General features: G+C 51.6%; 63 protein-coding genes and 1 pseudogene (2 of these 64 cut by a window edge). 39 read left to right on the top strand and 25 right to left on the bottom strand.

Going from position 1 to position 55,013, the window contains the following annotated elements; translation table 11 throughout:
* The 3 genes from MPF33_01540 to MPF33_01530 form a co-directional block, all read right to left on the bottom strand.
* A protein-coding gene (locus MPF33_01540) for a YncE family protein (GenBank protein ID MCI2413925.1) crosses the window boundary here: on the bottom strand, window positions 1–46 show its 5' portion. Its footprint begins 1,172 nt before the window's first position; only the first 46 of its 1,218 coding nucleotides appear in the window; it begins with the start codon at window positions 44–46; the stop codon falls past the left edge of the window.
* A gap of 90 nt (window positions 47–136) precedes the next feature.
* Complete coding sequence (locus MPF33_01535; protein MCI2413924.1) at window positions 137–469, bottom strand: sulfur reduction protein DsrE; 333 nt, start codon at window positions 467–469, stop codon at window positions 137–139.
* Window positions 444–797 (bottom strand): hypothetical protein, encoded by a 354-nt coding sequence (locus tag MPF33_01530; protein ID MCI2413923.1) that lies wholly within the window; start codon window positions 795–797, stop codon window positions 444–446. Before MPF33_01530 ends, MPF33_01535 begins: the two co-directional genes overlap by 26 nt.
* A gap of 282 nt (window positions 798–1,079) precedes the next feature.
* On the opposite strand from MPF33_01530, the gene MPF33_01525 reads away from it, so the two are divergent.
* The 8 genes and pseudogenes from MPF33_01525 (at window position 1,080) to MPF33_01490 (ending at window position 6,081) form a co-directional block, all read left to right on the top strand.
* Complete coding sequence (locus tag MPF33_01525; GenBank protein MCI2413922.1) at window positions 1,080–2,024, top strand: sulfurtransferase TusA family protein; 945 nt, start codon at window positions 1,080–1,082, stop codon at window positions 2,022–2,024.
* A gap of 40 nt (window positions 2,025–2,064) precedes the next feature.
* A complete protein-coding gene (locus MPF33_01520; GenBank protein MCI2413921.1) occupies window positions 2,065–2,283 on the top strand; it encodes a sulfurtransferase TusA family protein in 219 nt (72 codons plus the stop codon).
* An 89-nt stretch (window positions 2,284–2,372) separates the two neighbouring features.
* Window positions 2,373–2,624: a sulfurtransferase TusA family protein gene (locus MPF33_01515; protein MCI2413920.1), complete on the top strand. Its 252-nt coding sequence runs from the start codon at window positions 2,373–2,375 to the stop codon at window positions 2,622–2,624.
* A gap of 3 nt (window positions 2,625–2,627) precedes the next feature.
* Window positions 2,628–3,881, top strand: coding sequence for a YeeE/YedE family protein (locus tag MPF33_01510; GenBank protein ID MCI2413919.1), 1,254 nt, complete (start codon window positions 2,628–2,630; stop codon window positions 3,879–3,881).
* A gap of 3 nt (window positions 3,882–3,884) precedes the next feature.
* A pseudogene (locus MPF33_01505) lies at window positions 3,885–4,142 on the top strand (hypothetical protein).
* 220 nt (window positions 4,143–4,362) lie between these two features.
* Window positions 4,363–4,695 carry a DsrE family protein gene (locus tag MPF33_01500; protein MCI2413918.1) on the top strand — a complete coding sequence of 111 codons (333 nt, stop codon included), beginning with the start codon at window positions 4,363–4,365 and terminating at the stop codon, window positions 4,693–4,695.
* A 282-nt stretch (window positions 4,696–4,977) separates the two neighbouring features.
* Window positions 4,978–5,760: a plastocyanin/azurin family copper-binding protein gene (locus MPF33_01495; protein ID MCI2413917.1), complete on the top strand. Its 783-nt coding sequence runs from the start codon at window positions 4,978–4,980 to the stop codon at window positions 5,758–5,760.
* Window positions 5,761–6,081 (top strand): hypothetical protein, encoded by a 321-nt coding sequence (locus tag MPF33_01490; protein ID MCI2413916.1) that lies wholly within the window; start codon window positions 5,761–5,763, stop codon window positions 6,079–6,081.
* A 22-nt stretch (window positions 6,082–6,103) separates the two neighbouring features.
* Here the strand turns inward: MPF33_01490 and MPF33_01485 are convergent, their stop codons facing one another.
* Complete coding sequence (locus MPF33_01485) at window positions 6,104–6,475, bottom strand: hypothetical protein (protein MCI2413915.1); 372 nt, start codon at window positions 6,473–6,475, stop codon at window positions 6,104–6,106.
* A 127-nt stretch (window positions 6,476–6,602) separates the two neighbouring features.
* Between MPF33_01485 and MPF33_01480 the strand changes: the two genes are divergently transcribed.
* Window positions 6,603–7,685, top strand: coding sequence for a HoxN/HupN/NixA family nickel/cobalt transporter (locus MPF33_01480; GenBank protein ID MCI2413914.1), 1,083 nt, complete (start codon window positions 6,603–6,605; stop codon window positions 7,683–7,685).
* A gap of 45 nt (window positions 7,686–7,730) precedes the next feature.
* Window positions 7,731–9,215: a PDZ domain-containing protein gene (locus MPF33_01475; protein MCI2413913.1), complete on the top strand. Its 1,485-nt coding sequence runs from the start codon at window positions 7,731–7,733 to the stop codon at window positions 9,213–9,215.
* Here MPF33_01475 and MPF33_01470 read toward each other — a convergent pair.
* Window positions 9,212–10,348, bottom strand: coding sequence for an MFS transporter (locus MPF33_01470; GenBank protein ID MCI2413912.1), 1,137 nt, complete (start codon window positions 10,346–10,348; stop codon window positions 9,212–9,214). The two genes, MPF33_01475 and MPF33_01470, sit on opposite strands and share 4 nt — an antisense overlap.
* A 99-nt stretch (window positions 10,349–10,447) precedes the next feature.
* Between MPF33_01470 and MPF33_01465 the strand changes: the two genes are divergently transcribed.
* From MPF33_01465 to MPF33_01445, 5 genes are all read left to right on the top strand, one after another.
* Window positions 10,448–11,002, top strand: a complete 555-nt coding sequence (locus MPF33_01465) for an MFS transporter (GenBank protein ID MCI2413911.1) — start codon at window positions 10,448–10,450, stop codon at window positions 11,000–11,002.
* Entirely contained in the window at window positions 10,953–11,090 is a 138-nt protein-coding gene (locus tag MPF33_01460; protein MCI2413910.1) for a hypothetical protein, read from the top strand. Before MPF33_01465 ends, MPF33_01460 begins: the two co-directional genes overlap by 50 nt.
* 228 nt (window positions 11,091–11,318) lie before the next feature.
* The gene (locus tag MPF33_01455) at window positions 11,319–12,062 is read left to right on the top strand and encodes an exodeoxyribonuclease III (protein ID MCI2413909.1); all 744 of its coding nucleotides are present in this window, start codon (window positions 11,319–11,321) and stop codon (window positions 12,060–12,062) included.
* Entirely contained in the window at window positions 12,059–12,616 is a 558-nt protein-coding gene (locus tag MPF33_01450; protein ID MCI2413908.1) for an ADP-ribose-binding protein, read from the top strand. Before MPF33_01455 ends, MPF33_01450 begins: the two co-directional genes overlap by 4 nt.
* 194 nt (window positions 12,617–12,810) lie before the next feature.
* A complete protein-coding gene (locus MPF33_01445; GenBank protein ID MCI2413907.1) occupies window positions 12,811–14,220 on the top strand; it encodes an MFS transporter in 1,410 nt (469 codons plus the stop codon).
* Here MPF33_01445 and MPF33_01440 read toward each other — a convergent pair.
* Window positions 14,217–14,666, bottom strand: coding sequence for a ribonuclease HI family protein (locus tag MPF33_01440; protein MCI2413906.1), 450 nt, complete (start codon window positions 14,664–14,666; stop codon window positions 14,217–14,219). The genes MPF33_01445 and MPF33_01440 overlap by 4 nt on opposite strands.
* Before the next feature lie 22 nt (window positions 14,667–14,688).
* Window positions 14,689–15,498 carry a M56 family metallopeptidase gene (locus MPF33_01435; GenBank protein MCI2413905.1) on the bottom strand — a complete coding sequence of 270 codons (810 nt, stop codon included), beginning with the start codon at window positions 15,496–15,498 and terminating at the stop codon, window positions 14,689–14,691.
* 139 nt (window positions 15,499–15,637) lie between these two features.
* Here MPF33_01435 and MPF33_01430 point away from each other — a divergent pair, with 139 nt between their 5' ends.
* From MPF33_01430 to MPF33_01420, 3 genes are read left to right on the top strand one after another with little or no spacing between them, the layout of a single operon-like run.
* Window positions 15,638–17,065, top strand: coding sequence for an extracellular solute-binding protein (locus MPF33_01430; protein ID MCI2413904.1), 1,428 nt, complete (start codon window positions 15,638–15,640; stop codon window positions 17,063–17,065).
* 4 nt (window positions 17,066–17,069) lie between these two features.
* The gene (locus MPF33_01425) at window positions 17,070–18,026 is read left to right on the top strand and encodes an ABC transporter ATP-binding protein (GenBank protein ID MCI2413903.1); all 957 of its coding nucleotides are present in this window, start codon (window positions 17,070–17,072) and stop codon (window positions 18,024–18,026) included.
* Window positions 18,023–19,672, top strand: a complete 1,650-nt coding sequence (locus tag MPF33_01420) for an ABC transporter permease subunit (GenBank protein ID MCI2413902.1) — start codon at window positions 18,023–18,025, stop codon at window positions 19,670–19,672. The genes MPF33_01425 and MPF33_01420 overlap by 4 nt, the downstream gene beginning before the upstream one ends.
* Here the strand turns inward: MPF33_01420 and MPF33_01415 are convergent.
* A complete protein-coding gene (locus MPF33_01415) occupies window positions 19,669–20,019 on the bottom strand; it encodes a hypothetical protein (protein MCI2413901.1) in 351 nt (116 codons plus the stop codon). The genes MPF33_01420 and MPF33_01415 overlap by 4 nt on opposite strands.
* Window positions 20,020–20,057: 38 nt before the next feature.
* Window positions 20,058–20,534, bottom strand: coding sequence for a hypothetical protein (locus MPF33_01410; GenBank protein ID MCI2413900.1), 477 nt, complete (start codon window positions 20,532–20,534; stop codon window positions 20,058–20,060).
* Window positions 20,535–20,631: 97 nt separating this feature from the next.
* Here MPF33_01410 and MPF33_01405 point away from each other — a divergent pair, with 97 nt between their 5' ends.
* Window positions 20,632–21,477 (top strand): helix-turn-helix domain-containing protein, encoded by an 846-nt coding sequence (locus tag MPF33_01405; protein ID MCI2413899.1) that lies wholly within the window; start codon window positions 20,632–20,634, stop codon window positions 21,475–21,477.
* Between the two features lie 36 nt (window positions 21,478–21,513).
* Entirely contained in the window at window positions 21,514–22,023 is a 510-nt protein-coding gene (locus tag MPF33_01400; GenBank protein ID MCI2413898.1) for a hypothetical protein, read from the top strand.
* 13 nt (window positions 22,024–22,036) lie between these two features.
* Here MPF33_01400 and MPF33_01395 read toward each other — a convergent pair whose 3' ends face one another.
* From MPF33_01395 to MPF33_01385, 3 genes are all read right to left on the bottom strand, one after another.
* Window positions 22,037–22,846 carry a hypothetical protein gene (locus MPF33_01395; GenBank protein MCI2413897.1) on the bottom strand — a complete coding sequence of 270 codons (810 nt, stop codon included), beginning with the start codon at window positions 22,844–22,846 and terminating at the stop codon, window positions 22,037–22,039.
* Window positions 22,847–22,881: 35 nt separating this feature from the next.
* Entirely contained in the window at window positions 22,882–24,450 is a 1,569-nt protein-coding gene (locus MPF33_01390; protein MCI2413896.1) for a thiamine pyrophosphate-requiring protein, read from the bottom strand.
* 69 nt (window positions 24,451–24,519) lie between these two features.
* Window positions 24,520–25,431, bottom strand: coding sequence for a hypothetical protein (locus tag MPF33_01385; protein MCI2413895.1), 912 nt, complete (start codon window positions 25,429–25,431; stop codon window positions 24,520–24,522).
* Between the two features lie 123 nt (window positions 25,432–25,554).
* Between MPF33_01385 and MPF33_01380 the strand changes: the two genes are divergently transcribed.
* The 4 genes from MPF33_01380 to MPF33_01365 are packed head-to-tail and all read left to right on the top strand — an operon-like array spanning window position 25,555 to window position 31,284.
* The gene (locus MPF33_01380; GenBank protein MCI2413894.1) at window positions 25,555–26,298 is read left to right on the top strand and encodes an NAD-dependent protein deacylase; all 744 of its coding nucleotides are present in this window, start codon (window positions 25,555–25,557) and stop codon (window positions 26,296–26,298) included.
* Window positions 26,299–26,353: 55 nt separating this feature from the next.
* Window positions 26,354–28,627, top strand: coding sequence for an MMPL family transporter (locus MPF33_01375; protein MCI2413893.1), 2,274 nt, complete (start codon window positions 26,354–26,356; stop codon window positions 28,625–28,627).
* A 23-nt stretch (window positions 28,628–28,650) separates the two neighbouring features.
* Window positions 28,651–30,021: a TldD/PmbA family protein gene (locus MPF33_01370; GenBank protein MCI2413892.1), complete on the top strand. Its 1,371-nt coding sequence runs from the start codon at window positions 28,651–28,653 to the stop codon at window positions 30,019–30,021.
* Window positions 30,022–31,284 carry a TldD/PmbA family protein gene (locus MPF33_01365; protein ID MCI2413891.1) on the top strand — a complete coding sequence of 421 codons (1,263 nt, stop codon included), beginning with the start codon at window positions 30,022–30,024 and terminating at the stop codon, window positions 31,282–31,284. It abuts the gene before it with no gap.
* Window positions 31,285–31,344: 60 nt separating this feature from the next.
* Here MPF33_01365 and MPF33_01360 read toward each other — a convergent pair whose 3' ends face one another.
* Complete coding sequence (locus tag MPF33_01360; protein ID MCI2413890.1) at window positions 31,345–32,067, bottom strand: ABC transporter permease; 723 nt, start codon at window positions 32,065–32,067, stop codon at window positions 31,345–31,347.
* A complete protein-coding gene (locus tag MPF33_01355) occupies window positions 32,057–32,881 on the bottom strand; it encodes an ABC transporter ATP-binding protein (protein ID MCI2413889.1) in 825 nt (274 codons plus the stop codon). Before MPF33_01355 ends, MPF33_01360 begins: the two co-directional genes overlap by 11 nt.
* Window positions 32,882–33,162: 281 nt before the next feature.
* On the opposite strand from MPF33_01355, the gene MPF33_01350 reads away from it, so the two are divergent.
* The 5 genes from MPF33_01350 to MPF33_01330 all read left to right on the top strand — a co-directional run bounded on the left by MPF33_01350 (window position 33,163) and on the right by MPF33_01330 (window position 36,101).
* Window positions 33,163–33,381: a hypothetical protein gene (locus tag MPF33_01350; protein ID MCI2413888.1), complete on the top strand. Its 219-nt coding sequence runs from the start codon at window positions 33,163–33,165 to the stop codon at window positions 33,379–33,381.
* A gap of 74 nt (window positions 33,382–33,455) precedes the next feature.
* A complete protein-coding gene (locus MPF33_01345) occupies window positions 33,456–33,662 on the top strand; it encodes a hypothetical protein (GenBank protein ID MCI2413887.1) in 207 nt (68 codons plus the stop codon).
* 4 nt (window positions 33,663–33,666) lie between these two features.
* Window positions 33,667–34,119, top strand: a complete 453-nt coding sequence (locus MPF33_01340) for a transposase (protein MCI2413886.1) — start codon at window positions 33,667–33,669, stop codon at window positions 34,117–34,119.
* Window positions 34,092–34,379, top strand: coding sequence for a transposase (locus MPF33_01335; GenBank protein MCI2413885.1), 288 nt, complete (start codon window positions 34,092–34,094; stop codon window positions 34,377–34,379). The genes MPF33_01340 and MPF33_01335 overlap by 28 nt, the downstream gene beginning before the upstream one ends.
* Before the next feature lie 105 nt (window positions 34,380–34,484).
* The gene (locus tag MPF33_01330; protein MCI2413884.1) at window positions 34,485–36,101 is read left to right on the top strand and encodes a TCP-1/cpn60 chaperonin family protein; all 1,617 of its coding nucleotides are present in this window, start codon (window positions 34,485–34,487) and stop codon (window positions 36,099–36,101) included.
* Between the two features lie 19 nt (window positions 36,102–36,120).
* On the opposite strand, the gene MPF33_01325 is transcribed toward MPF33_01330, so the two are convergent.
* The 5 genes from MPF33_01325 to MPF33_01305 all read right to left on the bottom strand — a co-directional run bounded on the left by MPF33_01325 (window position 36,121) and on the right by MPF33_01305 (window position 40,607).
* Entirely contained in the window at window positions 36,121–36,516 is a 396-nt protein-coding gene (locus MPF33_01325) for a hypothetical protein (GenBank protein MCI2413883.1), read from the bottom strand.
* 1 nt (window position 36,517) lies between these two features.
* A complete protein-coding gene (locus MPF33_01320; protein MCI2413882.1) occupies window positions 36,518–37,453 on the bottom strand; it encodes an SPFH domain-containing protein in 936 nt (311 codons plus the stop codon).
* Between the two features lie 42 nt (window positions 37,454–37,495).
* Window positions 37,496–37,972 (bottom strand): hypothetical protein, encoded by a 477-nt coding sequence (locus MPF33_01315; GenBank protein MCI2413881.1) that lies wholly within the window; start codon window positions 37,970–37,972, stop codon window positions 37,496–37,498.
* Window positions 37,973–38,029: 57 nt separating this feature from the next.
* Window positions 38,030–40,090 carry a xanthine dehydrogenase family protein molybdopterin-binding subunit gene (locus MPF33_01310; protein MCI2413880.1) on the bottom strand — a complete coding sequence of 687 codons (2,061 nt, stop codon included), beginning with the start codon at window positions 40,088–40,090 and terminating at the stop codon, window positions 38,030–38,032.
* Window positions 40,091–40,154: 64 nt separating this feature from the next.
* Window positions 40,155–40,607, bottom strand: coding sequence for a GNAT family N-acetyltransferase (locus MPF33_01305; GenBank protein ID MCI2413879.1), 453 nt, complete (start codon window positions 40,605–40,607; stop codon window positions 40,155–40,157).
* A 154-nt stretch (window positions 40,608–40,761) separates the two neighbouring features.
* Between MPF33_01305 and MPF33_01300 the strand changes: the two genes are divergently transcribed.
* Both MPF33_01300 and MPF33_01295 read left to right on the top strand, forming a co-directional pair.
* Window positions 40,762–41,313, top strand: coding sequence for a zinc ribbon domain-containing protein (locus MPF33_01300; protein MCI2413878.1), 552 nt, complete (start codon window positions 40,762–40,764; stop codon window positions 41,311–41,313).
* 149 nt (window positions 41,314–41,462) lie between these two features.
* A complete protein-coding gene (locus MPF33_01295) occupies window positions 41,463–42,449 on the top strand; it encodes an alcohol dehydrogenase catalytic domain-containing protein (protein ID MCI2413877.1) in 987 nt (328 codons plus the stop codon).
* A gap of 12 nt (window positions 42,450–42,461) precedes the next feature.
* Here the strand turns inward: MPF33_01295 and MPF33_01290 are convergent, their stop codons facing one another.
* Window positions 42,462–43,649, bottom strand: a complete 1,188-nt coding sequence (locus MPF33_01290) for a hypothetical protein (protein ID MCI2413876.1) — start codon at window positions 43,647–43,649, stop codon at window positions 42,462–42,464.
* Window positions 43,650–43,811: 162 nt separating this feature from the next.
* Between MPF33_01290 and MPF33_01285 the strand changes: the two genes are divergently transcribed.
* The gene (locus MPF33_01285) at window positions 43,812–44,768 is read left to right on the top strand and encodes a hypothetical protein (GenBank protein MCI2413875.1); all 957 of its coding nucleotides are present in this window, start codon (window positions 43,812–43,814) and stop codon (window positions 44,766–44,768) included.
* A 24-nt stretch (window positions 44,769–44,792) separates the two neighbouring features.
* Entirely contained in the window at window positions 44,793–45,032 is a 240-nt protein-coding gene (locus MPF33_01280; protein MCI2413874.1) for a hypothetical protein, read from the top strand.
* Here the strand turns inward: MPF33_01280 and MPF33_01275 are convergent.
* Window positions 45,026–45,916, bottom strand: coding sequence for a pirin family protein (locus MPF33_01275; protein ID MCI2413873.1), 891 nt, complete (start codon window positions 45,914–45,916; stop codon window positions 45,026–45,028). The genes MPF33_01280 and MPF33_01275 overlap by 7 nt on opposite strands.
* Window positions 45,917–46,116: 200 nt before the next feature.
* On the opposite strand from MPF33_01275, the gene MPF33_01270 reads away from it, so the two are divergent.
* From MPF33_01270 to MPF33_01260, 3 genes are read left to right on the top strand one after another with little or no spacing between them, the layout of a single operon-like run.
* A complete protein-coding gene (locus tag MPF33_01270; protein ID MCI2413872.1) occupies window positions 46,117–46,512 on the top strand; it encodes a hypothetical protein in 396 nt (131 codons plus the stop codon).
* Window positions 46,512–46,838, top strand: a complete 327-nt coding sequence (locus tag MPF33_01265; protein MCI2413871.1) for a hypothetical protein — start codon at window positions 46,512–46,514, stop codon at window positions 46,836–46,838. Before MPF33_01270 ends, MPF33_01265 begins: the two co-directional genes overlap by 1 nt.
* On the top strand, window positions 46,835–47,131 hold the full coding sequence (locus tag MPF33_01260) for a hypothetical protein (protein MCI2413870.1): 297 nt from the start codon (window positions 46,835–46,837) through the stop codon (window positions 47,129–47,131). The genes MPF33_01265 and MPF33_01260 overlap by 4 nt, the downstream gene beginning before the upstream one ends.
* A gap of 2 nt (window positions 47,132–47,133) precedes the next feature.
* Here MPF33_01260 and MPF33_01255 read toward each other — a convergent pair whose 3' ends face one another.
* On the bottom strand, window positions 47,134–47,490 hold the full coding sequence (locus tag MPF33_01255; protein MCI2413869.1) for a DUF1059 domain-containing protein: 357 nt from the start codon (window positions 47,488–47,490) through the stop codon (window positions 47,134–47,136).
* Window positions 47,491–47,576: 86 nt separating this feature from the next.
* On the opposite strand from MPF33_01255, the gene MPF33_01250 reads away from it, so the two are divergent.
* Together MPF33_01250 and MPF33_01245 are read left to right on the top strand one after the other, a co-directional pair.
* On the top strand, window positions 47,577–47,780 hold the full coding sequence (locus tag MPF33_01250; protein MCI2413868.1) for a DUF1059 domain-containing protein: 204 nt from the start codon (window positions 47,577–47,579) through the stop codon (window positions 47,778–47,780).
* 12 nt (window positions 47,781–47,792) lie between these two features.
* The gene (locus MPF33_01245; GenBank protein ID MCI2413867.1) at window positions 47,793–48,584 is read left to right on the top strand and encodes a winged helix-turn-helix transcriptional regulator; all 792 of its coding nucleotides are present in this window, start codon (window positions 47,793–47,795) and stop codon (window positions 48,582–48,584) included.
* A gap of 14 nt (window positions 48,585–48,598) precedes the next feature.
* On the opposite strand, the gene MPF33_01240 is transcribed toward MPF33_01245, so the two are convergent.
* The 3 genes from MPF33_01240 to MPF33_01230 are packed head-to-tail and all read right to left on the bottom strand — an operon-like array spanning window position 48,599 to window position 54,467.
* A complete protein-coding gene (locus MPF33_01240) occupies window positions 48,599–49,258 on the bottom strand; it encodes a molecular chaperone TorD family protein (GenBank protein ID MCI2413866.1) in 660 nt (219 codons plus the stop codon).
* Window positions 49,259–49,273: 15 nt separating this feature from the next.
* Complete coding sequence (locus tag MPF33_01235; GenBank protein ID MCI2413865.1) at window positions 49,274–50,098, bottom strand: 4Fe-4S dicluster domain-containing protein; 825 nt, start codon at window positions 50,096–50,098, stop codon at window positions 49,274–49,276.
* 10 nt (window positions 50,099–50,108) lie between these two features.
* On the bottom strand, window positions 50,109–54,467 hold the full coding sequence (locus MPF33_01230) for an oxidoreductase (protein ID MCI2413864.1): 4,359 nt from the start codon (window positions 54,465–54,467) through the stop codon (window positions 50,109–50,111).
* A 277-nt stretch (window positions 54,468–54,744) separates the two neighbouring features.
* Between MPF33_01230 and MPF33_01225 the strand changes: the two genes are divergently transcribed.
* Window positions 54,745–55,013, top strand: partial view of a MarR family transcriptional regulator gene (locus MPF33_01225; protein ID MCI2413863.1) — the 5' portion only. It continues 370 nt past the right edge of the window; the window shows 269 of its 639 coding nt (coding positions 1–269); its start codon is at window positions 54,745–54,747; its stop codon lies beyond the right edge, outside the window.

Here is a 55,013-nt window from a genome sequence, read left to right as displayed (position 1 = left end):
CTATTATGACCACGAAACCGACTAACAACAATAGCTTATAGTTCATATGGTTTAACTCAAAAATAACGTATAAAAGTTTAGCTTATTTATAAACCTTTGTTTTCTTTACTTTCAGAAATACGTAAATTAGTTGTATTCAGATGGTGATGACTAGGTCGATCTCGTCTATAACTGCCTTGTAGAAGTCTGGGAAGCAACCTATCTTGGCCTCATCTATTAGCTTGTCCGCCAAGTTCCTCATGTAGGTGCACTGGTCGCAGGCTTGGAGGTATATCCCCTTCTCCCTGCTCAGCTTCCCTAGCCTCTCGGCGAGAGGGTTTCCCTTCATGAGGAGGTAGACGTTGTTGTCTATGAAGAACATGCCCTTGACCTCCACGTAGTGCCTCCCCTCTTCCAGCTGGGGGACTATCATCTGGCCCAAGATGTAGTTGCCCAAAGGGGACTCAACTATGTACGCTACTCTCTTCAAGTATCCTCACCATCTCTCTCGCTATTTCCCTGGAGAGCTGGCTTACAGTGAACCCCTTTACCTCTTCCAACGCGTGCACCGCCTCCTCTAAGCTTAACTTACCCTTCTCGTTGAACACTTGGCACAAGCGCTCCATGGTTATTACCGCGATAGGACACTCTGTACTTACGTAGGTAAGCTTACCGTCGCTTAAGTAGAGCTCCACTTTTCTCCCCTGGACTTCTACCTTTCCCAGCTTCCTCTTCCCCTTACCTTGGTACAGCCTCCTTAAGAGGTAGTCAGAGGCGTACTTCCTCTCCAAGGCGCAACCGCACGCATCGCGTTCCATAATTTTATTCTAAAATTTAATGCTTAAAAATATTTCAGTAAAAAGGTTTATAAATATAAAAATGAACAGATGAATTACGGTTTATACGGTTTAAGTGAGGAACTTAACGCGGTAGAGCGTGAGAGGTGACAAGACTACACGTGGAGGCTTAAATAAGGCCCAGAGTTGACGTCTATCCCCCCGGACTCTCAGCAAAAGTAACTACGGGGAGGAGGTCTACCTCAAGCGTTTTAAGAGTTATTCGTTGATGTTTTATATAGTTGGAGCGTAAAGTTTTTGTTAATGATAACTAAAATTAACATTCAAGATTTCTCCCCTTTACTTGACGTAGAGAAGTACGGCAGACTATACATGTTGAAGGACGTGAAGAAGCTGGACTTCGGTTATAGGGCAAAGCTATCCATATTCAAGAAGGACTTCAACGTCTTCGTCAAGGCGAAGTCCAGCTCTTTGGAAATAATGGAGGAGGGAGGGAAGTTCGTCATTACCGTCAGCTTTAAGGGCAACGAAGTAGCAGTTGACTTCACAGCCATATCCCCTCTCTACGCCCTCCTTACTCCAGTGGAGTTCAAGATCTCCAAGAACATAGAGGCCTACGCCAAGGACATATGCTCTAGGGCGATTAGGCAGGTCTCCAGGAAAGACCTCGCAATACTAGAGGTCTTTCGGACCGTCCCCTCCAAGACCCTGGACCTCAGGGGAACATCTTGCCCAGTGCCAGAAATAGAGGCGAAGAAGGCTATTCTAAGCTCAAGGCCCTTTGATCCCATCGAAGTCCTAGTAGATCACCCCGCGGCAATACTCTACACCTTGCCCGAGGTAGCTCGTGTGTTCAACTGCAGGTACGAGGTGAGGAACATGGGAGATTACGCATCCTTCGTCTTCATATGCGGCAGGAAAGAAGGCAAATTGAAACTGGACTTGAGCGACGTAAAGAACGTCATGAGGAGCGAGGGGGAAATAGCGAGGCTTTACTTGCACTTTGACAAGGTCGTTAAGGAGGTAAAGGTAGATAAGATCAACTCAGAGCTCTTCGAGGTGGAGGGGACAAAACTTATCGTAGCCTCCCCTGAGGGCAGGGGGTGGTTGCTCACCTCTCTCTTCGAGGGCCCTAGACTCCTAGGGGCGAGGCTGGACTACGGAAACGTAAAGCTGTTCGATGAGGACGCCCTCAACTCCGTAATAGGATACGAGGGGCTCACTAACGTGTACTACCTGGAGCACTAAGCGATCCATTTTTAACTAACTCTCTTTATTTTTAAACTTAATGAAGACTACTCTCGATTTGACGGGACTCTGCTGCTCCATCCCCCAGCTAATGGTCTACTCCAAGGTAAAGAAAATGGTCAAAGGAGACGTGGTAGAGGTGATAGTAGAGACTGGAAGCTCACAGGAACAGGACGTGATCAACGTAATAAGGCACTTCAGTTTAGAGTACAAGGTCTTAAGACAAGGCGAGAAGTCGGTCTACTTGATAACAAAATAGAACGTTTATATCACAAGAATTAAAAATAGGGTATATAAACCCATAAATCTTTTATTCATTTATTTCGTTTATCTCTTTAGGTGTAAAAAATGAGTGAAGAACTCAAGGTAAAGAAACCAGACGAAGTGTTGGACGTAAGGGGGGAGTCCTGCCCAGTGCCAGAGATGATGGCGAGCAAGAAGCTAAAGAAGATGAAGGCTGGGCAAGTGCTCGAAGTGCTTACCGACCACCAGCCTGCGGTGGACGTGACCTTGCCTTCACTTTGCAAGTCTAACGGCTACCCCTTCGTGATAATAAAGGACGGTGACGTTTACAAGTTCAGGATAATGAAGGTGGGCTAGCGGATGCCCCCAGAGATACTCCAACCCGTTTTTTCCTATAGCTGGGCTGTGGTCTTTGGCGTCTTTGCGCTCTCTGGGTTTATCTTGGGCTGGACAGCCCAGAGGGGCAACTACTGCTTTGTCAACGCCATGACCTCAATATTCACCGTGAGGAGCTTTGAGAGGTTCGGCGCCCTCCTTATCCTCTTTGGGCTGTCTGCTTTGGGCTGTGGTCTCCTAGTCGCTGCAGGGGTTGTTCCTGCCTACGACCAATACTACTTCAACTACTTCGCTGGCTGGTACATACTAGTGGGATCGTTCATTTTCGGCTTTGGCGCTGCGCTAGCGGGAGGGTGCAACTTGTCCATGCTCTACCGCGCCGCCTCCGGTTACGTCCAGAACTGGATAGAGCTCTTCGGCATGATGATAGGTACTTACATATTCGCTGTGGGCATATGGCCCTTCCAGCTCTACACTATGGAGAAGGGCATATTCTCCACTACCTCAGGAGGGTACGTGGAGTACGTCCCTTACCTGCTCTTCCACAGCGTCTCCGGGACAACCGTCCTCCTCACTTCCCTCCTCTTCGGCGTACCTCTGATCTCCCTGGGAGTCTACCTCCAGAGGTACACTAGGGCGAAGTGGAGCGGTAAGGGTGGAGGGTTCACCTCCTTCTCCATGTCGCTCAACCGTGCAATACCGGTGAAGTCCTTTGGCGGGAACATCCCCTCACCTACTCCCCAGCCCTCTGGAGGGCTTAAGCTGAGCCAAGAGGTCAAGGACTTGCTCCTCTTGAGGAAGCCTTATGGCACAAACTTGTCCACGGTGATACTTGCACTAGACATGATCCTGGTGTTCCTCGTGGGAGCAGGGTACACCTTCAACTACTTGGTGATAACCTCGTCAGACGGTGGGAGATTCTTCGAGTACATCCTGATGCTCGCTGGAGTCCACCTCTTCCTCAACACCCCGTGGTTTAGCGACTCCCTTTCGATCGTCGACACTTCGACTCTCATGGTCGTAATGCTGTGCGTTGGGGCGTTCACCTCCTCCTACTTGAGCGGGGACTTCAAGATAAGGATTCCCAGGGAGAAGAAGAGGCTACTCATAGGCTTTATCGGAGGGATGTTGGTGGGCATAGGCGTCAGGATGGCCCTAGGTTGCAACGTTGGGCTGATGTGGACAAACTTCGCCCAGCTAGGGTACGACGGGATCATATTCCTGTTCGGCATGCTGGGAGGGGTCTACTTGGCGGTAAAGGTACAGGAGAGGTTGTGAGCCGTGAAGACCGTGTACGTGAGGAAGCTTTTGGCGCCACTTGTGCTCTCCCTCTTCGCAGTAGGGTGGTACGAGTTCAGCGTCATCTACTTGGCCAGCAACAACCAGCTAGCCCTTTCAAGCGGAGACCTAGCAGTTTATGTCATCCCACAGCAGTTCCAGGGGTACTTGACCGCTACGCTGTGGATATGCTACTTCGTAGTCTTCATGGGGCTGGCCATGTTCTGGTACAACCTAGTTAACATAGTTAGGGAGGAGGAAGGAGGCAGGTGGGAGTTCGGGGCAGTGGACTTGGCGATGCCGTTGGCAATAGCCCTAGAGCTGGTGGCCTTCTTCTACTTGGGGAACTCAGTGATAGGAGGTAACGTGGCAGTGAGGCTCTTGGGGTACTGTACGGTTCTGGGTTGCCTAATGTGGTTCTGGTACAACTCGGTAAAGTACGTGAGGGTGAGGGAAGCTGTCTGACCTATATTCCTTCTTCATGATATCTGGGGAACCGGAGAAGCTCTACATGGGCTTCATAACGGCCATAGGCTACGTGGCGAGCGGGAACAGGGTGTACATGTTCTTCACCATGGACGCGTTAAAGGGGGTCACAAAGGAGGCAGAGAAGATAGTCCTGCAGAACGCCAAGCCCCTGAAGTACTACATAGACAACCTGTTGGACATGGGAGACGTCGAGATCTCTGCATGCGAGTTCGGAATGAAGGTAAAGGGAATAAGCGAGGAAGAGCTAATGCAGGGGGTTAAGGTAAGCGGAGTGTCGGAGTTTGCTCTGAAGAGCTCTGAGTCCAAAGGAGTGCTCGTTTTTTAGACCACCATTAAGGCATTCAGACAAAAGGACAGACTTTGTCGTCGCTGATAAGAGACCTTAAGGAAGGCATCATAGTACTTTCTGATCCCGTCTACTTCCACGTAGTAGTTAAGGCTATTGTGAGGTCAACGCCTCGCTCAGAATGGAGCGGTCAGCTTCACGTAGAGTCGCGTCTACTTCTCATACTTTACAGATTCAATGAAATGAAATCTAAAAAGTAGAAAAAATCCTAGTGGAAATACTTATTATTGTCCCCCTTCGAATATACTTAGTTGAACTGTCATGAATAAACTCCTAAAGGTAATAGTTGTGGTTGCTTTGGTGGCAGTGGTAGGAGTTGCCGTGGGCATCGCGTATACCTACGTATACCTACCGAGCTACTACCAACAGCAGTCCGTGAGCTACTACAACCAACAGCTCGGAATGATGGGGTACTTCAAGTCGGGAGGACCGGGCGCGATGGGCGGGATGATGGGAGGTATGATGGGTTACGGCCCAGGGTTCGAAATGATGGGCTATTACCACGGTTACGCCTTGGCCTACACTGGCCAGGTGAGCGTATCGCAGGCCGAGGCGGAAGTGAACGCTACTGGGGAGGCAAAGGTCTTTAGGTCCAACGACACTATAGTCTTTACCTCGACTGACATAAGTATAGTGGTCCTTTCCATGGGTCACGTAAGGGCACTAAACTTGACCCACTACGTACCTCCACAGAGTGCCCACTACCAACACAACGTCTTCGTCGTCATGGGACTCATCAACCCAACGATTATAGCGCCCAGCGGTGCCACGCTCCACGTAGTATTCATCAACTTGGACGCAGGAGACTACCACAACCTCGCTATAACTCCAGTCCCTCCGCCTTACCCCTACTACGCTATGATGTACGTTAAGATGGACGTGTTTGCGGTAACGCCAATGATACCCCCTGCAAACTACGCAAGTGGCTACGCCTATGAGTTCTCCTTCACCGTTACCTTGAGCTCCCCTGGAGTTTACTACTACTTGTGTGAGTACCCTGGCCACGCCCAGATGGGGATGTACGGGGAGATAGTGGTGGTGTAAGTGGAGACCTACCAAGTCCTTGGGCTTATAGGTACCCTATTTCTATTAGTGGGGGCGTTTATGCCGTTGTTTTTCTCCTTCTCGTTCATGGGCCCCGGCATGATGATGGGCTTTGGTAGGCCCTTCTTTTTCTTCCCGCTGGTTTTCGTTATGGTTCCCTTTGTGCTAGGGCTAATAGGCTCGATAATAGGGGACAGGAAAGTAGCCGGGGTACTCCTACTCCTGGCATCAGTCTTCTCCCTCCCCATGTTCTTCGGAGTCTTTGGGGTCTCCTTCGTCCTCTTGCTAATAGCGGGGATACTAGCCTTAACTAGGTCTTAATCCCGGGCTCCTTGCACGTCTCCTACAGCAACTCGGCCCACTCCTTTCCCTTTGCCTCTTCGCAGTACTTCCTAAGTTCCCTAACCTTTTCCTTATCTAAGAGGTTGTAGACTTGAAGCAACGTGGAGTACCAGACAAGCCTCCTCACGTTTAAGTCGCTGTCCATTAGCATCTCAAGGAGGCACTTCTCCCTCTCCTTAACTTGCTCCGCCGGCACCTTCCCCAAGTACTCCGGCAACAAGTTCCACGCCCTATACCTTGTACCGTGGTCCTCAAAGCAGAGCAAGTCCAAGAGGAGGTCAACATTACCAGACCTAACCAGTTCCTCGACTTCCAACCACGCCTTGTGCTTGTCTTCCCTATCCTTTGACTTTAAACGGTCTAAGAGGTCCACAATCCTCCTAGAGCTTTAGGGCTAAAAAGTCTCCTAGACTTCCGTAAACGGTTAAACGGAGTTGGTAGGAAAAACAATCGTAATTAGTAGGAAAATCTTAAATATTTGGATAGGCAATCCATATATCATGGCCTCAAATAAAATTTACGTCAAGAGCGCGGCCTTTTACCTTGTGGAAGTCGTCTTAACTGCTTTCCTGTTTTTCTGGTTGGCCAGACTTTCGGAGGAAGTAGGAGACGTCGAGGTGAAAGTAAAGGGGACATTTGCCACCTTTTTTACATTGGGCGTCTTGGCCTATTTGTTTGGGTTAAGACACGCGGTTGACGCAGATCACTTGGCTGCCATAGACAACTCGACGAGGAAGCTGGTCCAGGAGGGGAAGTCCTCGACCTTCACTGGGCTCTTCTTCTCCTTGGGCCACTCCTCAGTGGTAATACTGCTCTCCGTGGCCTTGATGGTGGCGACTAGGGCAATAGAGTCGAGCATTCCCTCCTTGGAGAACTTGGGCTCAGTGGTGGGCACGCTCGTAAGCGGGGGTTTCCTCTACTTGATAGGCCTCTTGAACGCCGTCGTGTTATTCGAGATCTACAGTATATACAAGGAGGTAAAGGAGGGCAAGATGAACGAGGAGAAGCTAAACGAGGCGTTGCTTAAGAGGGGATTCATGAACAAGTTCTTTAAGAAGCTCTTTAGGATAGTGGACAACCAGTACTACATGTACCCAATCGGCTTCCTGTTCGGGCTAGGCTTCGACACGGCCTCGGAAACCGCCTTGCTCGCGATAAGCGCGGCCTCTGCAGGTGTGTTCACAAACGTCCCGCTCTGGACGTTAGCTGTGTTTCCCCTGCTTTTCACTGCAGGGATGACGCTGTTAGACACCACCGACGGTTTCTTCATGAACGGAGCGTATAGGTGGGCGTTCATGGGCAATCCCCTGAGAAAGGTGTGGTACAACTTGACCATGACCACCATCTCCATCTTGGTAGCGTATTTGGTGGGAACCCTAGAGCTCTTTGGCTTAATTCAGTCAGAGTTTAACTTAAGCGGTCCCTTCTGGAACGCTATCTCTCTCATAAACGGGGACGTCTGGTGGGGCAATATAGGGATAATCATAATCGGCACGTTTGCTGCTACTTGGGCCGTGTCCATTGTGGTGTACAAGGTGAGAGTAAGCAAGTACGAGAAGAACGTCGACAGGAAGTTCGTGTAAGTCGTTAAGCGACTAGGTTTTAACCTTGCCCTCCCTTATCTACCCATGTTCTTCCAAGCAACTCCTAGGAGCAGGTACATCGAGGTAATAGCGAAGGGGAGGGAAGGGATTGTAGTCTTTCCCACCTACGTCCCTGGATCCTACTTAATCCGGGAGCTTGAGAGGAACGTGGTGGAGATAGAGGGCGTGAGAATCTCCAAGAACAAGTTTTACGTTAAGGACACCTTCCGCTACTTAGTCTACTCCTCCAGCAAGGATCAGAGGGAGGCCATCTCGACGGACGACTACCTCTTCATCAACCCCCCAGCCGTCTTCCCTTTCTCTGAAGTTAACGAAAAGTACTGCGTCAAGCTCTCCCTTCCTGCAGGCTGGAAAGTGGCGACGACGCTTAGGCAAGAGGGGGACGCCTTCTGTGCTGACAACTACCACGATTTCGCCGACTCCCCAATAGAGGCGTCGCCTAACTTAAAGCTGATCGAGGTGGACGACATGCATGTCATCTCGACCATCGACGACGTGGACGTTGAGATTGTGAGGAAAGTGGCGGAGGAGGCAGACAAGGTAATCCAGCCCAGTAGGAAGTACGTGTTCCACTTCAGGAGGTCCGATAAGAACTTTGGAGGGATAGAGCACAGGGACACCTCAGCTATCGTCGTCCCCTGGAACAGGGAGGAGTTGGCAGTTCTCTTTGCCCACGAGTACTTCCACAGGCTGAACGTAAAGGAGCTCTACCCGGCTGACTTAAGGCACAACTACGAGCACGAGGTCTACACTGACCTGCTGTGGTTCTCCGAGGGCTTCACGGACTACTTGGCAGTGAAGGTAGCCGTGAGGAGCGGGGCAATAGATAGGAAGAAGGGTTTGGAGAGGGTGCTCTCTGCCCTCCACTCCCTCACCTTCCCTGGGGCTAAAAGGGTAAGTCTGGCTGAGTCCTCGAGGACGACGTGGATAAAGTACTATAGGCAGGACGAGAACTTTCTCAACTCCTCCGTGTCCTACTACGATGGGGGGCTCGCTCTAGCCTTCTACGCAGACGCGAAGGCGCAGAAAGGTATAGAGGAGTGCTTCAAGGCCTTGAGGGAGGGAAGCAGGGGAGGTGCCTTTACTTTTGACCTGCTGGACAGGGCAATGAGGGAGTTGGGCTTTGAGGAACTCGACCTAGCTTACAGGCCGGCGAGAGATATCTTGGAGGCCATAAGGGAAAAACTGGGACTAGAGGTCATGGACGAAGGTAAGGAGTACTACGGACTAGTCCTTGAAGGCAACAGGGTGAAGTTCGTAGAGGACGACTCTCCAGCTGACCGCGCTGGGTTATTGCCAGACGACCAGATAGTGGCAGTCAATGGGACCTCCGCGCCCTTAAGGGGGGAGGCAGAACTCCTGCTGTTGAGGGAGGGGAGAGTAAAAAGAACTAAGCTTAGTCCAGGGAGGAATCCTGGGCACTCACTGAGGCTAAAGCTAACTGGAAAGGTTGCGGAGAAGGTTTTCATGGGAGAGGTGGAGGGGGAGTACAGGTCCAACGTTGTCTAGCTTTTCATTAGCAACGCCATTAGGAAGGCCAGGAAGTTTATCGCCATTATCGCTCCTGCCCCGTAGTCCAAGGTGGCGTAGCTACTGTAGAGTGAGCCCAAGTACACCGGCAACACGGCCACTCCGACGTTTGAGACGACGCTGTACATAGAGGTCGCTAGCCCCTTCTCCTCTGGGGTCGAGGCGTAGGAGGTGACCGAGGCCAAGGCCATTGACCAGTAGGCGTTTCCGAAAAAGCCGTAGGCGAAGTACGCTACCGCCAAGAAGAGGAACGACCCCGTCAAGGGGAGACCAAGGGCAACTGCAAAGGAGGACACCATGCTCAAGAAGGAGGTCAATATGAGCCCCACCTTCCTGTTGAACTCCTCGAACGCTGCCGAAAGGAGGATTGCACCCATGGCGGAGCCCAGGAAGCCTAGGCCCCCCAAGATTCCTCCGAGGGACACCGCAACTGCTTGGGGAAGCCTCTGAAGCTCCAACACGGTAGACGCTATGCTACCGAAAAGTACGGAGGTGGAGGAAATCGCGAGTCCCACGTACCAGTTCTTCACCATCCCTGGCTTGAACACTCCCTTCAACGACCTTGAGAAGCTCTTTGGGAAGTCCTTAACTATCGCGGTCAAGGCTAGGGCAACGAAGGCTAGGGCTGAAGGGATTAGGAGGGTACCCCTAAGGCCAAATAGGGAGAAAATTGCCGAGCCCATTAGGGAACCGAAGGACATGCCCAGGAAGAGGAGGCCAACGGTTATGCCCGAGAACGTCTGTACCCTTCTTTTTAAGTACGCCTCTGCAAGGCTCCCCAGGGGGGCTACAGCCAGAGGGTACGCTATTGCGCCCAGGAGGCTGAAGGCTAGGAACTCGGCGAAGCTGGTGGACAAAGCCCTCCCAAGGAGACCCACTGACGTTAGTATAGAGGAGGCTAGCAGGGACACCCTAACTGAGAACTTGGCCGAGAGCAACCCAGCTAGAAGGCCAAGGATAGCCATTGCGTAACCGTAGGCTGAGATGAGGAGGACTACCATACTGACGGAGACCTTAAAGGTCGACGTCACAACTGGCACTAGGGGCGCCAGGATAAACCATCCAAAGCCTATGGAGAACACGAGGATCCAGTAAGGTACTACGCCTCTCACTTGAGCCTAAACTCTGCCATCCTCTTAAACTTTTTCCTAAAAGTTCAGAGCCGAACTATAGGAAGAGTTTATTTTCGTAACTTTCGGAAATCTAGGGAGATGAACAGGAACGTCGTAGTCCTCTTGATCTCTATGATAGCGAGGAGTTTAGCTGCAGGAGCCCTTGCCGTTGTCGTCGGGCTGTACTTAGTCCACGATGTGCACTTGTCCTTATCCCAGGTGGGCGTGATCTTTGGCATGGGTGCCTTTGTCACTCCCTTAATAACCTTCTTCCTAGGCCTCTACTCCGATAAGTACGGGAGGAAGAAATTGCTCACGATCGCGTTGTCCTTCCTCCCCGTCTCCGCGCTGATATTCCTTCTAACCTTCAACTTCTACCTCCTGATGGTGGCTTCCGCCCTTGGGGGCTTCGGGATAGCTGGAGGGCTAGTTGGGGGAGGAGTAGGGGCAACCGTAGCCCCAATGCAGACCGCCATCCTCACGGAGAACGTCTCGCCAAGGGAGAGGACTAAGGTCTTCTCGCTCTTCACCGTGTTGTCCAACTACTCCGGTTCAGCGGGGGGCACTTCTCGCCTTCCTCCAAAATTACAGGGAGATCTCCGCGTTGACCTTGGCCCTCTCCCTAGTCTCTGCCCTAGTTGTGGTACCAGTTAACGAAGTGTATAGACCAAGGAGAGAGGTAAAGGCTACATCTGAGGCTGACAAGGACGTGATAAATAAGAAGACAAACCTCGCCTTTTAAGGCGGGGTAAGGTTTTAAAATTGAAAAACAATATGAAACTTAGGTATAAAGAAAGTTGTCAACACGTTGAAAAACCTCTTTCCTTTCTCTTCACATCACGGGGTATCTCCCTTAAAGGGGAGTAACGCCTTAGACCTAGGCAGAACCCTCGCATGGCACGGAGTAGGTCAGCGCTGAGTAAGAGGACTGTGACTCAGTCATTTTAACTAGGATAGGAATCATTATCTTATGAAAATTGTGAGCTGGAACGTTAACGGCATTAGATCTGCATTGAGCAAGGGGCTCGTGGAGGAAGTGAAGAAGCTAGACGCTGACGTCCTCCTCTTCCAGGAGACCAGAGGAGAAGTTGTGCCCCTGGACTTCGTGGTCATGGGCTATAAGGTGATTTCCTTCCAAGCAGTGAGGAAGGGCTACAGCGGGGTTATGACGCTAACCAAAATATCCACGCTAAGGGAGGTGAAGGGCTTGGGCAAAAGGGAATTCGACGATGAGGGTAGGGTAATAACTGTGGAGTTTAAGGACTTCTACTTGTTGAACTGCTACTTTCCTAGGGCTGGGAACGGTCTCTCTAGGCTTGACTTCAAGCTCTCCTTTGACAAGGAGTTGGAGGAGTTTGCACAGAGGCTCAGGGAGGAGAAACCAGTGGTCGTGTGCGGGGACTTCAACGTTGCCCACCAAGACATTGACATGGCGTTCTACGACCCCACAATCCCTGGGCTGACCCCACAGGAAAGGGAGTGGTTCTCCCACTTCCTCTCCCTGGGCTACGTGGACTCCTTTAGGCTTCTCCATCCTAGCGAGAGGAAGTACAGCTGGTGGAGCTACCGCGGCAGGTCCAAGGAGAAGAACAGGGGGCTGAGACTGGACTATTGCGTAGTGAGCCAGGAGCTGAAGGAGAGAGTGAGGGAAGCAGACATAGTCACAGAGGAAAATATTTCAGATCACGCCCCTATATACTTAATCTTAGAATGAGGGAGTTCGAGTTAAGGAACGGGCTCACGGTCCAGCTCTTGAAGGGCGACATAACTGAAGTAGAGGCTGACGCCATAGTCAACGCCGCCAATTCCTACTTGCAACACGGAGGAGGGGTAGCTCTTGCGATAGTTAGGAAGGGAGGGCAGGAGATACAGAGAGAGAGCGACGAGTACGTTAGGAGGCACGGCCCTGTTCCAGTGGGCGAGGTAGCAGTTACTTCAGCGGGGAGGCTAAAGGCAAAGTACTTGATCCACGCAGTGGGGCCTAGGTACGGAGTTGAGGGGGAGGAGAAGCTCGAGTCAGCTGTAAGGAGGTCGCTAGAGAAGGCGGAAGAGTTGGGGTTGAGGAGCATCGCTCTCCCTGCTATATCCACGGGGATTTACGGCTACCCTCACGAGATATGTGCAAGGCTAACCGCGAATGTCCTCAAGGAGTTTAAACCTTCCACCCTAAGGTTGGTGAAAGTGGTCCTCTACGGGGACGAGGCGTACAAGGTCTTTCAGGAGGTGTTTGAGAGTGAGATGATGAGTTTTTTGGGTACTGAGGGATGATATAATTGGCCGCTGCTGAAAGTTTTTAACTCCATCCTCAACATTTTTTATGGTAATACTCGCCTTTTCCACATGTTTCTATTTTAGTTTAAATTTATCTAGAAAAGTTTTAATCATTTCAGCTTAATTTATGAGTAATATCGACTTATTCCTAAAAGAGGTATATATACGCGTTTGCGTACAAACTGTTTGCCATGTCCTCTGATATAAATAAAAAGGTAGCCGAACTAACCGCTAGGATAGATAGGTTACCCACTATCGTCTTACCTATTTCCGTGATATTGGCTCTAGCCTTTGGCTATTTCATAGCCTTGTACGACGTCATCGACATAGGACTAGCCTTCTCACCTACCTCGTTGCCATACACGGGGCTAACGGCCACGGAAGCCTCGACCGTGGTGTCAATGGGGCTCTTCGGCTACATACCCGGCGCGTTGATCTTGGGCTACCTTGCAGACAAGATAGGCAGGAAGCCAGTCCTAATACTGACCGCACTCCTCACTGGGGTAGGGAGCTTAGGAAACGCCCTCTCTGTGAACTATCCAATGTTCTTGCTCTTTCGTTTCATAACTGGTATGGGAATAGGCGGTGACTTAATCCTAGTGCCAACCTACCTAGTAGAAATGGTTCCAGCTGTGAACAGGGCAAAATACTTTAACTTGGTCTACATAGCGGGATGGGCAGGACTAGGATTAGGGCCCTTCATGGCGTCCGTAATAGTGCTAGCAAACCCGGTAATCGGTTGGAGGATAGTCTTCGCGGTGGGAGCGACCCTGGCCTTCATAGTTCTGGTCATTAGGTCACACGCCAGTGAGACTGTGAGGATGCTGGCCCTCACGGGGAAGGTCCAGGAGGCTGAAAACTTAGTGAATGAAATGGAGAAGAAGGCAATGGAGAGAACAGGGATGAGCAGTCTCCCAGAGCCAAGGCCTGTGTACTACCAAGTAAAGAAGGTCGACCCGTTCTACGTGTTCAGGAATCCAGTGTATAGAGTAAGGGTAATATTGGTGATGTTGTCAATATTCTTCTTCTACTTTGGCGAGTATCCCTACTTGACCGAGTACCTCCTGTGGACTTCCAACACGCTAGGATACAGCGGTTCCCTAGGTAGCGAGATAACCTCCCTCTTCGGTATAGCTGGGATTGCGACCTTCCTTGGTTCAATAGCCCTCAGGCCTATTGTTGAAAAGGTAAGGAGGGCAGTGCTCACTACTATCGCCTACTCCGTGGGCATGCTCTTGGGTGTTATTGTGTCGGTCTACGGGGCCGTAGCCCACGACTTGACCGTTGCCTTCCTGGGGATGTTGATAACTAACTTCATAGGAGTAGGGTGGAGCAACCAGATGAACTACTTGAACGGCACTGAGAACGTCCCAACCTACGCTAGGGCAACGTCTTTCGCTTTCTCAGACGGCGTTGCACACTTAGGTGCTGCCATATCTACGGCCATCATATTCCCGGTGATATTAGCCCTAGGTAGCTTCACCACGTGGGTCGGCTTCCAGATACCCATGGTAATAATGGGGCTAATACTAATCGCTGTACTGCCCAACACCATAAATAAGAGCCTAGAGGAAGTAAACGAGGCAACTGCAGGAGTCTAAACTTTGGGGCATCCCACTTCCCTCAACCTGTTTTTTCTCACCAGCTTGTAAGCTACTCTACTCAGTTCGTCTGCCTCCTTGTTCTCCTCCCTTGGCACCCACATTACTGTAGCGTTTAGCTCCTCCTTGAGCTTCACGGCCTTCTCGTAGAGGGGAAGGATCCTCTTGGCCTTTACCTTGTATTCCCCGTTTAGTTGTCTCACCACTAGCTGGGAGTCGCCCTTTATCACCGGAGATCTCACTCCAAGGGAGATCATTTCCTCCATTAGGCATATCACCCCAGTGTACTCCGCCACGTTGTTGGTGGAGTCTGGAGAAAAGGGCTTTTCAGCTAGCCCATACCTCTTGATAGCCCGTCCGTCGTCCAGGTAGATAATGTAACCGTATGTAGCTATTCCCCCGGGGTTTCTGGGCTCACATAGCCCGTCGAAGTAACCCACCACCATGGGAGGAACTGGAGTTTGTGGGCTAATAAGGTATAGTCCAGTTGTAGACTTCGTACTTGCTCAAGTAATTGAGCCTCTCAGCCAAGGACGGGTGGGTTCTAAATAGGGAGAAGTAGTTGCCCTGGTCTATTGAGGCCTTCATGCTGAGAGCTTGAAGGGGAGAGACTTCCTTGAGGTTCCTCCCCCTCAACAGTGCTATCTTTATCAAGGATGACTCGAGGAGGACGGCGAAGTAGGGCGAAGTCCTCACGGCGGTGAGGTCTGCCCTCTTCTCCAACACCCTGTGGACGTAGAAGAATAGAGGGAAGAGCACGAAGAAGTAGAGCGTGAACGCTAAGCCGTAGAGCCCGGGGAAGTAGGTAACTAGGATAACGTAGACTGAGTTCACCGCGATCAACGTGAGCAGGAGGATCTCGGGATCCCTGTTCTTTAGGTGGGAGAGCTCGTGCGCTACCACTGCCTCCAACTCGCTCCTGCTCAGGACGTCAAAGATGGGCCTCGTGATGGCCACCCCCCTCCAGAGCACGTTGCCGAAGGCGAATGCGTTTGGGAAGTCGACGTTGGCTATTAGCACTTTAGGCGTTTTCAGGGAGAATAGCTTGGCCACGGAGGAGACGAGGTCCTCCACCCCTGCGTCAGATGGGGCCATCTTGAAGGTTAGCCTCATGACCAGGGGAGACACCAAGTACCACATCGCGAATATGACAAACACTTGGAATATCGGAAAGAAGAGGAAGTTGACCGGTATTAGGGAGACGAACATGTCAATGATTGCAATAGTCACGGCGGAGACAATGTAGTACTTTAGCCAATATCGGAGCACTGAATGCATATGGGAAATTTCCCCTCTTACCTTAAATAAACTGGTTAAAAAGGAATAACTAGGTCTAAAAGATCCTTAGGGAAATTTGAAAGTGATTCATAAACTTTATACTAGAAAAGCCTTTTACTGAAGGTTACAATTTGTTCCCATGAAAGGCGTATCCACTGGAGTTATTGTAGGCGTAGTTATAGCAATAATAGTTATAGGCGCAGTTGCGGGCTATCTTCTGCTCGCCCACCACGTAACTCCTACCTCACCGTCTACCACAACCCCCACCACTTCTTCCCCGGTGACGCTCACAGTGGTTACCTTCTCTGGTGAGTCGGCACAGTTCATACAGTACGCAGGAAATGTGTTCTCAGAGGAACATCCAGGTGTAACGGTTAAAGTCATAGCCTATCCGTTCAGCGACTACATAAGTAAGGAGCTGACAGTCCTTGAGGCCCACTCCTCTCAGTACGACATCATAGGCTTTACGTCAACCTCGGCCCAGGACGTCTCTCCCTACCTACTGCCCCTTAACTCCTCAATGTTCAACATGTCCGACATAATCTCCTCGCAGGAGGACTTCGGCGGAGTCATCTACAACGTGACTTTACACGAGAACGTAATGGTAGGCATAGCCTACGAGACTGCGGTCTACTTGACTGCCTACAAGACCTCAATATTTGACAACCAAACGCTGGCCAACGAGTTTTACCAGGAGTATCACATGAACTTATCCCCTAGCACGTGGCAAAACTGGACCGTTGTCCTAGACGTTGACCAGTTTCTGGTCTCCCACAATGTGACCAAGTACGGCTTCATAATTGACGACCACGAGTCTCACGGCATAATCGACGCCTTTCCAGCGGTGTTTGGGTACTACTACGCCAGAAGCCCCTCTCTTAATCACGGTAATATATCCGGCATACCAGGATTTAACGTGATGTTCGAGGGCTACATCCTGCCGGGCTACAAGTTCCCGTTGCCCTCGTTTAACTCCAGCGCGGGGCTAGAGGCGTTGCAGACCTACGCCAAGCTGGTGAGCTACGAGCCACCTCCCAGCTCCATCCAGATGTCCTACGACAACATCCCCGTGTTCTACACCAAGGCCCCAGGGGCGTTTCTCTTCACTTCCCAGCTTTCCTCAATTAACTCCACGCTGCTCAACGTGACCTACTTGGCACCGCTCCCAGGGGGATACGCAGAGACAGGGACAGACCTACTCGGCGTGAGCAAGTACTCAGCACACACACAGCTAGCAGAGGAGTTCCTGGCGTTCCTCGTGTCGCCACAGATGCAGGAGATCGCCTTCCTTAAGTTCCACAAGTTCCCAATCTCCAAGGAGGCCTTCCTTGACCTAATACACAACTCCTCATTGCCTTCCTACGAGAGGGAGTGGCTCTCCGCTACCTACAGTGCCGCCCTCAACGCGTGGGCCAACCCGCCAAACGTACCGCCAACGTACAACTACTTGATACCCTCCTTCAACCAGCAGGTCTTCAGCTACTTGGAGGGACAGACGACAGCTTCCCAAGCGCTTAACACCGCTGCCTCGCAGTGGGTAGAGGCCCTAGAGCAGTACTACGGGTAAAAGCATGAGCGTTGAGCTTAGGAACGTAACCAAGAGGTTCAAGGGAATAGTTGCACTTGACAGCGTCAACCTAAAAGTGGAAAAGGGAGAGTTTTTCGTCATCTTAGGCCCCTCTGGTTGCGGTAAGACCACGCTCTTAAGGACCGTTGCAGGGCTAGAGAGGGCAGAGGGCGAGGTTTTAATAGACGGCAAAGACGTAACGATGTTGCCCCCATCCAAGAGGGGAGCGGCCATGGTCTTCCAGAACTACGCCCTCTACCCCAACAAGACAGTATACGAGAACTTGGCAATGCCAATAGAGGACTTAGGGAAGAGGGAGGTCGAGGAGAGGATCCAGTACGTGTCCAAGAGCCTCGGGATAGGGGACCTGCTCGACAGATATCCGGGGGAGCTCTCTGGGGGGCAACAGCAGAGGGTGGCCCTAGCGAGAGCACTGGTGAGAAAGCCAAAGGTCTTCCTCATGGACGAGCCTCTCTCCAACTTAGACGCCCCACAGAGGTTACACGCCAGGAGGCTCGTGAAGGGGATCCAGATGGAGAACGGGATAACCACCATTTACGTCACCCACGACCAAGCTGAGGCCATGGCCCTTGCTGACAGGGTGGCAATAATGGACAAGGGGAAGATTGTGCAAGTGGGGACTCCGGAGGAGATCTACGAAAACCCAGCAAACGCCTTTGTAGCCAACTTCTTTGGTCTACCCCCAATGAGCCTTGTCGACGGGAAGCCCTTCGACGTCAACGGGAAGGTGGGCATTAGGGTAGAGGACGTGTTCCTGGGACAGGAGGGGTTTGTAGGGGAGGTATCGGACGTGGAGTTCTGGGGGGACAAGTACCTGGTTTACGTCAAGTTCGAGGGAGGAGAAGTGAGGGCGTTCAGCAAGGAGAAGCTCAATGTTGGGACTCAAGTTAAGTTCTCCGTGAGAAAGTACAAGATATTCGGGGGCGACGGGAGGAGTTGAGGTACTCCATACCCTACCTAGTTTACATCTTCGGGTTCGGCGTAATTCCCTTCCTGTACACGTTCTATATCGTCGGCGCAAACCTGGATCAGTTGGGCAAGGTTTTCGTCCTCATACCCTTGGGACTGGTAGTGTACAACACCTTCGCGTTCTCTTTCCTCTCAGCAATAGCCTCCACGGTAATAGGCTCTTTCCTCGCAATGGCGGTAGACCTCATGTCAAGGGGAAAGAGGGTCGTGTCCCTCCTCTCCATGTTGCCCTACACCATCCCCTTCACCTCTTCCGCGTTGATATGGGCCATAAGCCTTTACGGCCACTACGGGTGGTTTACCTACTTGCTGGGAATAGGCTACGACCCGCTCTACTACAAGTCAACTGCGCTCTGCACCCTTGTCCTCGTGAACGTCTGGACTTCCGTGCCCCTGTCCTTCCTGATCATGTTGTCCGCCATTAGGTCGCTACCGCAAGAGATTAAGGAGGCGTCATTGGTCGACGGCATTCCCCTTTCCGAGTACTACTCCAAGGTGGTCTTCCCGGCAGTGGGGAAGGCGTTTTGGCTCTCCTTTGTACTACAGTTTGTCATCTCTCTAGGTAACTTTGATTTACCCTACGTGCTGACTCAAGGAGGCCCAGGCTACTCCACCACGACCCTGCCCCTACTCGTCTACGACGAGATGTTCGAGCTTGGCAATTTCTCTGGCGGAGCCGTTGCGTCAGCAATCTTAGGCGTCTTCGCAACAATCCCCTCAGTTATCCTCCTCCTTTTAATAAGGACTAAGAGGAACAAGCTCCTTCCCTCCTTCAAACTGAGGGTACCAGATAGGGCGTTCAAAGGCTTGATCTACGCCTTGACAGCTCTGTTGCTGTTCTTCCTGGACTTTCCAGTGTACTGGATGTTCCTTGTAGCGTTTAGGAAGGCCTACCTCGACTTCAGCTACCCACCAATCCTCTTCCCAAAGGACTTAACGTCTTCTTACTTCCTCACTGCACTGGGCTCCTCAGCCCCGTACATGGTGACCAGCGTCGTCGTAGCTTCAACTGCCTCTCTCCTCACTGTCCTCCTTTCCCTCCCCTCAGCTTACGAGGTCTCAAAGGGCAAGGGTTCTTGGATACTACCGCTCTCCATTTACCTATACTCCCTCCCCTCTGCCTCCTTCGTGTTACCACTCTTCATGTTCTTCTCATCCGTGAACCTATTGAACACTTGGTGGGCTCTGATCCTTTCAACTCCCATCTTCACTGCAACTTTTGGCGTCTGGGTGCTCTACAACTTTTTCGTCGACTTCCCTAGGGCATACGACGACGCTGCAGAAGTCTTCTCCATAAAAAGAAAACTGACCAGGATAATCTTCCCCCTTTCAAGGCCTGCTATGTTTTCTGTCCTCCTGCTCTCCTTCATATTCAACTGGCACCTCCTATTCTATCCCCTCGTCTTCTCGTCTACGCCCTATAACTACTCTTTCCCTCCGCAGGGGGCCCAGACGGTTACCTTATTTGCCCTAGAGGCGTTGGGTAACGAGAGCTTAAATTGGGGGCTCTTAGCCTCTTCTGCTCTTGTAGCCGCGTTTCCCGTTATGATTCTCACGCTTTTCGCTGTGGACAGGGTAATAAAGGGAAGTTACAAGGGAGGGATAAAGTTCGTCTAAATGTAAGTATGGGGCCTTGCAGAGTCCGGGTTCCTTATCATGGAAATGAGGATGTCGTTACCCTTGCTCATCTTCTCTATCATTACGTAAGAGAGCACCCTGAGCTTCTCCCTCTTGCAGGACATATCCTTCTTCATCACTTCCCTCAACTCCTCTTCGAACTTTGTGTTTACGTCAAGCAGGGTCTTTTCTTCCTCCAGCTCCCTAAGTTCCTTCTCAACTTCCGCCGTCAATTTGAAGAGCTCCTCGCTCTCCTCACCCTTTGCCAGCTCCAGTAGGTACTTCCCAGCCTCTTCCACTTGTCCTCTGTTTAAGTAGTCTACTGCCTTCATGAGCTCTTTGAACATAAGTAAGTATTCTCGACGAGAAATAAAAAACCCTCCCCTTAGTCCGAGCTAGAGGACTCTCCCTGGGAGGACACCTGCTGGTAGTATAGGTTGACGTAGTTCAAGATGTCCTGGGGGGAGACGTTCTGGTAGCTCACCCCAGTAACGAACACCACGGCTACCCTGTTCTCCTTCTCTAGGTGGACTAGGACTGACGTGTTGTACAAGGTGAGCTCAACGGTCTTCCCGTTCTTGAACTGGATGATCACGTAGAGGCTCTGGAAAAGGGAGGCGTTTGGCTTGATCCCGACGACGTACTCTCCTTCTCCCTTGACGTGGAAGACGTAGACGAACTTGTAGGAAAAGGAGTACTCAGGGGTGGAGTTGACGTGGGCGGGCTGAGAAGTAAAAGTAGTTCCGCTGTTACCCGGCAATGCCGATGTGCCGGGGTGGAGGGCGGTGTAGAGCTCTATGCCTAGCACAACGTTTGCCACAAGCGTCACCACGAGCAAAGCCACTAGGAGATTTTGCCTCATATGTGATTAATTGTTGTTCCACTGTTTATTAAGGAATACGCGAAACCGGTGAAACTAGAGGCTAAAATTTTTACCTAGTCGTGCTAGATTATGTATAATGAAGTCGTTGCTGACGTTAATAGCGCTAGCGTTAGCGGCCTTTACGGTGACTGTCTCTCACTCGTCTACCTTGGTGGTCTTCTACAACGGCACAGTGGTAGCTAACATCTCAGGGGAGAGTCGCTTCCTGTTGGTGGGCCACAACGTCACCCCAATTAGGGTCTCGGGCAGTAGCTTCAGCGTCCAGGGGGGCGTGGTGTACTTTTCCAACAAGAGCAACGTTACCATAAGCTACGTCGCATCATTCAGCAAAGGGGTGATATCCTTGAACGAACCCTACCCCTTGAACATAACGCTTTACCTGCCCTCAGCCTCTACGGTAACTTACATGAGCCCGGTCCCTGACAGCTTCTCCCTTCAGGGCGGGTACTACAAACTGTCCTTCTACTCCGACAACGTCACCGTCCTCTACTACCTGCCTCCAGCGGTCGGGGGGTCAACAAGCTCCCAGCCAAACTACAACATGATCTACACTCTGTTGGCGGTCTTAGTGGGACTGAACGGTTTCTTTGCTTTCTCGATCGTAAAGCTCCTGAGGGCAAGGGTAAGGACTGCCACGGTACAGGTTCCGGAGGCCAAGGAACAGCCCAAGGAAAAAGAAGCTGAGGAGGGGAAGGAAGAACAGCAAAGCGAGGGGAGGCTCAACGACAGGGACTTGCTTGTCCTCGAGGCGATAAACAAGGGGAACTACACTCTGTCAGACATAATGAAGTTCACTAAGCTACCCAAGACTACCACGTACAGGAGGGTTAAGAAGCTGGTCAGCCTCGGTTACGTCGAGGAAGTGAAGAAGGAAGGCAGGACTTTTTACGTTCCTAAGAACCGTTCCGGAACGAGTTCCTAATATAGCCTTTTGGAGAAGTGTTATCTCAGACCAAAAATGAACAAACTGTTAATCCTCGGAGGCCTAATGGCCCTGCTAGTGGGAGTGGGGATAGCTGTAGCGGACTCCTTCATGGGCCAGATAGCTTCCCTATCCTACCACGTAACTGCGCCCAGTCAGTCCAGCCAGTCTAGTAATGATACAGTACTGTTAATGGCAAACATTAACTTAGGTAACCTCACCGCCGGCCAGAGCGGTAACTACACCGCTGAAGCCAAGGTCCAGCTGAGCTCCGGCTACTATACCTTTAAGCTCAACGACGGCGCCCTAGAGGACGAGTTCTCTCAGTTTACCGTAGTGCTGAAGTTCTCCAACTACACCATCACGTTAACAAAGGACCACCACGAGAGCCACAAGATGTACTTGCCCAGCGGGACCTACGACATCACCATAGTAATATACTACGCAGTGTCCGAGCACGCCCACAACGCCACAGTGAGTAACACGCCCTTGATAATAATAAAGGAAGAAAACTCGGATAACGGCTCAGACGAAGGCAACAGTTAAAGGCCCCTCTTTTTTATCTAACGTCTATTTTTACGGAAGCCCCCCTGACAAAGGGGGCCTTGAAGAACACTGCTATCCAGTCCTCTGGGTCTCCCTTTTCGTTGGGCATGAGCTCCCTAAACTTGACCACGTACTCCTTCATCTTGGAGAAGTCCTCTTTGCTTATGTCGTACACCACCTTCACCTTTAGCCCCCTAAACGTGTAGGTGACGCTCTTCTCCCCCTCGTCCACGTAAAACTTCCCCAACTTCCCTGCAATGACTATGCCCTTTGGCTCAACCTCCTCCAAGTAGCCCCTCAACAGTTCCTTGAAGCTCTTCCCGTGCTCCTTGTACGCCTCTGCCTGGGCCAAGTGGTAGAGCGAGAGGAACAGCTTCACGCCGTGGCTCCCGTACATCTTCACGTAGTACTTCCTCACCTTCTTGATGGCCTTTCCGGCTAGGTCGTAGATGGCGACCTTCACCTTGGGCAGGGGGTAGTTCAAGAGCTTCGACATCACAACCCACTCCTCGTAACCGTCCTGCTCTCCAGAGGGCTCGAAGTACTCATCGCTCTCCACAGCCAAGTCCTTATACAAGTAGACCAACCTCTTCCCCTGCCTGTCCACGTGGAACTCCCCGAACTTGCCCCTCACTACCTCCCCAGGGATGAGGAGGTCGTTCACGACTGCGGACTTCAGTGTTCCCACGTAGGAGCTCCCAGCCTTGGACAAGTACTCGTACTGAAGGGAGTGGTAAGAGTATAGGAACGACCTCCTCCCCTCTTCCTTCCCCATCATGTCCTCGTGGAACTCCATTAACCTCCTGAGAACGTTTTTTATCATGGGAATATGAAGGGGACGGTAGATTAAAAGTTGTCTCAAGTCTTTACCACTTTGGCGTGGACTATGGCTGGCCTCCCCCTCTCCACCTCTTCCTTAGCCTTCCTTAGGGCCCCCTCAACTTCCTCCGCCCTCTCCACGTAGAAGTACTTTCCCCCAACCTTCTCTATAGTCGAGGGGAGCTCCCCTATGTCTATCTCCGCCCCGGGGAACCCGTCGAACTTCTCCCCTGGATATACCTCCTTTACTGCCCTCTGCACGGCGTTCCACGCCTTGTTGTCGAAGATCACGGTCAGCACCGGGTACCTCCTCTGGAGGTGGTAGAACGCCAGGGGCTCGCCAAAGATGAAGGACCCGTCGCCCACCGCTACCACCACTTCCTTCCCAGTTGCCATCTTGTACCCTACCCCTGCCCCCATTGCCCAACCCAAGTGACCAAAGGCCGGGTCTCCGAAGTAGGAGTTGAACTCGTCGAAGGAGCAGTACTTGGGGTTTAGGTCGTACTCGTTGAACACCGTCCAGCCCAACTTACACACCTCGTACGATAGGTAGTTGGGGTGGATTGAGGGTTGGGACGAGAGCTTCTCTAGGTTCTTCCTCTTCTCCTCCCTCTGCCTCAATATCTCCTCCTGGAGCGACTTGTCCGGTTCCCTCTTAACGTTCAGCCTGTTGAAGAACTCGTCTACAGCACTTTGGACGCATAGGTCACAGGAGAAGCCGTAGAAGGGTATGTAGGAGTAGGAGGGCTCCACGTCAACCCTTATAACCTTAGCGTCCACGTCCACCTTTTTCGGTATCCATGGGACGTCCACCTCAACCTCTATGATTAGGTCAGCGTCCCTGAGGTCTAAGTGGTCTATCGCCATCTTCCCGGACGAGGGGTAGTTAACCCTCTCTCCTACGTAGTTCAACACTGGTATGTTTGCCCTGTCCGCGAAGTCCCTTAACGCCTTAAACCAGCTCTCCCTTCTTCCCGCCCTCCAAGTGACAATAACGGGGTCTGAGGCTCTCTCTATCATCTCCTTGGCCCTCTGCAGGTAGGACTCCGGTACACCGGCGTAAAAGGGCTCCATCCTTGTTCCCCTGTCCTCCGCCTCTGCAACGCTTATCTCCCTAGGTATGGCCAAGTACACTGGCCCTTGAGGCTCGCTCAACGCAATCTGTACTGCCCTCCTCAGTGCTGGCTCGATCTGCGACGGGTGTCTAACTTCGAAGCTCCACTTGAAGAACTTAAAGCCCTCCTGGTCCGCGTCCTGTGTCCAGTGGATCCTCAAGTCCTTGCTTGCTGTGCTTCCCTTCTCGGTGTAGGGACTCTTCCCTGCAACGACGAGGAGGGGTATCCTTGAGGTAAAGGCGTCAGCTATGAAGCCCAAGGAGTTGAACGTCCCTGGGATTGTGTGAACAAAAAGGACGCCGAGCTTCCCTGCTAGGGAATAACCAATTGCCGCGCTAGAGGCCACGATCTCGTGGAGGGCTACTTCAAATTCAGGAAGCCCTTTCTCCTCCACTTGTGCCTTTATGAAGGCAGGGTAGTCTGTTCCCGAGACTATGAATATCCTATCCGTGTATTCTCTTAAAATCTTTAAAATGAGCTTCCCAGTTTCCATAAAAAAGTTACGAACCTAGGTAAATGAATTTAACCTTAAACGTAAAAACCTTCAGCAAATGAAACGCCTTCAATTAGTTACCGGACTAGCCTTCTCCGCTTTCCCCTTAGCTTGCTTTACCTCTCTGTAGCTCATCAGTATGCTCGCGACTCCCACTCCTCCCACTACCGTAATCACTAGAAGGAAGCCTAGGTCTATTGCGTCCAAGTTGGGGATAGGGTTGCCAGTAGAAATCGCCCAGTTGTCTATTGATGGTAGAAGCATTACTAGTATCCCGACTAAGGAGAACACAATGCCTCCGTAGTACAAGGTCCTGCCTGCAGACTTACTGCCTATGTACTTGATGTCGTCCTCCGATAGCTTTTTGGCCCTCATCACGTTGGCGAATATGGCCCCAAATATTATTTGCATGGTCATAGTGCCTAAGCCAAACATTACGCCAGGCAGAGGGGCATACCATATGGACGGCATCATGGGGGCAAGGATAAAGGTTATAATTGATGCATAGGCCCCGAAACCGAACCCCGCTATTAGACCGTGGACTATGGTCATCTTCAGGGGTACGTCCCTGACCTCGGTCCTCTCAGCCTTCCCAGTGTGTCCCTCGCTGTGGAGTAGCTTGTCTATTGGCAAGTGCAAGTACCTCCCCTTCAAGATGTAGGACCCTGCAATCGCCATCACAATTCCTACCACGAAGTACACTGGGCCGTCCAGGTTGTATTCTTTATAGATAGCAGCGAGACCTATGAAGCCTAAAGTCGTCAAAAAAGCCCTCTGAATGGTGAAGCCCAAGGAGAACAGGAAGCCTGCCTTCATTCCGCCCTTGGTGCTATACTTCCCTATAGCGTAGCTGAAGGTTATTGGCCAAGTGTGTTCGTCTGGAGTGGCCCCGTGCATTATGCCCAAGATGTAGGATACTAGGAGTATTTCTCCTACGCTTAAGCCGGTTGGCGGGTTTAACAAGAACTGTATGAAGTTCATTTGTATCTAATATTTAGGGTTACCCAAAACTATATAAGTTTTTCTAGGACGTTTAGTCTCCTAGAACGAGGGACGTGGTAAACACTCTCAAAGTTTTAATCCTTTGGGGGTAAAACCTGTTTTATGGAGTGCAAAAGGATAGCCGACCTCCTGCTCTCCTCGGCTTACGCCATAGCCTTTACCGGGGCGGGGATAAGCACGGCCTCCGGCATACCCGACTTCAGGGGGCCCAACGGACTCTGGAAGAGGTACCCACAGGAGCTCTCCAGTGTGGAGTACTTTAACAGGGACCCAAAGGGCTTCTGGGAGTTTTTCGGCTTCAGGATGAGGTCCCTCTTTGAGGCGAGGCCAAACTCAGCCCACGTAGCCCTTGCAGAGCTGGAGAGGATGGAGCTCATAAAGGCCGTAATAACCCAGAACATCGACGGACTGCACCAGTCCGCGGGCTCAGTAAACGTCATAGAGCTACACGGCACAGTGAAGAGAAGCTACTGCTCCTCCTGTTACAAGCAGTACGACTCGAGGGAGGTACTCAAGAAGCTCGACTACGGGGAGAACCCTCCTCGATGTGCGTGCGGAGGTGTTATAAGGCCAGACGTAGTCCTCTTTGGTGAGCCAGTCACTAGGATCCAGGAGGCAATTGAAATAGCCTACGAGTCCGACCTAGTCCTAGTGGTGGGGTCCTCGCTCGCCGTTTACCCAGCGAACTTGATACCTCAGATAGTGAAGCAGAGGGGAGGGTCACTGGTAATAGTAAACATGGAGGAGACGCCCCTTGACCCCATCGCCGACATTGTGTCAAGGGAGAGGGCTGAGGTAGAGCTGGACTGCGTGCTCAAGGAGGTAAAGGCTAGGGTAAACGCGTGAAACGTTCTCTCGCAATTTTCTACAGACTTATTAATTCAAGGACTTTAACCCGTATATGGACAAGAGGCTTTTGGTAGTACTTTGGACAGTGGCCATCTTGGTGGCGTTGTTCCTTGCTTCCTCTTCTTCAAAGTACTTAAACTACAACGAGAACGTCACCATACCCCCAAGCTACCCTTCTCAGAAGGCACAGCTACTCCTAGACCAGTACTTCCACGGCGCCAACGCAAACAACACCATCGACGTGGTACTAGTGAACGCCAGTCCAGAGGAGACCTACCAAGTGGTTAAACTAATACAGAACGTTTCCAGCGTGACGCAGGTGGACAGCGTAGTCACCGCCTACCTCCAATACGACGAGGAGATAGGCAAGGCCATAAACTTCACGGGCTACCAAGTAATGCAGGAAGAGAAGACGGACAACGTCACCCTCATCAGGGAGCAGGTAGCCAAGTTGCTCCACGTGCCCTTTTCCTACACTACCTTGTTCAACGTGTCACCTGAGAGGCTCCTGGAAGAGAACGAGACGGCCTTCTTCTCAATTACCCCTCCATCCTCCTTGACCTCCCTTTACGTAGCCAAGAACGTTTCGGTAATTTTCGTGTACACCAGGTATGGGCCTAACTTCCAGTTCCCCAACGGCACCTATCCAGCTGGGGAAGTGGCAGAGGAGCTCCAGAATAGACTCTCCAACGTACAAGTCACCCACTACTTGACGGGTCCCGGTCCCCTCGTACAGGAACTCTCGAGTAGCGAGAGCCAAAGGGAGACGATTACCTTCGTCTTAGTGTTCGTGGCACTCCTCGTCATAACTGGGGCTTACTTCCGGAGCCCCGTTGCCCCCATAATAACGCTGACATTAGTGGGTCTCTCAGCGGTGTTCGGCATGGCCGTAGTGACTCTGGTGGGACTCTTCTACCAGAAGGTGGACTTCCAAGTAATAGAGCCACTGATCTCAGTCCTCCTTGGGATCGGGGCTGACTACAGCGTCTTCCTCCTGAGCAGGTTCAGGGAGGAGCTGGGAAAGGGGGCTAGTAAGGAAGAGGCTGTCAAGACCTCGCTAAAGTACTCTGGAAAGGCGATACTCATTAGCGGGGTCGCAGTGACCTTCGTTTTCCTCTCGTTGTCCTTTATACCTTTCATGCAGACTTGGGGCCTTACAATAGGTTTCTCCGTTCCCATAACTGTAGCCCTAGCCTACACTCTCCTACCCTTGGTGTATGGTAGGCTTGGGGAAAAGATGTTCTGGCCCTCGAGGCCTAAGTCCGGGGAGAGCAGAACCTTGAGAAAGCTAGCGAGTGCCTCCCTCTCGAGACCAAAGACTGTTTTGGTGATCGCGTTAATAGTAGGTTTAGCCTCAGCTGCGTTCGTGTTAACCACTCCCCTCTCCCTTGATTTTACCTCTGGGCTTCCCAACATACCGGCGGTAGTGGGGTTAAAGGTGCTGGAAAACGCATTTGGCAACTCCTTCGTTAACCCAGTCCTCGTTGTCTTCAACTCCTCAAACATCAACACGTTTCTCTTGCTCAAGATCGCTTCCCTTGAGAGGAACATATCCTCCATGCCAGGAGTAACGCAGGTAATAGGCCCCGTCCCCCCAAACTTTAACGGGACTTACACCCCTGAGGTGATGACCCAACTGAAGGAAAACGTAGGGACTAACAACAGGACCCTTCTAATGACCGTGGTGATGTCTTACAACCCTTATTCCCCGCAAGCGGAGAAGCTAGTAGAAGAAATACAGAAGGAGGTAGCGCCCTATAACGGGTACGTAGGGGGGACTACCGCGAGCGTTGTGGACGCGCTCAAATACTTGATGCCCTACTACACTGCTTTGTCTATCGTGTTGCCGATAGTCCTTATAATGGCGTTGGCAGCGCTCTTGAGGTCAGTGAGGATATCCCTGGGGGCCGTGTCCACCATACTCTTAAGCGTCTCCGTGTCCTTGGCCATAATATACTTACTCTTCAGGAATAGCGAGGGAGTGCTCTTCTTCATACCGATAACCGTGTTCATACTCATGATGGGGCTGGGCAACGACTACAGCACCTTCATCCTTGTGAGGGTAAAGGAGGAGGTGGAAAGGACAAACAGCGTCGAGGGAATAGTGAGGGCTATATCCATTTCAGCAGGCGCAGTGACAGCCCTAGGGGTAATACTGGCAGCGTCATTTGGAGTGCTGGGGCTTGACCCAATAAAGCCCATAGCGGAGCTGGGGATAGGAATAGCCATGGCCGCCTTGATCGACACCTTTGTCATAAGGATATTCGTGTACCCAGCCTTGCTCAAGCTATTGGTAAGGCAAAAGGAAAAGGTGAAAAAGAATTAAATCTGTTGACGAGAGATTCATCTATGGATCTAGACGAGGTTGTTAAGAGGACAAACTTGAGTTACGTTGAAGGTAGAGAGCACGTCAACGAGACCACCTCCATCTACCTCATGAACGGCCAGCTCTTGGGCGTGAGGAGGGAGAGCTATGCGGGATACGCGTTAAGGGGCTACGAGAACGGCGTCCTCTACTTCTCTTCCTCAAAGTCTTTGGATTACCTCAAGCTCGTAAAGGTAAAAGCCGACGGCTGGGAGAGGCTGGACGACGTCCAAGTGAACCCAGGAAGATACGAGGTAAAGCAGAGGAGGTCATTCGACTCTATATCCTTAGACGAGAAGGTAAAGTTCTTGAAGGACGTCTACCTCAATTTGACCAAGCTAGACGTAAAGTCCAAGATCCTAAACTTCAACGTGAACTACTTGGAGTCAGTGGAGGAGAAAAGGATCGTTTTCCACGATGGCAACGAGGTGAGGGGTAGGGTGCCGAGGGTGTGGATCTTCTTCTCCATCGTCATGAAGTACCAGGATAGGACGGCCACGGTCTGGTCAGACGAGTTCGGCGCCAGCGGGGGGTTGGAGTGGTTGGATAACTGGGGGATAGAGGAGAAGCTGGCAGAGAAGATAAGGGAAGTGGACCATGTGCTGGTTAAGGGAAAGGCCTTAAAGGAGGGTAAGTACGACGTGGTGCTGGGACCAATGCTTGCTGGAATCATGGCACACGAGTCCGTGGGCCACCCATTCGAGGCGGACCGGGTCTTGGGGAGGGAGGCAGCACAGGCTGGGCTCAGCTACTTGACCTACATGAAAGAGGGGAAGGTGGGGAGCGAGGCAGTCACAGTGATAGACGATCCCACATTGCCCAACAGCAATGGCTTCTTTGAGATCGACGACGAAGGGGTCAGGGCTAGGCCTAAGTACCTCATAAAGAAGGGTGAGGTAAACCAGCTTCTTCACAACAGGTTCTCCGCTTCCAAATACAACACGAAGAGCAACGGCTCAGCGAGGGCTATGAGCTACAACAGGGAACCCCTAATAAGGATGTCAAACACGTTCTTCCAGCCAGGGGACATGTCCCTCGAGGAACTCCTGGCTGACGTAAAGGAGGGGGTGTACTTTAAGAGCTATATGGAGTGGAACATCGACGACTTGAGGCTAGGGGAGAGATACGTTGGGCTACAAGCTTTCGAAGTGAGGAACGGCGAGCTTGGAGATCCCGTGCTCTTCCCAGTACTGGAGGGGAAGACCAACGAGCTCCTTTCCAAGGTGGACGGAGCAAGCAATAGGCTACAGTTCTTCGCTGGAGTGTGCGGAAAGGGAGACCCAGACCAGGGAGTACCAGTATGGATGGGGGGTCCGGATTTAAGGTTAAGGGACGTTTACCTAAAGGTGATCTAAATGAACGAGGAACTACTCTCCCTGTTGGATTCCCTCAAGGGCTTCGACGAGAGGGCAGTACTGAAGCAACACGTCCAGAACACCGTGGTAAAGGTAGTGGAGAGTAAAGTGGCAACAGTTCAGAACCTAGACGACGAGGTCTATTACGTTCTAGTGAAGAAGGGGAGAAAGTACTTAGTAGCTACGCTGAGGGGTAGAGGAGAGGAAGTCGACTACTCGAGGTTAGTTGACGCCCTAGAGGAGCCGAAAATTTCGCCCAGGCTCACGGACAACGCCAAGGAGTATAAGTTCGAGAAAGTAGATCACGCCATGGAGAAGGTGAAGGAAGACCCACAGAAGGTCGTAGACTCCATAGACTCCAAGTACCCTGTTTACGGGATAGTTAACTTGACCAAAAGGGAGGTATCACTGGTGACGTCTAAGGGCTTTAACGGCACTGACGTTAGGTCAACGGTTGACGGATACTTTAGGGCTTTTAACAGTGAGTTCTCAGGGCAGTGGAGCTTCGCCTCAACTACCTACAGCGACAAGCTGGTGAGGGAAGCAGTGGAGACGGCTTCTGATTTCGCCTCCATAACAAACAAGGTCAGCGTAGACGACGGCAGGTACGACGTAGTGCTCTCACCCATGGTCATGGGCAACTTATTTGGCTACTTGGCGGAGATGGCCTCTGGGCTCTCAATCGTCATGGGCGAGTCCATATTCTACGACGTCAAACCGGGTACGAAAGTTGCTAGCGAGAAGTTAACCCTTTTGGACACGCCTAAGCAGGACAGACCAATGTCAGTAGGCTTCGACTGGGAGGGCACCTTCACTAGGGACAAGGCGATAATAGAGGGAGGGGTCTTCAAGACGCCGTTGTTAAACAACGAGGTCGCCGAGTTACTTGGCATGGAGAACACTGGCAACGCCGGGTGGGTCTATCCTAGGGCGTGGAACCTTGAGGTGAAGGAGGGGGAAGTAAAGAGGGAAGACCTTCTAGCGGGCAACGTGATACTGTTCAACAATAACTGGTACACAAGGTTCCAAAACTACGTGGAGGGGCAGTTCTCCACAGTGGGCAGGGACGCGGTAGTGGTGTACAGAGAAGGTAAGCCAGTGGGGGTGTCGCCAAGGCTCAGGATAGCCGACAGCCTAAAGAACTTGTTGAGGAACTTGGAGGAGCTCTCAAGGGAGAGGTACCTAGTGAAGTGGTGGGACGCCCCTACCCCGACGCTGACCCCCTACGCCTTGTTCAAGGGAGTGAAACTCACTAGGGCTTAAAGCGTTTTTCCCTAGCATCCCTCTCTCGTGTACTCAAGTGGTCCCTGTCCTTTCTCTTCACTATTTTTCCCTCCACCTTAGGGCGAAAAAGGGAATGGCAGAGAACGCGACCCCCTCCACAGTCAAGACCCAGACTGCCAACGGATCTAGGGGTGCTAGCCCTAGGTAACCCTGCAGTACAATCGACCCCGCAGTGGAGGGGGAGGCATAAAGCGCGTAAAGTATCGGCTTTGGAAGTATCACGTAGGGGTAGTAGAGTGGAGGAAGGAGGGTAAAGAGGAGGGACATAAAGGTGGAGAGCCCCCAGGAGTGCCTGGTGTGCTTTAGGAAGGAAGCCAGAGTTATGGAGAGTCCAGTGCTGGAGCTCAGCAGAACTAGAAGGACTAGGGCGATGACGGGCAGTTGAGCTAGGTTGAACACTCCGAAGTGCGTACCTATGATCACGTACAGGATGATGCCGGGGATGCTGTAGACCAAGTTGCCCAGAGCCAGCCCGGCCACGTAGTCCATTGGCCCTATCTCCGTTGCCACCAACAAGTCCTGTAACCTCAAGTACAGCCTGAAGAAAGCGAAGTCCCCTATGAGCGATAGGGAGTTAGACACCACCACCGAGATTAGCCCGCCCAGTATCCCAAAGTCGGTCAGCGTTCCGTGGGAGACAAAGTAGATGAAGAACAGCAAGGATAGCGGTAACGCCAAGTAGGAGAGCACGTAGATTGGCGACCTCACTAGGGTGCTCACTCCGTAAAACCACGAGAACGCAAGGACGAACCTAATCTTCAATGTACAATCCCTTCGTTATGAACACGTCCTCTAGGGTAACCGGCTTTATCGTGACTTTCCCCACCAACGACTTGGCCTCCTCTGGGCTCATGTAGGAGATCCTCAAGTTCCCTATCTTTATGTCCCCCACTCCCTCAACCCTCACCTTTCCCTTCAGGGACTCGAGGAGCTCTGAGGGGGAGCCCTTGTCAACTAGTTTGCCGTTGTTTATTATTGCTATCTCCTCGCACAAGGCCTCCGCCTCTTCCATGTAATGCGTAGTCAGAACCACTTTAGAGTCCATTGACCTTATCGCAGACCACACCTCCAGCCTAGAGACCGGGTCGAGGCCTGTGGTGGGCTCGTCCAGGAAGACCACTTCCGCATTTGAGGCTAGAGCCATAGCCACAAACACCTTCCTCTTCATCCCTCCCGAGAGTTCATCTGTAGGCTTGTTCATGACCTTCCCTAGCCCTATTTCCTTTAATGCCTTTCTCGCCGTCTGGATTGCCTCAGTAATTGAGAAGCTCCTTGCAGTTAAGTACATCACGAGGTGTTCGAGAGGTGAGGGCATACCAGCTGTACCAGCCTCTTGGGGTATGCTACATATTATCTTCCTGACCTTCTTCGCCTCCTTGACGACGTCGTAGCCGTTGACGAGTGCCCTCCCATTGGTGGGCAGGAGCTGTGTGGACAGTATCCTTATTAACGTCGTCTTCCCAGCTCCGTTCCTCCCTATGACGCAGGATATCTTGGAGGAGAGGGTCAAGTTGAGATTGTCGAGCGCCACTGTCCCGTCCCTGTAGACCTTGGTCAGCTGAACTGTTTCGATCACAAACTAAGTTTTTCGCCAGAAGTAAAGAAAGTTTCTTAAGCCTTTGCCTTCGACTCTCACTCAAGTTTACTTGAGGTTTGATTCGGCGAGATAGACTTATTGATATTTCGTTGATAAAAAAAGAAGACAAACCTCGCCTTTTAAGGCGGGGTAAGGTTTTAAAGTATGAAAACAATTTACTTTTATGGCGCTTCCTTTGGCGAACTAAAGATGAGGGGCGGGGGCCGATTACCCCCGCAATGAGGGAAGCGTTAGAACAATCGTCGTGAGGCTATTTCCTAGTGGGTAAACAGAGGAAATTGAGGAAGTTGGCAGACGCAACTGCAAAGCTGTGGAACGAGACTAACTACGATAGACAGCAATTCTTCCAAGAAAAGAATGTCAACTTTAAGGAAACGTGGTACAAGTATTACGAGAAGTACAAGAAGGTCCTAGGAGTTAACGCTCAAGCTGTTTTCAGAAGAACAACGAAGCTTGGTCATCATTCTTCTCGTTACTAAAGCAAAGGAAAGACCTACCATTTGCTAATCACGTTTCACCACCAAGCTATTGGAAGGAAGACGGTAAGAGGAAGTTGATCCTAGTAGTTAGGCAAGATCGTTACGAGGTCGACGAAGAAAGGCACGTCATCTCTCTGAAGGATTGGGAAATGAAGATGCCCTTTGAAGGTAGGTTAAGGTGGTTTGGAGTACAAGGTAGACTGGAGATTCGCGTTGAAGGCAACAACTTTTACGCCCACATTTCGTTGACGTTGGCAGAACCACTTCTAAGAAAAGCGTAAGCCGATGAAGGACTCTCTCGTCGTCCACGGTTTGAGGAGAGAGATTCAAGTTGAGAGACCTAAAGGTAACAAGGTTGCGTCAATTGACCTTGGCGTAAACGCGTTGGCTACTGTCGTTGTTGAGGACGGTACTGTTCTATTTTATAGGGGTTCTCTCGTTAAGAGCGATTACTTCTATTTTCAGAAAAAGATCGCCGAACTCGACGAGCTGAAGAGTGAGACAGAGAAGGTTCAAGAAGTGAAAGCTGTGGAAGAAGTGCTGAGGGAAAGGGAAAGAATTTTCTCGAAGATTCACCTAGGCTTCTTCATTTACAGAACTTTAGCATCTCATCTTGCTAAGTATTTGTGGAATCTTGGCGTTTCAACAGTGTATTTGGGATATCCTTACTTCATCTCTCAAGATAAGGGTAACAAGTTTACTGCGAACATTTGGTCTTATCGCAAGTTGGCGCTATAGCGAACAAGTTTTACGAATACGGCATAAAGACGTACCTAGTGATTGAGTACAATACTTCGCGTTTTTGCGCTTACCATAACGCAAATGTAACGAGAAGGCCTAGGGGAGTCGTAAACTGTCCTCTTGGCCATAAGCTTCACAGCGACGTCAACGGAGCGTTAAACATTGTGAAACTAGGAGTTAAGAAGATTGTTAACGCGTTGAAGAAGCCTTTTTCTTTTCTCGTCACATCACGGAGTAACTCCCATAAAGGGGAGTAACGCCTTAGACCTAGGCAGAACCCTCGCCCTTTAGGGTGGGGAGGAGGTCAGTAAATTTATAGATACTAATTTATACCGTGGACGAGAATTGGACTGAGTGGTTAAATGGAAAACTTCCTATTTCGCCAAGGAACTAGAAGGGAAACGGGATACGACGTAATATACTCCAACATCATAGCAGTAAAGACCTTGGCAGAGATGCTCAAGTCGAGCCTAGGACCTAGGGGACTAGACAAAATGCTAATCTCGTCCACCCAGGACGTGGTAGTCACAAACGACGGAGCCACGATAGTAAAGGAGATGGACGTAGACCACCCGGCGGCTAAGCTGGTAGTGGAGACGGCGAAAGTCCAGGACTCAGAGGTGGGCGACGGCACTACAAGTGCAGTTGTGTTCACTGGATTCCTGCTAGAGCAGGCTGAAAAGCTCCTTGACCAGAAGGTACACCCCAACACTATCATAGAGGGCTACAGGAAGGCAGAAGCACTTGCCCTCTCCCTGAGCAAGGAGATTGCAACGCAAGTGGACCCAGAGGACAGGAAGTACTTGAGGGACGTGGCGTTCACCACGTTGGCGAGCAAGTTCTTCGCCTCCAACATGGACAAGGTAATAGACGTGGCCATGGACGCCGTGTTCTCCATAGCCGAGAAGCAGGGAGAAAAGTACAACGTGGACTTGAGCAACGTGAAGTTCGTGAAGAAGAGGGGAGAGTCCACTGACGACGTGGAATTGGTCAAGGGCATTGTACTGGATAAGGAGGTGCCGAGTCCCTCTATGCCCAAGTTAGTGGAGGAGGCCAAGATAGCCGTCATCGACTTTGGACTAGACGTGGAGAAGGGGGACATCACAGCAAAGCTGAGCATAACCTCGCCGGAGCAGATAAAGGAGGCGTTAGAGGAGCAGGCAAGGCAGGTAAAAGCAATGGTGGACGCAATAGCTAAGACCGGGGCAAACGTGGTCATATCGCAGAAGGGCATGGATGACATCGCCCTCCACTTCTTGGCCAAGAACAAGATAATGGGCATAAAGAACGTCAGCAGGAGCGACTTAGAGAAGTTGGCTAAGGCCACCGGGGCCAAGATAGTGAGCTCCTACAGGGACATTGACGCCCAGAGCCTAGGTTACGCAAAGAGAGTTGAGGAGAGGCAGGTGGGGAAGGATAAGGCCATCTTTGTGAAGGGAGTAAAGGAGGCTAAGGCCGTGACTGTACTCATAAGGGGCTCCACAGACGTCGCCATGGACGAAATGGAGAGGAGCTTTAACGACGTGCTCAACTCGCTGAGGAACGTCCTCATAGACCCCTACGTTGCCGCAGGAGGAGGTGCATTTGAGGAAGAGCTGGCGATGAGGTTGAGGCAGAAGACCTTGCCGGGAAAGGAGCAACTGGCTTTAGAGGCCTACGCTAACGCCCTAGAGGAGATGGCAAGCACGCTGGCGGAGACTGCAGGCCTTGACCCAGTGAACGCCATGGTGGACTTGAGGAGCCTTCACGCCAAGGGCATGAAGAACGCCGGGATCGACGTTATGAAAGGTAGGGTGGAGGAGGATATGACGAAGATCAACGTGTTGGATTCGCTAAGGGTAAAGGAACAAGTGATCAAGGGGGCTACTGACGCTGCGGTGGCTATAATAAAGATAGACGACATGATAGCCGCAGCTCCCTCAAAGCAACCCCAAGGACAGGAGCAGGGCATGCCCCAGGGATATCCGCCAATGGGCTAAGTTCCTTTTTCAACTTTATCTAGAAGTAAGTGGCTAAGGTACCGGAGAAAGCCCCGTTCAACACGTTATAGGCTATGACAAGCCCCACCGTGGTCTGAAGATAGGGCGTGGTGAAGGCACTGGGTAAAAGTGAGAACGCCAAGTAGCTGACCCCTGCGTACACTGCTATCTTCCTCACTTGTTTGAGGTTTCCTTCTGCTACCTTACTCCCCACAGGTAGGGAGAAGGAGACCAGGAGGCCCAAGACTATCAACTGTACTACGCCAGACGCAGGGCTCTTGAGCAACGACATTATTGGAGCGAGTTCAAAGGCAGTAGGAGGGTAAAATGCCTTCACTATTAAGGAGATGACCGCCATGACTACGGTCAAGATGAAGGAGTAGCCAATGGCAGACGCTACGTTCCAAGCCAACATCCTACTGGGAGGAGCCACTCTGGGCACCCCCGGACGTCGCTCCGAAGACTTGCCTTAACACTTGTTGTAGGTTGACCCCAGTAGCTGGGGGCTGTTGTGAGGGACCTTGGGCACCGCCGAAGAACGGGAAGTACGGGTAGCCAACTACGATGGACGAAAGAGCTGGGAAATACGGTACACCTAGGGCCATGTTAACGCTCGCTGGGTTGCCGCTCTCCGCCAACAGCCTAGCTAGCCCCATCCTCACAGCGTCGTACACCTCCAGCCCGAGATCCCTCAGCTGTAGTATCCTCCTTAGCTCCGGGTCTTGGGGTATCAGCTTCGTTATCCTCACTGAGATGAGCTCGACCCCGATTTCCCCTAGGAAGGTCTTTAGCCCCGCCGTTACTGCAGTGGATATGTCGGCGAACTTCTTGAAGACCTCAGTGAGCTTCACGTGGTTTAGGATCTGGCTCACCTCTTGGTCTATTACTGGAGATATGTAGTTTGCCAAGTTGCCGTCCTTGAAGAACGCCTCGTGGAACTGGACGTTTGTGACAAGGAGCCCTGGGTTCACCACCCTGAAGTACACCGCCACCTCGTACTCTAAGGGGACGAGGTCGTCCGTCTGGCTGACCCCAGCTACCCTCACCTCGTGCCTAGTCGTTGACACGAAGTACACGACGGTATCGTAGGGTAGGGAAGTATACCTAAACTTGGAGAGGAACGACGAAATCGGGTTCTGTGGCGACTGCACGTTGTGCGTTCCAGGGGGCAACACAGCCGCGATCTGGCCTTGGATCACGACCACTGCCTGCTCTGTGGGCTGAACAATGATGAGGGACTTGGAGGTTATGTTCTCCTTTGGGTACCTAAAAACTATCGTGTCCTGTGACATGTAGGAGGTTCCGTTCTCCAGTTCTGTGGAAATAACTTGACCTCTAAATTGAATAGACATGAATGTTCATAATTATTATGCTAAGTAAAGATAAAAAGATTTCTATCTATATTCTGGAGGAAGGAAGAGCTTCTCCCTGAAGATGAGTACTTGCCTTATCTGCTCTAGCAAGGGAGGGATTTGCTCCAAGTTGTCCAGGGAAGCGGAGAGGTTTGCAACTTGGTTAGCCAACGAAACCATTTGGAGGTCGTTGCTAACTATCTCGTCCAGCTGTTCTGCGTGCACCTTGTACCTAGCGTATACGTCTGCCCCTCCACCTTGGGCTGAGAGGACCTGCCCTATTAGCGTCCTCATCTTAGAGACGACGAACTCGATCCTCTTCAGTAGGGGCGAGAATGGGTTCGAGGAGGCTATCTGTGATTCCAGCGCTTCTAAGTTGTTTATAGCAGCCTGGAGCTTGGAGACAGTTGATTGCCTCACCAGGAAGTCGTCCTGCCTTATTAAGTCCTTGACCTTGTACCCCCTGTACCCCGGGACAAGTAGCTGTAACTGCTCGAGGGGAGTGAGTTCCCTTGGCATAAGAAATAGTTGCGGAAAAGAATAAAAAACCTTATCTCCTGAATATAATCAACTGTTTTAGTTTTTCCCGGCTATTTCCTCTGGGAAAACTGGGAGCTCGTGGAACTTCCTGCGTGTAGCGCGTTCCAACGCTATTAGTACCGCTGGGAGCGCTCCCGTGGTCCCAGACTCCCCTACCCCCCTGCTCTTGGAGAGTAGCCCAGAGGGAAACTCCACGACCTCGTTTTCGATCCTCCTCACAGACTCCACTGCAGTTGGGACACCGCAGTCGGCTATAGAACTGCATAGAGGTATCCCTCTCTCGTCGTATCTCATGGCCTCCATGATCACTTGGGAGGCCCCCTGCAACACTCCGCCAATTACTTGCCCCTCCACCTCCTCTAGCGAGAGCACTCTACCAACGTCCTCCACTGCGTAGTACTCGAGGACTTTGGCGAAGCCGGTCTCCTTGTCCACCTCCACTACCGCCACGTGAGCTCCAGGCGCGAAGATGTCGTCCGTCCTGTAGAACACCTCCACCTCGACTCCCTCGTACCTCTCCAAGTGGCGGACGTCAATCCTCTTGGAGAGCTCTAGGGCCGTGGCGATCACGGCGGAGCTCCCCACACTCCCTCCCCTGGAGCCGAAGCTCCCTATTCCCTCCTTTACTCCTTCCGTAGTCCCCGTTATTACTTCCACCTTGTCTTCGCTTATCCCTAAGGTCTCCGAGACCACCTTCCTGAATACCGTGGAGTAAGCCTGCCCGTGGGAACCTAGCCCTCCCACGTAGAAGACTACCTTGCCTTGCCTAACCACGGCCCTCGCCAACTCCCCTGGGGAGACTCTGACTATCTCAGTGAAAGCTACTATAGATACCCCAACGTTATCGCCTTTGTGGACCTCCTTGGCCTTCCTGTAGTACTTCTCGGCCTTGTCCAGTACCTCTCTGTACCCGGCTGGGTCCAGCTTGTTTCCTAGTGGCGTTACGTACCCAGAGTCGTCAACCAAGTTTTTCCTTCTTATCTCGACAGGGTCCATCCCAAGTTCCTCAGCTAGGTCCTCCACCAAAGTTTCGTGGATTAACGCTGCTTCTGGTCTCCCTGCCCCCCTGTAAAAGCCCATGGGAGGGGTGTTGGTAAAGACCGACATTGCCCTCACCTTAGCGAACTTAAGCTTGTAGGGGCCATTTGCTAGCCTGGCCACGAACATGGGCGTATTGTAGTTTATGCCGTAGTCGTAAGCACCTATGTTAGCTATTATAGTTCCCTCCATCCCCAAGATAGTGCCGTCCTTCTTGGCGTAGAGCCTCACGTCGGAGACCTCTCCCCTGCCGAGGGACTGGGCGTTGACTAGGAACTCGCTCCTCGTCTCCACCCACTTCACTGGCCTCCTCAGCTTAAGTGAAGCCAAAGCACCAAGCACGTACTCAGGGTAGCCTCCGGACTTGTTCCCAAAGCCTCCCCCGACGTTTGGGGCCGAGTAAACGTTTATCCTCTCAGGGAGTATGCCCAGTACTTCCCTCAAGTCGTTCTTTACCCTAAATGGAGCTTGGGTGGACGCGTAGACGTTCAAGGTGTTGTTGTTCCACCAGCACACGCAACCTTTAGTCTCCATTGGGTTTGACACTACCCTGCTCTGCTTTATCTTCCTGCTCACCACTACGTCAGCTTTTTCCTTGAGAGAGAGGTCACCACCACTGAGGATCTGGTCCACGGAAACGTTGGAATCCAGCCCCTCGTGGATCGGCTCGGCGTTAATTGCCTCCTCTACGTCCACTATTGCCCTCATTTCCTCGTACTCGACCTGGGTCTCCTCGGCTAGGTCCTCAAGGGAGTACCGGTCCTCAGTAATCACCGCCATGACTGGCTGACCGACGAAGTTGACTCTACCGTCGGCGAGCACTGGCATCTTGGCTACCCTAGACTGCTTGAGAAGAGCTGTGTCGCCCACCACCGGCATGTATGCCTTCACGTCCTCCCAAGTGAGCGTGAGGAGTGCCCTCTCCGGTCTACTTACCTTGAGCACCCTGCCCCTCGCGATCGGCGACCTAATCACTTGGAGGAAGACGGCGTTCTTGGGATTTATGTCGTCTATGTAAGTGGACCTTCCAGTTATTATAGGAAGGTGTTCTTGGATCACGGTTAAAGTTAGTTCTTTAACTTTATTAACTCTTTTGAGCGAAAACACGAGAAAAGTGAAAACCTTAACTGTTCACGCATAAAACATTTACCTTGAGTTCCCCCTTTACCTCGTCCTCGTTAAAGCTTAAGAAGAACCCCAACTTTTTAGCGAGGGTCACCATTGGGTAGTTCTCGCTCAAGGTGTAGAACTTGACTGACTTAATACCCATGGCCCTTGCCTTCTCTATTACCCTCCTTACAAGTAGTGTGCCTATGCCCCTCTTCCTGTACTCTCTGTCCACCACCAGCGAGAACTCGCCGTTGTTGTAGAGCGTCGCTTCTCCCACAACCTTTCCGTCCACCTCAGCAAGGAAGGTCACGTGGTCTTCACCCTTGGCTAACTCCTTTGCCTCCTCCTCGCTCATTGTGTAGAAGTGGAAGAAGCGCAAGTAGAGGTCTTCCTCGTCTAGGGAGGCGTAAAGCTCGTATATCTTCCTCCAATCCTCCTCTCTAGCTTTCCTTATTGTTGTTGACATCTCCTCCATATTTAGATGTATAGAGTAGAAGTATAAATCTATTTCGAAAAGTTAAAGTCAATGTTGAAGAAAATAAGCCAGCCCATTTTAAGACGCCAGGGCGTCCTCCGGCAGATAGTAAAACCTATTTAAACTACCTCACGAAATTGTTATCATGCAGAAGAGGTTCGAGAACGTAAACGTGAACCTACAGGCTTTAGCCCAGTACTTAAACGAGTGGCTCATTAGCAAGGGTTATCAGTCGCAGTATTTTGGTTCTGGTAACTACTACGTGGTTCAAGCAAAAAAGACCGGCCTCTTAAGGCACCTTTTTGCGGCGGATAGGGCTTTTACCGTGAAGCTAATGGGCGCTCCAGGAATACTGGAGGTCAACATAGGGGTAGCGGACTGGGTAAAGGCAGAGGACGGTATAGACGCAATAGGTGGGGACTTAATCCTGGGACCAATAGGCCTGCTCGCGGAGGCTGGAGAAGGTTTGTGGAACTTGGAGATCGAAAAAGAGGTAATGGGAGTCATAGAGAACTACGTGAGAATGAACTCCTATCAGGCTCCCCAGTTCCCGCAGACCTACTACCAGCAACCCTACTATCCCCAACCCTACCCGCAACCCCCTGCTTACCCGCAGATAAGGATCTGTCCGAGCTGTGGGACCCAGAACCCGCCCAACGCTAAGTTCTGCATAAACTGCGGAACAAGGCTGTTCTGACTAAAGGGTCTTGCTTTTTCAACCTTGATGTGAGTCGAGCCTTGCCTCGGTTTACGTCCTTTTTTCTTAATTATTCTTAAACAAGTTTTTACTTTCCTTAATAAAATAGCTTCACTAGACTTATATACTTTCTTTAATAAAGTAGATTTATGCAGGCAATCTATTTTGAGAAGAGCGGGTTGGAAAACCTAAAGTTCGGCGAGTTTAAGGAACCGGAAGTGGGGCCCCACGACGTCTTGGTAAAGGTAGTTATGGCGGGAGTAAACCCGATAGACTACTTCGTCGTCAACTTCATCCCTGTCCAGCCGATGCCACACGTTCCTGGAGCAGAGGTAGCAGGAGTCGTGGAAAAGGTAGGGGAGCATGTAAAGAGGTTCCAGAAGGGCGACAGGGTGGTGGTGTACAACAGGGTCTTCGACGCGACTTGTGACCTCTGCCTTTCCGGGAAGGAACAGCTGTGCAGGAACGGCGGGATAATGAGCGTGGTCACCAACGGCGGTTTTGCAGAGTACGTGGCAGTCCCAGACAAGAACTTGGTAAAATTACCGGAGTCGGTGAGCTGGGAGGTCGCGGCGAGTTTGCCAGTTGCAGGGCTGACGCCCTTCCACGCGCTGAGGGAGGCAAACGTAGGTCTAGGTAAGACCGTTGTGGTCTTCGGCGCCTCGGGGAACACTGGGATGATGGCACTGCAGTTGGCTAAGATGATGGGGGCCAAGGTGGTCGCGGTCTCCTCAAAGCCATGGGTGAAGGAGTTCGCCGACCACGTCTTCAGCTATAGCGAGGTGGAAGAAGGCGTGAAAAAGATCACCGACGGAAGGGGTGCAGACGTGGTAGTGAACTCAGTTGGAGGGGACTTATGGGCTAAGTCTCTTTCAGTCCTCTCTCCAGGGGGTACTATGGTGTTCTTCGGAGGGTTAACGGCACAGAAGGCTGAGGTGGAGCTGGGCTCAATATACGGGAGGGAGATAAAGGTCGTTGGGACTACTGGCGGCACTAGGTACGAGCTGGAGCAGTTAGTGAAGATGCCCATCAAGGTGAAGGTGTGGAAGGAGTTCAAGTTGAACGAGGGCAAGGAGGCGCTAGGTTCCCTGTTTGGGAAGGAGAGGGACGGGAGGATAATGCTGAGGGTTTCCTAGAACTTCCGTTTTTTAGTAGTCCTTTAAGCTCCCGTCGTTAAGCTCCAAGCCGAGCTTCTCCCTTAGCCACTGTCTGAACTCCTTTTCCCTCTCCATTGCGAACTTATACGCCAGTTCCCTCAAGTCCAGCTTTACCTCTACTCCCCTCAGCATGTCCTCTACCAAGGGGTAGAGCTTCTCCTTGCTGAAGCCCACGTCGTCTAACACCATTACTCCCTTTAAGTCCCCCTCTACCTCGTCCTCTACAGCCCTCCTGCTGATCAAGACCCCTAGGTCTGGCTTGTATATCCCCATGTAAAGCTCTATGACCTTGTACTCCCTTATCTTCTTGCCCTCCTCCTTCTTGAACTCAGGAAGGCTCTCCTCTCTCTTCCCTCCTAGGACCTCGGAGAGCCCGTCGTAGAGCCCCTTTATCCACCTTGCCCTCCACTCATTGGCGGAGAAGGGTTTGTATCCCTTCAAGTATCTCCACCTCCTCCACCAGTCGTCCAGTTCCTTGAACTCAACAACGTAGTTTGGCCTCTTTATGGGGATGTCGTTGCTCAAGTCCACTATGTCGTGGTAGAAGCCCTTATATATCAACATGTCAGGCCTTAGAGTGGAGTAAAGCTTCCACACCTTCTCCAAGTCCCCTCCGTCCTCCCAGCCTATCGGCCTCGGTGCCTCGACGAAGAAGGAGAAGGACCTCCCCAGTCCGTCTTCTACTACGGCGTTTGGGGGAATGCTCCCTCCCTTCTGCATCCCAGCCCTATCTAGCCCTACCACCTTGTGGGGAGGGTAAGCTAAGGAGAAGCCCCTGTCCGCGAGGAGCTCCAACATCGCCAGGAGGCCCCAGGACTGGTATATGCTCCTCAAGTTTGACCCAAACGAGCTGTTTATCGCCTGCCTCCCCTTGGTGGCGAACTCCTCTGGGGTTATCCTCCCCCTGACCAGGTCGTGGAAGTAGAGGAAGAGCTTCTTCACGAGGTGCCTCCTGGGATCCTCCATGAAGCTCCTGAGCTCCTTTGAGAGGAGGAAGTCCCTTAACCCAAGCTTCTCCTTCACTACCTCCATCTCGCCCTCAAGTTCCTTTACCCACTGCTCTGCCACGGGGAGCTTATCTCTCATTACCTCGTCAACGAACTTGTACTTTACCTCTTCAGCCCACTCCGGTACGCTCTCGCCTAGCTTGCTTATGTTGTAGACCTGCCCCAGTTCCACACATTAAGTTTGACAAAAACCCTTATAAGGTATTACCAACGCTGGTGCCCCTGGGTATATTAACTCTGCGGACAAAAAGGTGTATAATGGTAGACCCTTTATCACACTACAGCAACCCCCTCGTGAAGAGGGAGGTCTTTAAACTTCTCCAAGGCTAGGTGGGTGGCCCTCTTTGGGAGGACAATGGTTAGGCACGACGGAGATAAGCCCTTGACCTTCTCCTCAGAGGACGACGTGGTCCAGAAGGTGAGGAGGTTTAACGCTAGGACAATCTATGCTACAGCCTCAAAGTACGAGGTAGTGGACAAGGCCCACGTGGAGCAGGACAAGGTAGTGTCGTACACCCCCTTCTTCGACGTAGACACTAAGCTCGACAAGTGGGAATACGCCGTAAGGGCTGCAGAAGCCATCGTTTCCTTTCTGGAAAAGGAAAAGGTGTACAAGTCCGTCTACTTGCTGTGGAGCGGGGAGGGCATACACGTCAGGGTGAACGAGAGGGCATTGCCTAAGGACTACTACCCAGTCACCGCTGCCCACGCCCTTGTCCAGTACGTGCTGAAGAGGGTTAAAAACGACATCAGAAGGCTCTCTGAACAGTCCGGTGGAGTGCTCAAGGTTAACGAACTAATAGACGCGAAGAGGGTCTTCACTGTCCCTCTCTCCCTCCACAAGGAGCTGGACTACGTGGCTGTGTGCTTTTTCCCAGACAGGCTGAACAAGTTCTTCCTAGAGTGGGCCAAGCCGGGGAGCTTCATACACGAGGAAAGAACGTACGAGAGGTATGAGGAAGACGAGGCGAAGGAGCTCCTCGTCAAGGCAATCCAGGAGTACTCGCCCTACCACGAGGGTATCAGAGTCGAGAGAGGAGAAGAAGAGGAGGTGGCGGGAAAGCTTGGCAGGTTCCAGGTAATGGGCCTCCTTCAAGCTGCGAGGTACTACGCTCTCTACGGTGACGTGGACAAAGCTAAGTCGTTTGGGCTAAACAGGGCCATATTCTACGCGTGGGCAAAGTACTACGGTAGGGGCTACGCGCCAAAGGGAAGGAGAGGGGTTCCACCAGTGCCGTCGGAGTTCAGGGAAGACAGGGCACTGGTGACAGTTGCAGGAGAGCAGGTCTAACAAGAGAAGGAGACCGGGTACTTCGTGATAGGCGATAAGGCCCAAACTCTAAGGGACTACGACAGGGAGATCAAGGACAATGTAAACGCAGTAGTGCCCTACGAAGTAGCGTGGGAGTCGGCCTTGAAGTACGTGTCCTCCTTCCCAAAGGAAGTCCTCGAGAACCAGAGGGAGTTCTACGAGAGGGTGTACCTGCCAGTGAGGGACAGGTTCGTAGAAAAAGTGGTAAAGAGGAGGGGGAGCCTAGACGCCTTTCTTCAGTAGAAGATGGGATTCTTGTCCTTGACGAAGGTCCCCCGCCTTAGGTCTAGTAGTGCCTCCCTTATCTGATCATCGGTGTTCATCACTATGGGCCCGTACCACGCTATGGGCTCCCCTAGGGGCCTCCCGCTCAGGAAGATCAGCCTCGAGTTGCCTAGGCTCTTTATCCTTACTTCGTCCCCCTCGTCGTATATTACTAGGTCTCCCTGTCCGACCACGGTCCTGTCGTCCAACTTCGCCTTTCCCTCCATCACGTACACGAGGACGGTGTACTTCTCCTTGACGCGGTGGACGAACTCTCCCTCCTCTTTCAGCACCACGTCGAAGTAGCTGGGATCCACGGAAAGGCCCGCGTTGACTGGCCCTTGTATTCCCTTGAACTCCCCGGCGATGACCTTCACTTCTCCTTGGTCAATCTCCACCTTTGGGATCTGCTTCGCCGTGACCCCCCTGTAGGCTGGGGTTGTCATTTTCCTGTTTGCCGGGAGGTTTATCCAGAGCTGTAGCCCCTTGTTGCTGTTCGGGTTTTGGAAGTACCTCGCCACTTCCTTGTCGTCAAGTGGCTTCGGCATCTCCTGGTGGAATATCCCACTGCCCGCTGTCATCCATTGCACGTCCCCTGGGTAGATGACCCCCTTGTTCCCCTCGCTGTCCTCGTGCTCCACCTTTCCCTTTATTAGATAGGTGACTGTCTCTATTCCCCTGTGTGGGTGCCACGGGAAGCCCATGATGTAATCTTCAGGGTCTGTGGAGCCGAAGAAGTCGAGGAGGAGAAAAGGGTCAGTCAAGTAGGCTGTAAGCACCCCTCCGAAGACGCGGTAGAGCTTAACCCCTGCTCCATCCCTCGTCTCCCTGCCTTCAATTACTCTCGAAACTTTTCTAATCATAAATTAAAAATCGAAAAACTATAATAAAAAGCTGATTCAACTTAACCATGGTTATTCCCTTCTGTTGCTAAAACGCTTACAATGAGTACGTTGAACTGGAGCGATGTTTATTTTTACATTTACTAGAATAAAACGTGTAATTCTCATTAAATAAAAAGTTATATTAACTCATTTATCATATTAAATTATAGGGTGATGTAATGGATTTAAAGAGCACGCAAAGGGTTACGTTATTAGCAGGCTCCGTCCTTTACTCGGTAAACGTGATCCTTTCCATCTCCCTTTTCACTCTTCTAACCATCTCGCCCTTGCCAGTATCCAACTTGGACGCCAGGGCAATACTCACTGCAGTACCGCTCATATCCGGGGTCTTCAACGTCTTAATCCTGGCAATGCTCTCCATGAGCCTTAAGTACGCAGAGTACTACGGCATAGTCAAGTCCGTTTTGGCGTTGGTCATATACTCTGGCTACTGGTTGGCGTTTAAACCTGGTTTGGACGTCCTCGCGTTGATGATATCTATTATGGTCCTTTGCGTTGCCCAAATAGGAATCCTGTACTTATACGCAAGGATAATAAAGGAGCTGTTCGGGTAATGCTCGTAAAGGTAAGGCTAAAGGGTGAGGAAGTATACCCGGCTGAAGTGAGGGGTAGGTTAGCCTACATCAAGAACGTAATCTTAGTCATAAGGGCTCAAGGGAGGCCCCTTTTCGTGGACTACGTTGATAAGAGCTTGGCCTCTTACGAACCCCCTTTTTTCCTCTCTGGGAAGGTGTTCTACTACGAGGTGATGGAGGTTCCAGAGGAGTATGTGCCCTTCCTCAAGTGCATAGCCAGGCAGGTGGAGGAAGAGGTGAAGCCCCTCTACAAGAACAAGAAATTGGAGTGCAAGGAGGGGGTGACGGTGATGGTGGAAAAGTGAACTTGGAGGAGTTCCTCAACTGCGGTGCAGTGAAGTGCTTGAGGACAGGACAATTCTGCGTAGAGGTGGACGGGCTTAGGGTACTCTTCAACGTGGAAGTGAACCTAGGTGCTGTTACCCAACTGAAGCTCAAGTCCACCAACTATAAGGTGAGTTGCAACGTCGACGTCGACACCAGCACAGAGAAGGTAATATACGTGGAGTGCGTGGGTTTTAAGGAGGAAAAAATAAGGCTAACGTTGTTGGGTTGCTTTAAGGAGAGGGGGCTTCTCCACAAGGGACTTATTTTTTAGCCTTAAGATTCCTTTATGTTGGCCTTTATCTTGTTGAGCGTGTCTTGGGGTATGGTGGTCATCTGGTGGGACATCTTGGCATGTATGGAGAGCTCGTGTAGGAGCTCCTCCTCCGAGGAGGCGTTCACTATCTCGAAACCGCAGTTCATGCCCACGCTGGCACACGAGAAAGAGTACAGTCCTGTCTTCCTAATCTTCTCCTTTATCTTATTTACCATGTCCTGCGGTATTTGCGTTAGCCCGTGGGACATCTTGGCGTGGATCTTAAGCTGTTCCAGTAACTCCTCTTCGCTTCCCGCATTAACTATCTCGTATCCGCAGTTCATCCCTACGTCTGCACACTTGAACGAGTACTTCATATGGACAATTTCTCAACTAAATATTTAAGGAGGCATTTGATGGCTTTAAATGACTACTTTAATATCTTTAATTGCCCTTTATATTTATGGTATTTGGTCTAGGTAAGAAAAAGAAGTACGCTTTCAGCTGTTCCAGTATTGGTATGAACTGCGGTTTCGAAGTAAAGGGAGCCCCCACAGAGGAGGAACTCCTTGAGATCTTGAAGGTACACGCCTCGAAGGCCCACAACCTAAAGGAGATACCCCAAGAGGTGCTAGAAAAGGTAAAGGCCAACATAAGGAAAGTGTGAGGAAATCAAGAGATGGACGCAGTAGACAAGAAGATAGTTTTCTACCTCCTTAAGGACGGTAGGATATCCCAGAGGAGGATAGCCGCCCTCCTTGGGCTTAACCCTGCGAGCTTGAACTACAGGTTTAAGAAGCTCTTGGACAGTGGTACACTAAAGGGGTTTAAGCTCTACGTTAACCCCAACCTCCTCGGCTTCGTCCAGACCTACGTAGTGTTCAAGAACTACAAGGACTTCGACGCTGACTGGATATCCTTTAGGCTCAAGTGCTTGGAGTGGTACAACGTATACGGCGTCTACGGCAGGGACTCAGCTGAGATAAAGGACAGGCTAGGGTACATGCAGAAGGTCCTTGGGGAGCCGGTGCTCACCTACTTCCCTGCACAGTTCAAGGTAAAGCTCTCCCAGCTCGACCTCAAAATCCTCGACCTGCTCAGGAAGGACCCGAGGATGTCGTCCTCGAAGATAGCCAAGAGCCTGGGGGTCGCGACAAAGAAGGTGGAGAAGCACATAAAGAACTTGAAGTTCAGGGGGCTGATAATGATCGTCCCAGTGGTCGACTTGGGCAACCTCGACTCCATAGTGTTCTCCATCTTCTCCAAGAAGATCGAGGACGTCTCCCCCATCCTCCAGGAGTGCAAGATATGGCAGTTCACAGACGGCTACGCTGGTATAACAGTGTGTAACCAAGACAGGATGGAGGGCGTGAAGAAGTACGTTAGTGCAGTGAGGGAGGTTGACAAGGAGGCAGAGATGATGCTGATCTACGGCTACGACTTCAAGACGGTTTGGGCCAACAACCCGTAAAAAGCTAGCTGAAGTTACACGACCTTTGGCAACACCTTGGATATCTCCCTGTAGTCAAATTCTATCCACTTTGCTAGTTCCTCGCACACCACCTTGAACAAGTTAGCCCTAGGGTCGCTCACAACGTCCCTGGCCCAGTCTATGACCCAGTTCACCACGTGCCTGTTCAAGAACTCGCTCTCCTCCTTCACGGTCTTCAGGAAGTCCTTCCCCTCCTTCCTCTCCTCAATCTCTTCCCTCACCAATAGGGCCATGAAGGCCAAAATCGTAGTTATGTGGTCCGGTTCATGTATAAAGCTCCCTGTGACCTTGGGGACCACACCCCTCCTCTCGTAAAAGGAGGTTATGTCCAAGTACTGTCTAAGAGCTTGTTTCTCACCAGAGATCGCGAAAGTTCTCCTACTCTCCACTGGCATTAGAGGTTTAAATCCAAGACCCGTCAGGAAAAGGGTCGTGTACTCTATGGCGTAATCCTTTTTCTTGATCTCGGAGAACTTTTTCGCGATCCTGAGAAAGTCTACTCCGCTTACCTCTTTTATAGCTTGGCCTAGGCCCTCGCTTACCTTGTTCACCTTGTCTATCATTACCTTGTACTCGTCGTCGTTAATCTTATAGAAAAATATCTCGGAAAAGGTGTCGTACACGTAAAACCTAACTGCGGGGAGGTCTGACATAAAAAAAACCTACCTTTAGGAGTTGGAAGAGTTAGAGGGTGGGTTTTCCTCGTCATACGTTGAGTTGTTACCTTGTGCTCCAAGCTGTACTACGCCGTTCCCGGTCCAGACGTTATAATACTCGGCTTGAGATAGCAGAGGTACGTCGTTATCAGCAGCGTATTTGCTCCTCCACGGGAGGTAACCGCTAGCTGGGTTGGCACCGGTCTCTGGGCCTAGGACGAAACCTCCCTTGTCCACAAACAGTATGGTTCCAGGGTCTGTGGGATCTAACACGTTAGCCCATATCCTGGCTTGTACCATGCACCCGTGTATACACGCTGGTATCCTCTCCTCTGGCGGCAAGTTGGGATCGTAGATCCTGTCGAAGCAGTGGGTACACTTCTTGACCACTCCCTCTATTGGGTCGAACAGCCTGTTCCCGTAGGGACAGCCGTAGATGCAGTACTTACAGCCTATGCACTTGGTGTAGTCCACCAGCACTATACCGTCCTCCACTCTCTTGAAGGTAGCGCCTACTGGACACACCTCCACACATGGGGCGTTAAGGCAGTGGAAGCAGTTTATTGGTATGTTGTACACTTTAGTCTGTGGCCACTCCCCTATCTCTATGTAGAGCACCCTCAGCCAGAACATCACGTCTAGGTCTCCGTAGGGGTTTAGGTCTGGGAGGGGCCCGAACATCCCAGAGGTGTTCCACTCCTTACATGACATCTGACAGCCTCCGCAGCCGAAGCACTTGTTCAGGTCAGTTATTATTGCGTAGTTTGCCTTGGGGTGGAAGGGTATGGAGTACTCTACCCCTCCTTGGTATATGTTTAGGTTAGGGTTGGACGACATTTAGGTCACCTTAAGAGGAAGATGAGGTGGGCTCTGCCGCGAACCCATACCTCACCTTGTAGTTTCCTATTACGTAGTTGTTCTGGGCCAAGGAGCTGGGCGACACGTAGCTCCACAGGGAGGTGCTCTGTATGTTGTTAGCGTCGAATCTTAAGTGTGGCACCGTGACCTGCTGGGCGAAGGCAGGAGTTGCTGGAGCGTTCTTGACCGAGATCTGTCCGCCTATCTGCGACACTATGGTCGACAGTATATCCTGGTTGCTGAAGTCCTTACCCATGTAGATGAACTTGTTTGCAGTTACCTGCACTTGGTTGACGTTGGCCTTGCCTATGATCTTTATCCTGGAGTCGTGCCACACGGTTTGCCCAGTGATGGGGTCCAAGTTCATTATCGGGAAAGCGTTGTCGGTGTCTGGCGATAGCATCCCTCCCCTAGAAGGGGGCATATAGAGTATATTGGCCCAGTTGTTAAGCACGCTGTACTTTACCTGCGGAGAGTCTGGCGTCATTCCCCTGAAACCTGGCAGCGCTTGCGCCGACACTATAACCCACGCCGCCCCTGGCCTAGTGGCCTCGTCCAAGAAAGCCACGGCGGTGAGCTGAGTCCTCAGTCCTCCGCTCCACGGCTCGTTTATTGCCTCGAAGGTCACGAAGTCTCCGCTCTTAATCCCCATGGACTGCACGTATGGGTCCTTGACGCTTAGCATCACTGGGGTGTACGGCATCATTGCCGTTAGCCACGGGACGTTGAAGGACCAGCTGTGGTAAGTCCTGTCGTGCCTCCTCACGAAGAAGGTCAACGGGTACTCGCTCAAGTCTACCCCGTCGCTTGTGATCTCAGACTTCCAAGTTGGGGGTGGGTAGTAGCCTCCGAAGGGCCTGTGGTAGTCCAGTATGTTCTTGGCTAGAGCTTGACCGTAGCTGTCGTTTGGCAAGACAGACGATACTAGGAAGGCGCTGTTCCCTGTCATCTTGTAGTAGTAGTAATAGGCGGCGTTGTAGCCCTTCCACTTCCCCGCTGCGGCCAACCTAAACTTCTGCAGGTACTCCAAGTATATCCTGTGGATCCACGGCAGGCCAATGTTGCCATAGCCTCCTGGCATGAACGCTCCCCATCCCCTAAAGTAGAACATGTTGACGTTCCTCAAGTACCTAATTGACGGCGGTAGCACGTAGACTGCTCCGCCTTTGCCCACCTTCACTATCCCTGGGTTTATGTCGTCCAGCGTCATCTGACCGCTCGCGTAGTTGTTGATTATGGTCTGCAACATGGCCTGTAGGAGTGGTTGGAACTGCACCTGGATCCTGAAGTAGTGCTCTATGCCAGAGGACCTCTGGTTTGCGGCGATCTTGTACGTGTTTGCAGTGGAGAACGTCTGGCCTTGTGGCACTTGGGTGAGTATCTGGTTTATCACGGTGCTCTGGTCCACTCCGTTGGGGACGAAGGAAGCGTAGAGCTTCAACTGCTGGTTGTTGGGTACTCCTGCGCCCTCTTCGTTTGCCAGGATGTACTGGAAGTTGTCGCCATAGCCCGCGAGCAACGTCCCAGACTTCAGAATGTACATCCCAGTGGAGATGAGCCCGGGCTGACCTTGGGTAAAGATTTGCTGTCCGGTCACTGGGTCGTGTAAATCGATGGGACTTATCAGCGGTAAGCCGGTGACTGGATCCTGCGTCGTGTAATGTGGGTTATTCGTGGGCGAGATAGAGAGGTTGGGGTTGGCCTTCTGGTTGGGGTATCCCCTCAATAGCCACAACAGGGTCAGCATGAAGTCGCCGTTAGACAGGACCGGGTAGAGGGCCGGTAAGGCAGGCCAGTTCAGCGAGTCAGAGGGTCCCTGAGGTAGGCTAGTAGGCCTGTCAAAAGTGGAGTGGAAGCCGTAGATCTCAAGGAAGGAGAGGTCTGGGACTACTAGGTCGACTACGTTGTTTGTCTCTTGCATAAACAAGTCGACGCTGATGGTGAAGGGGACGTAGTAGTTTCCGTTCTGGTCGGTCTCAGTCACCTTCTGTAGTATGTCAGTCAAGGTGTACGCGTTGTTCCAGTAAGGCGCAGTTATATACCACATCATTGCTTGTATCTGGTAGGGGAATATCCCTTTGCTCGCATACTTGTTAGCTAAGTAGGCCGTGTAGGCGACCGCGGAGATCGACCTCTGCGTTGTCAAGGGCATCTCCCAGCTGTAGCCCCTGTCGACTAGCAAGGGCCTCCCGTTCTTGTATATCACTAGGTCGTCGGGGCCGTCTGGGAACCCATATGGACCCGCCGGGACTACGCTTACGCTTACAATGTCCACAGTACCGTCGTTGTAGATGAGCTCGTTCTTCAGGAAGCCTGCTCTTCCTCCCGCGGGGGCCTTCACACCTGCGAGGTCGGGGTCAATTGACGGAGTGTTCGCAAGTGGGTGCGGAGGTACTGCGTGTCCAGGGAAGTAGTGCGGGTACGGGTACTTGTACAAGTCAGCACCGGGGTTGTCCCAAGCGCCAAGCAGTAGCACTAGGTAGTAATAAGCTGAGGCGGACATGAAGCCGTTTCCGTGAGCCGCGAGCCCTCTCATGAAGTATATTGAGACTGGCCTCCCTGTTACTGTGCTGTGGTATCTCCCTAGGTAGTCTACCCACTGTGCCGGTTGCTCAATTGCCTTTTGGAAGGCTACTACGGCCATTTCGTTTGCTGTCCTTACTACTGTGTTGTGGGGTATTCCAGTTACGTCGGCTACGTTCAAGGCACCAAACTGTGGGGACTGGGAATACGGAGTGTACGGGTCGTAGTTCATCAACTCAGCCCTGAAAAGCTCAAAGGCCGTGGTTACGGTCAACGTTATGTTTTGGCCGTTAGGGGAGGCTGGAACTGTGACCTGAATTGCGGGCACCTTCACGGTCTGCCCGTTCTTAAGCTTGTAGGGCACTTGGACTATCTGCGACTGCATGCTCTGGGGTAGCTCGTCCAACGTAAGTATGGGCATTACTCCATTCTGCCACGGCGTGTCGACGAATGAGTACACGTTGCCGTCGCTCCCCATTATCGCCTCTAACCAAGTGTGGGCGGGGAACGTGATAGATACTGTCTTGCCAGAAGACGTCGTGGCCTCTATCTTCTGCGGCTTAGCGTACAGGGGGTTCTTGACTGGCATCCTCAAGTGGAGGCCCACGTTGCTACCAGCGTTGGGGTCGGTTGGGTCTAGGGCGTCGCCGTTAGCGGGGTTGGGATTGACTATGACCAGCCACGACAAGTTAGTGTAGTATCTAAGGAACTCCTCATCTATGTGCGGGAATACTGCAGTTGAGGGTATATCGCCGAGCTGTGGTAACTGAACCACTTGACCGCTCGGCGTGATAGTTTGCATCACTGCCTGCCCACTGCTCGGGTTAGTGGCAGGGGTGACTGGCTGTAGGGTTATGGGGTTGAGCACGGTCTTGCCCTGCCTCACCTTGTACACGTAGTAGTGGAAGTCTACCAACACCCTTATCCAGCCCATTGCGAGGGCTCCGTCAGTAGCTGGGTTGATGTAGAGGTGCTCGTCGGAGACGCTGTAGAAGCCGAACCTCTCGGGGGCAATGGTGAGGACTTTACCACCGTTCTCCCTTATCCTGGCGATGATCCTCCTCATCCAGTTGGGGAAGTGGTCTCCAGCCAGCCCTGCTAGCACGAAGTACTGGGCCCTCTCCTCGTCTGGCCCAGCGTACTCCCACACAGGGCCTCCCGTGACGTAAACGCCAGCCGTGTAGACGTTCATTGAACAGAATCCGCCGTGAGCTCCGCTGTTCGCTGTGCCGAAGTTACCCGCGAAGAAGCCCGCGTCAATTCCAGGGACAAGCTGGTCTCTGCCTTGGAAGTAGGCCAACGCGTGTGGGTTCGTCTCCCTTATCTTCAGTAAGCCAGGGAAGTTTCCCACGCCAAGGTCTGACGGGTTCAACCCCAGCTTTGACCAAGACTGGGCGTTTGCTCCGTTGACGATTATGTCGAAGGCCGTGTCGTAGTCTATGGCCATCCATTGACCAGATCCCCTAGGCCCTGCCCTCAACAAGGGATACCTCAGCCTAGCGGGGACGAAGTAGTAGTAGACGTCTGACGCGCCCCTTGGACACACTCCTCCATCGTTTATGTGCCACCCAATTGTCCCCGTTACAAACCTGGGGAATCCCTGTGGAGTTCTGACTACCTCTATTGCACATCTTCCCAAGCACTGGAAGCAGTTTGTGTAGACTATCTCGTCGTTGGGGTAATTGGGAGTGTAGGTGACGTCGTTGGAGACGGAGGTAAATACCTTGTCCACAGTAGAGGGTAATCCAAGGAGTAAGGCTGTACCTACAGCAGTGAAACCGCTTATCTTTAGGAAGTCACGCCTAGTTACCTTTAGCTGGCTCATTCCCGTTCTCCAGACGTTCTCTCACGCCATTTTTTTAAACGTTTACTTCAGACAATCGATATTTCCAATTATACATAATTTCTAGTCAACAAGTGCAATTGATTTACCACAAACTACGCTGATTAAACATAAATGTGAAACTTAAAACACTTGATCCATAATTTTCGGTATAGGTCCGGAAGTTTCTCTACATCATTCCTTAGTCATGATTAGGATATAAATTTAAATAGACTTTAATAAGAAAATTTTTAAGGTTAGTATACAATTTATCTTTATAATGGTTAAGCTGTCCCTGGACGACGACGATCTCCTGGTGTTAGAGCACTTTGTGCTTCACTTGCACCTTACTTCGTACAGGCTCTCCAAGCTAACCAAGATCCCCAGTGCTACAGCTTGGAGGCTCTTTCTGAAGCTGACTGAGCTGGGACTCATAAAGAAGTCCTCCAGGGGGTTCACGATTACTCCAAGGGGGGTCGTGCTCACCTACATCTTCACGGCCAAGAAGAACGTCAAGGCCAACTGCCTCAAGCTCCTCAGAGAGCTCTG

Source organism: Candidatus Aramenus sp. CH1, assembly GCA_022678445.1.
Taxonomy (GTDB): Archaea; Thermoproteota; Thermoprotei_A; order Sulfolobales; family Sulfolobaceae; genus Aramenus.
Note: the sequence above shows the minus strand (reverse complement) of the source record. Positions and strands in the feature narration are given on the sequence as shown.

Bases quoted from the DNA above. Each gene is read 5' to 3' on its own strand.
- MPF33_01530 (MCI2413923.1), bottom strand. From the start codon at position 797: ATGGAACGCGATGCGTGCGGTTGCGCCTTGGAGAGGAAGTACGCCTCT.
- MPF33_01525 (MCI2413922.1), top strand. From the start codon at position 1,080: ATGATAACTAAAATTAACATTCAAGATTTCTCCCCTTTACTTGACGTA.
- MPF33_01520 (MCI2413921.1), top strand. From the start codon at position 2,065: ATGAAGACTACTCTCGATTTGACGGGACTCTGCTGCTCCATCCCCCAG.
- MPF33_01515 (MCI2413920.1), top strand. From the start codon at position 2,373: ATGAGTGAAGAACTCAAGGTAAAGAAACCAGACGAAGTGTTGGACGTA.
- MPF33_01510 (MCI2413919.1), top strand. From the start codon at position 2,628: ATGCCCCCAGAGATACTCCAACCCGTTTTTTCCTATAGCTGGGCTGTG.
- MPF33_01500 (MCI2413918.1), top strand. From the start codon at position 4,363: ATGATATCTGGGGAACCGGAGAAGCTCTACATGGGCTTCATAACGGCC.
- MPF33_01495 (MCI2413917.1), top strand. From the start codon at position 4,978: ATGAATAAACTCCTAAAGGTAATAGTTGTGGTTGCTTTGGTGGCAGTG.
- MPF33_01480 (MCI2413914.1), top strand. From the start codon at position 6,603: ATGGCCTCAAATAAAATTTACGTCAAGAGCGCGGCCTTTTACCTTGTG.
- MPF33_01475 (MCI2413913.1), top strand. From the start codon at position 7,731: ATGTTCTTCCAAGCAACTCCTAGGAGCAGGTACATCGAGGTAATAGCG.
- MPF33_01465 (MCI2413911.1), top strand. From the start codon at position 10,448: ATGAACAGGAACGTCGTAGTCCTCTTGATCTCTATGATAGCGAGGAGT.
- MPF33_01455 (MCI2413909.1), top strand. From the start codon at position 11,319: ATGAAAATTGTGAGCTGGAACGTTAACGGCATTAGATCTGCATTGAGC.
- MPF33_01450 (MCI2413908.1), top strand. From the start codon at position 12,059: ATGAGGGAGTTCGAGTTAAGGAACGGGCTCACGGTCCAGCTCTTGAAG.
- MPF33_01445 (MCI2413907.1), top strand. From the start codon at position 12,811: ATGTCCTCTGATATAAATAAAAAGGTAGCCGAACTAACCGCTAGGATA.
- MPF33_01440 (MCI2413906.1), bottom strand. From the start codon at position 14,666: ATGGTGGTGGGTTACTTCGACGGGCTATGTGAGCCCAGAAACCCCGGG.
- MPF33_01435 (MCI2413905.1), bottom strand. From the start codon at position 15,498: ATGCATTCAGTGCTCCGATATTGGCTAAAGTACTACATTGTCTCCGCC.
- MPF33_01430 (MCI2413904.1), top strand. From the start codon at position 15,638: ATGAAAGGCGTATCCACTGGAGTTATTGTAGGCGTAGTTATAGCAATA.
- MPF33_01425 (MCI2413903.1), top strand. From the start codon at position 17,070: ATGAGCGTTGAGCTTAGGAACGTAACCAAGAGGTTCAAGGGAATAGTT.
- MPF33_01415 (MCI2413901.1), bottom strand. From the start codon at position 20,019: ATGTTCAAAGAGCTCATGAAGGCAGTAGACTACTTAAACAGAGGACAA.
- MPF33_01410 (MCI2413900.1), bottom strand. From the start codon at position 20,534: ATGAGGCAAAATCTCCTAGTGGCTTTGCTCGTGGTGACGCTTGTGGCA.
- MPF33_01405 (MCI2413899.1), top strand. From the start codon at position 20,632: ATGAAGTCGTTGCTGACGTTAATAGCGCTAGCGTTAGCGGCCTTTACG.
- MPF33_01400 (MCI2413898.1), top strand. From the start codon at position 21,514: ATGAACAAACTGTTAATCCTCGGAGGCCTAATGGCCCTGCTAGTGGGA.
- MPF33_01395 (MCI2413897.1), bottom strand. From the start codon at position 22,846: ATGATAAAAAACGTTCTCAGGAGGTTAATGGAGTTCCACGAGGACATG.
- MPF33_01390 (MCI2413896.1), bottom strand. From the start codon at position 24,450: ATGGAAACTGGGAAGCTCATTTTAAAGATTTTAAGAGAATACACGGAT.
- MPF33_01385 (MCI2413895.1), bottom strand. From the start codon at position 25,431: ATGAACTTCATACAGTTCTTGTTAAACCCGCCAACCGGCTTAAGCGTA.
- MPF33_01380 (MCI2413894.1), top strand. From the start codon at position 25,555: ATGGAGTGCAAAAGGATAGCCGACCTCCTGCTCTCCTCGGCTTACGCC.
- MPF33_01375 (MCI2413893.1), top strand. From the start codon at position 26,354: ATGGACAAGAGGCTTTTGGTAGTACTTTGGACAGTGGCCATCTTGGTG.
- MPF33_01370 (MCI2413892.1), top strand. From the start codon at position 28,651: ATGGATCTAGACGAGGTTGTTAAGAGGACAAACTTGAGTTACGTTGAA.
- MPF33_01365 (MCI2413891.1), top strand. From the start codon at position 30,022: ATGAACGAGGAACTACTCTCCCTGTTGGATTCCCTCAAGGGCTTCGAC.
- MPF33_01340 (MCI2413886.1), top strand. From the start codon at position 33,667: ATGAAGGACTCTCTCGTCGTCCACGGTTTGAGGAGAGAGATTCAAGTT.
- MPF33_01330 (MCI2413884.1), top strand. From the start codon at position 34,485: ATGGAAAACTTCCTATTTCGCCAAGGAACTAGAAGGGAAACGGGATAC.
- MPF33_01325 (MCI2413883.1), bottom strand. From the start codon at position 36,516: ATGTTGGCTTGGAACGTAGCGTCTGCCATTGGCTACTCCTTCATCTTG.
- MPF33_01320 (MCI2413882.1), bottom strand. From the start codon at position 37,453: ATGTCTATTCAATTTAGAGGTCAAGTTATTTCCACAGAACTGGAGAAC.
- MPF33_01315 (MCI2413881.1), bottom strand. From the start codon at position 37,972: ATGCCAAGGGAACTCACTCCCCTCGAGCAGTTACAGCTACTTGTCCCG.
- MPF33_01305 (MCI2413879.1), bottom strand. From the start codon at position 40,607: ATGTCAACAACAATAAGGAAAGCTAGAGAGGAGGATTGGAGGAAGATA.
- MPF33_01300 (MCI2413878.1), top strand. From the start codon at position 40,762: ATGCAGAAGAGGTTCGAGAACGTAAACGTGAACCTACAGGCTTTAGCC.
- MPF33_01295 (MCI2413877.1), top strand. From the start codon at position 41,463: ATGCAGGCAATCTATTTTGAGAAGAGCGGGTTGGAAAACCTAAAGTTC.
- MPF33_01275 (MCI2413873.1), bottom strand. From the start codon at position 45,916: ATGATTAGAAAAGTTTCGAGAGTAATTGAAGGCAGGGAGACGAGGGAT.
- MPF33_01270 (MCI2413872.1), top strand. From the start codon at position 46,117: ATGGATTTAAAGAGCACGCAAAGGGTTACGTTATTAGCAGGCTCCGTC.
- MPF33_01265 (MCI2413871.1), top strand. From the start codon at position 46,512: ATGCTCGTAAAGGTAAGGCTAAAGGGTGAGGAAGTATACCCGGCTGAA.
- MPF33_01255 (MCI2413869.1), bottom strand. From the start codon at position 47,490: ATGAAGTACTCGTTCAAGTGTGCAGACGTAGGGATGAACTGCGGATAC.
- MPF33_01250 (MCI2413868.1), top strand. From the start codon at position 47,577: ATGGTATTTGGTCTAGGTAAGAAAAAGAAGTACGCTTTCAGCTGTTCC.
- MPF33_01245 (MCI2413867.1), top strand. From the start codon at position 47,793: ATGGACGCAGTAGACAAGAAGATAGTTTTCTACCTCCTTAAGGACGGT.
- MPF33_01240 (MCI2413866.1), bottom strand. From the start codon at position 49,258: ATGTCAGACCTCCCCGCAGTTAGGTTTTACGTGTACGACACCTTTTCC.
- MPF33_01235 (MCI2413865.1), bottom strand. From the start codon at position 50,098: ATGTCGTCCAACCCTAACCTAAACATATACCAAGGAGGGGTAGAGTAC.
- MPF33_01230 (MCI2413864.1), bottom strand. From the start codon at position 54,467: ATGAGCCAGCTAAAGGTAACTAGGCGTGACTTCCTAAAGATAAGCGGT.